At 44.9% G+C, this 57671-nt stretch carries 53 protein-coding genes and 6 tRNA genes (1 of these 59 running past the window's edge); 30 read left to right on the top strand and 29 right to left on the bottom strand.

Annotation, left to right across the window (positions count from 1 at the left end; genetic code table 11):
* A protein-coding gene (locus tag JK130_RS08990; RefSeq protein ID WP_218353979.1) for a putative bifunctional diguanylate cyclase/phosphodiesterase crosses the window boundary here: on the top strand, nucleotides 1–1966 show its 3' portion. 596 nt of this gene lie to the left of the window's left edge; the window shows 1966 of its 2562 coding nt (coding positions 597–2562); its start codon lies beyond the left edge, outside the window; it ends in the stop codon at nucleotides 1964–1966.
* A gap of 34 nt (nucleotides 1967–2000) precedes the next feature.
* Here JK130_RS08990 and JK130_RS08985 read toward each other — a convergent pair whose 3' ends face one another.
* Complete coding sequence (locus JK130_RS08985; RefSeq protein WP_218353978.1) at nucleotides 2001–2681, bottom strand: cytochrome b/b6 domain-containing protein; 681 nt, start codon at nucleotides 2679–2681, stop codon at nucleotides 2001–2003.
* A 310-nt stretch (nucleotides 2682–2991) separates the two neighbouring features.
* Between JK130_RS08985 and JK130_RS08980 the strand changes: the two genes are divergently transcribed.
* The 11 genes from JK130_RS08980 (at nucleotide 2992) to JK130_RS08930 (ending at nucleotide 13042) form a co-directional block, all read left to right on the top strand.
* Nucleotides 2992–3312, top strand: a complete 321-nt coding sequence (locus JK130_RS08980) for a hypothetical protein (RefSeq protein WP_218353977.1) — start codon at nucleotides 2992–2994, stop codon at nucleotides 3310–3312.
* A 25-nt stretch (nucleotides 3313–3337) separates the two neighbouring features.
* Nucleotides 3338–3610 (top strand): hypothetical protein, encoded by a 273-nt coding sequence (locus tag JK130_RS08975; protein ID WP_218353976.1) that lies wholly within the window; start codon nucleotides 3338–3340, stop codon nucleotides 3608–3610.
* A 239-nt stretch (nucleotides 3611–3849) separates the two neighbouring features.
* Nucleotides 3850–4215 carry a cupin domain-containing protein gene (locus JK130_RS08970; RefSeq protein ID WP_218353975.1) on the top strand — a complete coding sequence of 122 codons (366 nt, stop codon included), beginning with the start codon at nucleotides 3850–3852 and terminating at the stop codon, nucleotides 4213–4215.
* The gene (locus JK130_RS08965; RefSeq protein WP_218353974.1) at nucleotides 4199–4621 is read left to right on the top strand and encodes a hypothetical protein; all 423 of its coding nucleotides are present in this window, start codon (nucleotides 4199–4201) and stop codon (nucleotides 4619–4621) included. Before JK130_RS08970 ends, JK130_RS08965 begins: the two co-directional genes overlap by 17 nt.
* A 271-nt stretch (nucleotides 4622–4892) precedes the next feature.
* The gene (gene dapB / locus JK130_RS08960; protein ID WP_218353973.1) at nucleotides 4893–5693 is read left to right on the top strand and encodes a 4-hydroxy-tetrahydrodipicolinate reductase; all 801 of its coding nucleotides are present in this window, start codon (nucleotides 4893–4895) and stop codon (nucleotides 5691–5693) included.
* A gap of 293 nt (nucleotides 5694–5986) precedes the next feature.
* Nucleotides 5987–7120 (top strand): glutamine-hydrolyzing carbamoyl-phosphate synthase small subunit, encoded by a 1134-nt coding sequence (gene carA, locus JK130_RS08955; RefSeq protein ID WP_218353972.1) that lies wholly within the window; start codon nucleotides 5987–5989, stop codon nucleotides 7118–7120.
* A gap of 12 nt (nucleotides 7121–7132) precedes the next feature.
* Nucleotides 7133–10354, top strand: coding sequence for a carbamoyl-phosphate synthase large subunit (gene carB / locus JK130_RS08950; RefSeq protein ID WP_218353971.1), 3222 nt, complete (start codon nucleotides 7133–7135; stop codon nucleotides 10352–10354).
* Between the two features lie 121 nt (nucleotides 10355–10475).
* Entirely contained in the window at nucleotides 10476–10952 is a 477-nt protein-coding gene (gene greA / locus JK130_RS08945) for a transcription elongation factor GreA (RefSeq protein WP_218353970.1), read from the top strand.
* 65 nt (nucleotides 10953–11017) lie between these two features.
* The gene (locus JK130_RS08940) at nucleotides 11018–12052 is read left to right on the top strand and encodes an alpha/beta hydrolase (RefSeq protein ID WP_218353969.1); all 1035 of its coding nucleotides are present in this window, start codon (nucleotides 11018–11020) and stop codon (nucleotides 12050–12052) included.
* The gene (locus tag JK130_RS08935) at nucleotides 12039–12596 is read left to right on the top strand and encodes an NUDIX domain-containing protein (protein ID WP_218353968.1); all 558 of its coding nucleotides are present in this window, start codon (nucleotides 12039–12041) and stop codon (nucleotides 12594–12596) included. Before JK130_RS08940 ends, JK130_RS08935 begins: the two co-directional genes overlap by 14 nt.
* 2 nt (nucleotides 12597–12598) lie before the next feature.
* Complete coding sequence (locus tag JK130_RS08930; protein ID WP_218353967.1) at nucleotides 12599–13042, top strand: RDD family protein; 444 nt, start codon at nucleotides 12599–12601, stop codon at nucleotides 13040–13042.
* On the opposite strand, the gene JK130_RS08925 is transcribed toward JK130_RS08930, so the two are convergent.
* The 7 genes from JK130_RS08925 to miaB all read right to left on the bottom strand — a co-directional run bounded on the left by JK130_RS08925 (nucleotide 13043) and on the right by miaB (nucleotide 20107).
* Entirely contained in the window at nucleotides 13043–13489 is a 447-nt protein-coding gene (locus JK130_RS08925) for an Hsp20 family protein (RefSeq protein WP_218353966.1), read from the bottom strand. It lies immediately after the preceding gene.
* Between the two features lie 883 nt (nucleotides 13490–14372).
* A complete protein-coding gene (locus JK130_RS08920; RefSeq protein WP_218353965.1) occupies nucleotides 14373–14639 on the bottom strand; it encodes a DksA/TraR family C4-type zinc finger protein in 267 nt (88 codons plus the stop codon).
* An 88-nt stretch (nucleotides 14640–14727) separates the two neighbouring features.
* Nucleotides 14728–16224 carry an apolipoprotein N-acyltransferase gene (gene lnt, locus JK130_RS08915; protein WP_246587741.1) on the bottom strand — a complete coding sequence of 499 codons (1497 nt, stop codon included), beginning with the start codon at nucleotides 16222–16224 and terminating at the stop codon, nucleotides 14728–14730.
* A gap of 5 nt (nucleotides 16225–16229) precedes the next feature.
* Nucleotides 16230–17087: a CNNM family magnesium/cobalt transport protein CorC gene (gene corC, locus JK130_RS08910; RefSeq protein WP_218353964.1), complete on the bottom strand. Its 858-nt coding sequence runs from the start codon at nucleotides 17085–17087 to the stop codon at nucleotides 16230–16232.
* Nucleotides 17088–17120: 33 nt separating this feature from the next.
* Nucleotides 17121–17594: an rRNA maturation RNase YbeY gene (gene ybeY, locus JK130_RS08905; RefSeq protein ID WP_218353963.1), complete on the bottom strand. Its 474-nt coding sequence runs from the start codon at nucleotides 17592–17594 to the stop codon at nucleotides 17121–17123.
* Nucleotides 17591–18652 carry a PhoH family protein gene (locus JK130_RS08900; RefSeq protein WP_218353962.1) on the bottom strand — a complete coding sequence of 354 codons (1062 nt, stop codon included), beginning with the start codon at nucleotides 18650–18652 and terminating at the stop codon, nucleotides 17591–17593. Before JK130_RS08900 ends, ybeY begins: the two co-directional genes overlap by 4 nt.
* An 18-nt stretch (nucleotides 18653–18670) precedes the next feature.
* Nucleotides 18671–20107: a tRNA (N6-isopentenyl adenosine(37)-C2)-methylthiotransferase MiaB gene (miaB, locus tag JK130_RS08895; protein WP_218353961.1), complete on the bottom strand. Its 1437-nt coding sequence runs from the start codon at nucleotides 20105–20107 to the stop codon at nucleotides 18671–18673.
* Between the two features lie 272 nt (nucleotides 20108–20379).
* Between miaB and JK130_RS08890 the strand changes: the two genes are divergently transcribed.
* Together JK130_RS08890 and JK130_RS08885 are read left to right on the top strand one after the other, a co-directional pair.
* A complete protein-coding gene (locus JK130_RS08890) occupies nucleotides 20380–21543 on the top strand; it encodes an FAD-dependent monooxygenase (RefSeq protein WP_218353960.1) in 1164 nt (387 codons plus the stop codon).
* A 2-nt stretch (nucleotides 21544–21545) separates the two neighbouring features.
* The gene (locus JK130_RS08885; protein ID WP_218353959.1) at nucleotides 21546–21722 is read left to right on the top strand and encodes a hypothetical protein; all 177 of its coding nucleotides are present in this window, start codon (nucleotides 21546–21548) and stop codon (nucleotides 21720–21722) included.
* Nucleotides 21723–21767: 45 nt separating this feature from the next.
* On the opposite strand, the gene JK130_RS08880 is transcribed toward JK130_RS08885, so the two are convergent.
* On the bottom strand, nucleotides 21768–22352 hold the full coding sequence (locus JK130_RS08880) for a TetR/AcrR family transcriptional regulator (RefSeq protein ID WP_218353958.1): 585 nt from the start codon (nucleotides 22350–22352) through the stop codon (nucleotides 21768–21770).
* Between the two features lie 106 nt (nucleotides 22353–22458).
* On the opposite strand from JK130_RS08880, the gene JK130_RS08875 reads away from it, so the two are divergent.
* Nucleotides 22459–23007 carry a carboxymuconolactone decarboxylase family protein gene (locus tag JK130_RS08875; protein ID WP_218353957.1) on the top strand — a complete coding sequence of 183 codons (549 nt, stop codon included), beginning with the start codon at nucleotides 22459–22461 and terminating at the stop codon, nucleotides 23005–23007.
* A 499-nt stretch (nucleotides 23008–23506) separates the two neighbouring features.
* Here JK130_RS08875 and JK130_RS08870 read toward each other — a convergent pair whose 3' ends face one another.
* The 16 genes from JK130_RS08870 to lolB all read right to left on the bottom strand — a co-directional run bounded on the left by JK130_RS08870 (nucleotide 23507) and on the right by lolB (nucleotide 36454).
* The gene (locus tag JK130_RS08870; RefSeq protein ID WP_218353956.1) at nucleotides 23507–24967 is read right to left on the bottom strand and encodes an alanine/glycine:cation symporter family protein; all 1461 of its coding nucleotides are present in this window, start codon (nucleotides 24965–24967) and stop codon (nucleotides 23507–23509) included.
* A 162-nt stretch (nucleotides 24968–25129) separates the two neighbouring features.
* A tRNA-Gln gene (locus JK130_RS08865) sits at nucleotides 25130–25205 on the bottom strand.
* Between the two features lie 38 nt (nucleotides 25206–25243).
* Nucleotides 25244–25320: transfer RNA gene (locus JK130_RS08860), tRNA-Met, on the bottom strand.
* A gap of 49 nt (nucleotides 25321–25369) precedes the next feature.
* Nucleotides 25370–25445: transfer RNA gene (locus JK130_RS08855), tRNA-Gln, on the bottom strand.
* 3 nt (nucleotides 25446–25448) lie between these two features.
* A tRNA-Leu gene (locus JK130_RS08850) sits at nucleotides 25449–25533 on the bottom strand.
* Nucleotides 25534–25565: 32 nt separating this feature from the next.
* Nucleotides 25566–25642 (bottom strand) — tRNA-Met (locus tag JK130_RS08845).
* A gap of 672 nt (nucleotides 25643–26314) precedes the next feature.
* A complete protein-coding gene (locus JK130_RS08840) occupies nucleotides 26315–26995 on the bottom strand; it encodes a Fe2+-dependent dioxygenase (RefSeq protein WP_218353955.1) in 681 nt (226 codons plus the stop codon).
* 27 nt (nucleotides 26996–27022) lie between these two features.
* Complete coding sequence (locus JK130_RS08835) at nucleotides 27023–29326, bottom strand: TonB-dependent receptor (protein ID WP_218353954.1); 2304 nt, start codon at nucleotides 29324–29326, stop codon at nucleotides 27023–27025.
* A 1006-nt stretch (nucleotides 29327–30332) separates the two neighbouring features.
* Nucleotides 30333–31424, bottom strand: a complete 1092-nt coding sequence (gene ychF / locus JK130_RS08830) for a redox-regulated ATPase YchF (RefSeq protein WP_218353953.1) — start codon at nucleotides 31422–31424, stop codon at nucleotides 30333–30335.
* Between the two features lie 22 nt (nucleotides 31425–31446).
* The gene (gene pth, locus JK130_RS08825; RefSeq protein WP_218353952.1) at nucleotides 31447–32037 is read right to left on the bottom strand and encodes an aminoacyl-tRNA hydrolase; all 591 of its coding nucleotides are present in this window, start codon (nucleotides 32035–32037) and stop codon (nucleotides 31447–31449) included.
* Nucleotides 32038–32042: 5 nt separating this feature from the next.
* Nucleotides 32043–32684: a 50S ribosomal protein L25/general stress protein Ctc gene (locus tag JK130_RS08820; RefSeq protein WP_218353951.1), complete on the bottom strand. Its 642-nt coding sequence runs from the start codon at nucleotides 32682–32684 to the stop codon at nucleotides 32043–32045.
* Nucleotides 32685–32839: 155 nt separating this feature from the next.
* Nucleotides 32840–33211 carry a hypothetical protein gene (locus JK130_RS08815; protein ID WP_218353950.1) on the bottom strand — a complete coding sequence of 124 codons (372 nt, stop codon included), beginning with the start codon at nucleotides 33209–33211 and terminating at the stop codon, nucleotides 32840–32842.
* 610 nt (nucleotides 33212–33821) lie between these two features.
* Nucleotides 33822–34760 (bottom strand): ribose-phosphate pyrophosphokinase, encoded by a 939-nt coding sequence (locus JK130_RS08810; protein WP_246587744.1) that lies wholly within the window; start codon nucleotides 34758–34760, stop codon nucleotides 33822–33824.
* Between the two features lie 40 nt (nucleotides 34761–34800).
* A tRNA-Gln gene (locus JK130_RS08805) sits at nucleotides 34801–34876 on the bottom strand.
* A gap of 7 nt (nucleotides 34877–34883) precedes the next feature.
* Nucleotides 34884–35759: a 4-(cytidine 5'-diphospho)-2-C-methyl-D-erythritol kinase gene (gene ispE / locus JK130_RS08800; RefSeq protein WP_218353948.1), complete on the bottom strand. Its 876-nt coding sequence runs from the start codon at nucleotides 35757–35759 to the stop codon at nucleotides 34884–34886.
* A complete protein-coding gene (lolB, locus tag JK130_RS08795; RefSeq protein ID WP_218353947.1) occupies nucleotides 35759–36454 on the bottom strand; it encodes a lipoprotein insertase outer membrane protein LolB in 696 nt (231 codons plus the stop codon). The genes ispE and lolB overlap by 1 nt, the downstream gene beginning before the upstream one ends.
* 30 nt (nucleotides 36455–36484) lie before the next feature.
* On the opposite strand from lolB, the gene hemA reads away from it, so the two are divergent.
* Genes hemA through kdsA form a run of 5 tightly spaced genes read left to right on the top strand, consistent with a single transcriptional unit; the run spans nucleotide 36485 to nucleotide 41003 of the window.
* Nucleotides 36485–37756: a glutamyl-tRNA reductase gene (gene hemA, locus JK130_RS08790; RefSeq protein WP_218353946.1), complete on the top strand. Its 1272-nt coding sequence runs from the start codon at nucleotides 36485–36487 to the stop codon at nucleotides 37754–37756.
* 18 nt (nucleotides 37757–37774) lie between these two features.
* The gene (prfA, locus tag JK130_RS08785; RefSeq protein WP_218353945.1) at nucleotides 37775–38860 is read left to right on the top strand and encodes a peptide chain release factor 1; all 1086 of its coding nucleotides are present in this window, start codon (nucleotides 37775–37777) and stop codon (nucleotides 38858–38860) included.
* A gap of 8 nt (nucleotides 38861–38868) precedes the next feature.
* Entirely contained in the window at nucleotides 38869–39702 is an 834-nt protein-coding gene (gene prmC, locus JK130_RS08780) for a peptide chain release factor N(5)-glutamine methyltransferase (RefSeq protein WP_218353944.1), read from the top strand.
* A gap of 56 nt (nucleotides 39703–39758) precedes the next feature.
* Entirely contained in the window at nucleotides 39759–40133 is a 375-nt protein-coding gene (locus JK130_RS08775; protein WP_218353943.1) for a SirB2 family protein, read from the top strand.
* A gap of 15 nt (nucleotides 40134–40148) precedes the next feature.
* Nucleotides 40149–41003 carry a 3-deoxy-8-phosphooctulonate synthase gene (gene kdsA / locus JK130_RS08770; protein ID WP_218353942.1) on the top strand — a complete coding sequence of 285 codons (855 nt, stop codon included), beginning with the start codon at nucleotides 40149–40151 and terminating at the stop codon, nucleotides 41001–41003.
* Nucleotides 41004–41095: 92 nt separating this feature from the next.
* Here kdsA and JK130_RS08765 read toward each other — a convergent pair whose 3' ends face one another.
* Nucleotides 41096–41374, bottom strand: a complete 279-nt coding sequence (locus JK130_RS08765) for a hypothetical protein (RefSeq protein WP_218353941.1) — start codon at nucleotides 41372–41374, stop codon at nucleotides 41096–41098.
* Between the two features lie 212 nt (nucleotides 41375–41586).
* On the opposite strand from JK130_RS08765, the gene JK130_RS08760 reads away from it, so the two are divergent.
* From JK130_RS08760 to JK130_RS08735, 6 genes are all read left to right on the top strand, one after another.
* Nucleotides 41587–42486, top strand: a complete 900-nt coding sequence (locus tag JK130_RS08760) for a transcriptional regulator GcvA (RefSeq protein ID WP_218353940.1) — start codon at nucleotides 41587–41589, stop codon at nucleotides 42484–42486.
* Nucleotides 42479–43111, top strand: a complete 633-nt coding sequence (locus JK130_RS08755) for an alpha/beta family hydrolase (RefSeq protein WP_218353939.1) — start codon at nucleotides 42479–42481, stop codon at nucleotides 43109–43111. The genes JK130_RS08760 and JK130_RS08755 overlap by 8 nt, the downstream gene beginning before the upstream one ends.
* A complete protein-coding gene (locus JK130_RS08750) occupies nucleotides 43108–43479 on the top strand; it encodes a DUF423 domain-containing protein (RefSeq protein WP_246587740.1) in 372 nt (123 codons plus the stop codon). The genes JK130_RS08755 and JK130_RS08750 overlap by 4 nt, the downstream gene beginning before the upstream one ends.
* Nucleotides 43472–44548: a 23S rRNA (cytidine(2498)-2'-O)-methyltransferase RlmM gene (rlmM, locus tag JK130_RS08745; protein ID WP_218353938.1), complete on the top strand. Its 1077-nt coding sequence runs from the start codon at nucleotides 43472–43474 to the stop codon at nucleotides 44546–44548. Before JK130_RS08750 ends, rlmM begins: the two co-directional genes overlap by 8 nt.
* Before the next feature lie 172 nt (nucleotides 44549–44720).
* The gene (gene fusA / locus JK130_RS08740) at nucleotides 44721–46802 is read left to right on the top strand and encodes an elongation factor G (protein WP_218353937.1); all 2082 of its coding nucleotides are present in this window, start codon (nucleotides 44721–44723) and stop codon (nucleotides 46800–46802) included.
* Nucleotides 46803–46991: 189 nt separating this feature from the next.
* Nucleotides 46992–47324: a hypothetical protein gene (locus JK130_RS08735; RefSeq protein WP_218353936.1), complete on the top strand. Its 333-nt coding sequence runs from the start codon at nucleotides 46992–46994 to the stop codon at nucleotides 47322–47324.
* Here the strand turns inward: JK130_RS08735 and JK130_RS08730 are convergent.
* The 3 genes from JK130_RS08730 to JK130_RS08720 are packed head-to-tail and all read right to left on the bottom strand — an operon-like array spanning nucleotide 47313 to nucleotide 51227.
* Nucleotides 47313–49337 (bottom strand): transglutaminase TgpA family protein, encoded by a 2025-nt coding sequence (locus JK130_RS08730; protein WP_218353935.1) that lies wholly within the window; start codon nucleotides 49335–49337, stop codon nucleotides 47313–47315. The two genes, JK130_RS08735 and JK130_RS08730, sit on opposite strands and share 12 nt — an antisense overlap.
* Nucleotides 49330–50304 (bottom strand): DUF58 domain-containing protein, encoded by a 975-nt coding sequence (locus JK130_RS08725; RefSeq protein WP_218353934.1) that lies wholly within the window; start codon nucleotides 50302–50304, stop codon nucleotides 49330–49332. Before JK130_RS08725 ends, JK130_RS08730 begins: the two co-directional genes overlap by 8 nt.
* On the bottom strand, nucleotides 50304–51227 hold the full coding sequence (locus JK130_RS08720; protein WP_218353933.1) for an AAA family ATPase: 924 nt from the start codon (nucleotides 51225–51227) through the stop codon (nucleotides 50304–50306). Before JK130_RS08720 ends, JK130_RS08725 begins: the two co-directional genes overlap by 1 nt.
* A 204-nt stretch (nucleotides 51228–51431) precedes the next feature.
* Between JK130_RS08720 and seqA the strand changes: the two genes are divergently transcribed.
* The 4 genes from seqA (at nucleotide 51432) to JK130_RS08700 (ending at nucleotide 57420) form a co-directional block, all read left to right on the top strand.
* Entirely contained in the window at nucleotides 51432–52013 is a 582-nt protein-coding gene (seqA, locus tag JK130_RS08715; RefSeq protein ID WP_218353932.1) for a replication initiation negative regulator SeqA, read from the top strand.
* A 47-nt stretch (nucleotides 52014–52060) separates the two neighbouring features.
* Nucleotides 52061–53713 (top strand): phosphoglucomutase (alpha-D-glucose-1,6-bisphosphate-dependent), encoded by a 1653-nt coding sequence (pgm, locus tag JK130_RS08710; protein WP_218353931.1) that lies wholly within the window; start codon nucleotides 52061–52063, stop codon nucleotides 53711–53713.
* A gap of 244 nt (nucleotides 53714–53957) precedes the next feature.
* Entirely contained in the window at nucleotides 53958–56450 is a 2493-nt protein-coding gene (locus JK130_RS08705; protein ID WP_218353930.1) for a glycogen/starch/alpha-glucan phosphorylase, read from the top strand.
* Nucleotides 56451–56616: 166 nt separating this feature from the next.
* Entirely contained in the window at nucleotides 56617–57420 is an 804-nt protein-coding gene (locus JK130_RS08700; RefSeq protein ID WP_218353929.1) for a coiled-coil domain-containing protein, read from the top strand.
* The last annotated feature ends 251 nt before the right edge of the window (nucleotides 57421–57671 follow it).

Genomic DNA, 57671 nt, shown 5'->3' with positions numbered 1-57671 from the left:
TTGGTCAGAACAAACTTACCGTTTATTTGGTTTATCGACCTGTGATGGCGTAGGAGTGAGTCGTTCACTGGCAAGCTTTCCGGTTGAATCGCGGCGCCAGATTCACCAGATGATTTCAAAAGTTTGTCTGGACCATCAACCGTGCATACTCGAATTATATTATTTTACCCATCGGGGGAAACAACGCTGGGCGCGTTTTACTGCAAGATTCTTCAGATTTTCTGATACAGAATTAGTAATGGGAACGATTACCGATATTTCTGAGCAGCGAAGGCTGTCTGACACTGAACACAATTTCACTTTATATCTTCGTACCATTTTAGATAACCTGAACGACGCGGTTCTTACCCTGGACAGTTTGGGCACCATAATCACAGCCAATAATGCGGTACTGTCTGTTTTCGGCCATCATAAAGATACGGTAATAGGCGGCGATATTGGACACCTTTTACCTGAAGTATTCTGTTGTGATGACATCGAGGTAACAATACGCGAATTGTTGCAGACCCAAAGCAGTCATCAGGAATATTATGGTTTACATGCAGATACCAGTCAGTTTGCGGTAGAAATCTCTGTTTCTGAAATAACACAGGACGGCTATCAGCAATTTGTACTGATAATTAAAGACATCACTGAGCGTAAAAAAGCGTCGGACAATATGTTCAGGCTGGCTTTTTATGACTCTGTTACACATATACCAAACAGCGCCTCGTTTGAAAAAGCGTTACGACAGCTTATTGAAGAAGCACAGAGTTATAATCAGGATATTTTCTGCGTTATGCTGGATATTGATAAATTTTCCCAGCTCAATTTAATGTTTGGAAAAGAAACCGGCGATTATGTACTACGAACCCTGGCGGATAGAATTTGTAACAAGGTAGGTCATTTATTTGAAGTTTTTCGCGGGCAGGGCGATCGGTTTTTCGTGCTTTATCACACCAGTTTTGACAGTGAAAGTCAGGCTATTGAAGAGATGCTGAATGAAGCCGAGTGGGAGCTGCAACACAGCGTGCTAACCGATATTGAATTGAACGGGCGCTCTCAACCCATTACGGCAGCAATTTCTTCTGCACTTATTGAAGGAAGTAAAGCCAGCTACGAAAAAGTAGTGGGTATTTTAGAGTTTGGCCGCAACCGGGCAAAAGAGCAGGGGTTATCTGGCAAAGTAACTTTTGATCGCCGGGCATTTTCTGATTATGAGCGACATAATTTCATCAGTCAGGCTTTTGCACAGGCTTTACAAAGCGATGAGTTTCATCTTGTTTTGCAGCCTCAATTTGATCGTCAACAACGCATTGTATGCTCTGAAGCTTTACTACGCTGGAACCAACCACATTTAGGCACGATTTCACCGGCAGAATTTATTCCTATTGCTGAACAAAGTGATGCCATTGTAGATATTGGCTATTGGGTCATTAACCGGGCCTGCGAGATTCTTGCCATGTGCAATCAACAAAAATTGATAACGCGTATAGCCGTGAATATCAGTGGGCGCCATATTGTCCATCCCGATTTTGCCGACCAGTTATTAAATATAACCCAACGGTGGCAGGTGAGCCCCTCTCAACTACAACTTGAAATTACTGAAACCACCCTTGTTGCAAGCATAACCATAGTACGTGAGCGTATTGAAATGCTATCGGGGATTGGGTTCTCATTCTCGGTAGATGATTTTGGTACCGGCTATTCAAGCTTAAGTTATTTGAAAGAATTGCCGATCAGTGAGCTAAAAATAGATCGATATTTTGTCGATGAAATTAATTTTGCGCATCAGGATGTGCCCATTGTTAATACTATTTTGGATATGGCAGAAGCGATGAACGTACGTACGGTGGCCGAAGGCATTGAAAATGAAATACAACTACAGTATTTGCAAGCGCGAAATTGCCAGACATATCAGGGGTTTTATTTGGCTCGGCCCATGGTACAGGATGAATGGTTTGGACTGATAAAAAAGCAAAATTAGCCGGCCCGCGATTAGCTTGCCGACGCATGCCATATTAATAATAAACTTCCTGAGGCGGTGCCCCTGGCGCAATAGCCACCACATAGTAAGTCAAAGCTGCACTCACTAAAGCCAACGTAATAGCCAGTACCCATTTTGATGAAGAAATAGGCGCAGCCACAGTCGTTTTTTTGCCATGTACCATGGCTGGTGCCAGAGATTGGCGTTTGTATACCGTATAAAATGCAATAGCCACAATATGCAGGGCGATAAAGCCTAAGAGCAGGTTGAAAGCTTGGTGGTGTACAAAGTTCATCAGTTCCTGAGTATCAACAGAAACCACATGGTACCAGGGCCCTTGCATAAAAATATCATCGGACATAAACAATCCGCTAATGGCCTGGGCTGCAACAATGACCAGCATAAACACAACTACCCAGCCTCCTAAAGGATTATGCCCTGCATAAGGCTTGCTATGGCGATTTAATATCTGTCGGGAGTAGCGCCATACCTGCACCGGGCCGGTTACAAAAGAGCTGAAGCGGGCATATTTAGGACCCACTAGCCCCCAGAAGCATCGAAAGATTATCAGACCAAACAAAAAATAACCGGCGTAAAAATGCCATTGCATCGCATCATCCAGCCACTCAGCGGTAACATACTGTACCAATAAACCCGCTACCAAAAGCCAGTGGAAAAGACGCGTGGGTATATCCCATATCAAGCTGTATTGCATAATAAACCAGACCTAAATACTAATACATTTGAAGACCTATAGAGTGCGAAATCTTGTTGCTAAACACAAGGTTATTGGACTGATTTTTTTTACACAGATATTGTATCGGCTCAGCCATCTCGAATGGTATTGCCATAAGCCTTAACCGGCATTAGTACTGAAAATTTAATAGAATTCCACTACTGTTTAGCAGTAAGCTATAAATAATAAGCAAAAATATGACGGTCCATTCGCCGTATTGAACCTATTTACCGATAAGGTTTTTGCTAAAATGGGTTTGGTTTTTTAGCTAATGGAATAGGAACGATGCATGGAGCACGAATATAAAATCAGCGGGATAGCCCTTGCCGTTTATGGCGGCGTAAGCTTAGTGATTTTGGTCTTTTTTTATAGATTTTTTATCGCTGAAGTTCACTTTGTTGATTATTTCTTAATCCTTTTTCTCTCGTTATTAGTTTTCCATATTGTTGCTAGTTTTCTGGCTTTATTAAGTGGTATTTACTTGATTAAAGGCAATGAGCTAGCCCATCGGTTCGCTTTACCTGTTTCCGTAATAATTCTATTTAGTGTTCCGGTCGGTACCATCGTGGGTGCGGTCTATTTATGGCAAAGGCTTCAACATAACCGGTAAGAAGCATATTAAAAGGATTTATAAAATGAGAAAACTAATCGTTATTATCATCGGTTTAGTCTTACTCTCCGGCTGCGTGGTGGTTCCGAAAACAGACGTAGCAAAGACAAGCCGATGCGAAATATCCTCCGACCGTAAAACGCTAAAAATCGTTAATGGGTTTGAAGACACCAATACATTCTATTCTGTTGGTGGTCTGCTGCTTATCCCTGTTACCGGCGTAATTTCGGGCACTTATGTAGCCATAAATAATGTCTATCATTTAGGTGAAGAACGTATTGTTTGCGGCCCGGAGTAGAGACATGCCCGACGGGTACGGCCATCTATAATTACCAATTTTATGCGCTGCCGATAATACTTATTATGGAGCACGAGGTGGTAAGCGACACTGTGCTGTGATTTGTGAATTTTAGCCAATAATTAGGTACGTTCAAACCCGCCCCTTTTAGGGCCAACGTACTGCATTAGTTACTCAGTAATCAAGCTGTTATACAATGAACTGTCTACCCAATTTTTACTTTATCTAAAGGTTTTTTTATGAGCTACCAGGCAATAAATTTTAAAGACAAGCTTGCTCTATTCGACGAACAGTGGTCGCCAAAGGTTATTGCCCAGATGAATGACTACCAGTTCAAAGTAGTAAAACTTCAGGGAGAATTTGTCTGGCACAACCATTGTGATACAGATGAAACCTTTATTGTGCTTGAGGGGAGCCTTAGGATAGATTTTGAAGATGGGGCGGTGAATCTGACTGCCGGTGAAATGTTTGTGGTGCCCAAAGGGGTTGAACATAAACCTTTTGCCGAAAAAGAAGCAAAAGTTTTACTGATAGAGCCTCGGGGAGTTGTTAACACTGGGCAACAAACTGGTAGCAAAACGGCGAAAAATGATGTCTGGATTTGATTCTGGCGGGCATAGTCATAAAAGCCGCAGTAGTAAATGGCGAGTGTTAGTATTCGTTATTATGGTTTTTTCTTTCGGTTACGCTATCGCCACCTACCAGTACTCCAGAAGCGAAATGGCAGACGATGTTAGTGACTACGAACGCGAAATAGTCATATCGTCAAGGCTGCATAGTGAGTATGCTGCACACTGCATCAAAAATAACTTTGCGCCCTATGTAGAGCATTCTATAACCCGCTATAAAAGGTTAATTGATAAACTGCCCGGTTTTCCGTATTTCTTTAGTGCTGACTTTGTATTAAGCCACAAACAGTCTGCTTATAAACATGAAGACACCCTGGCAACCGATAAAGATTTATTAAAGCAGTGCGACCGGTCTGAGAAAACCAAAAATGTTTACAAGTAGATGCGTGAAGTCTGCCAAATAAGTGCGACAACTTTCGTGTCGGTAAAACAGGCTAAACCGACAATTTAATACCCAAGCCGATTCCAGCAAAACACGTTCAGATCTGGGTATAGTTAATACAAGTCCGCTTTTTTCCAGCATACACAGCGCTTTTTATCTTCGGCCTCCACTTCAATAACACATAAAAATTTCAGGTACTCTATAAATCGGCGGGTTGCATAGCCGCTGTGATCAGGCAAAATATCAAAAAACCATTTTGCTAAGGGACACAATGAACGTAGGACTATTTGGCGCAAACGGCCGTATGGGGCGGGTGTTAATTGAAGCGGTACAACAAAATGAGGAAACCGAGCTTAGTGTTGCTACCGTACGCGACGATTCTGCGTGGGTGGGAATGAATGTAGGCGAGCTGGCAGGTATTGGCAGCTTACCGGTAAATTGTGAGGCATTTAGTGATATTGATGCTCATAAGGTAGATGTGATGATCGACTTTACTTTGCCCGCCGCGCTCGATGGCAATTTGAATTGGTGTGTAAAGCACAACGTTCCTATGGTTATCGGAACTACAGGTTTGTCACAACAGCAACTGAGTGCCCTTGAGCAAGCCAAAACACATATTCCGATTGTTTTTGCGGCTAACTACAGTGTAGGAGTCAATTTGATGTTGGCACTGGTACGTCAGGCAGCCAAAGCTCTGGGCAACAGTGCGGACATTGAGATAACCGAAGCTCATCACCGATTTAAAAAAGATGCCCCATCGGGTACTGCTATGGCTATTGGCGAAGCGATTGCTGATGAACTCAACCGTGATTTGTCAAAATGCGCGGTTTATGGCCGCGAAGGGAAAGAACCCGAGCGTGACCAGCAAACCATTGGTTTTGCCACCGTTCGAGGAGGCGATATTGTGGGTGAGCACACTGCCTTATTTGCCGATATTGGTGAGCGACTCGAAATTACCCACAAAGCTTCCAGTCGCCTCACTTTTGCTCAGGGCGCGGTAAAAGCCGCGGTTTGGCTGCAGCATAAAGCGCCTGGATTATATGGAATGAACGATGTAATAGGGCTGAATTAACGCTCGGTTTATGAAATGTAAACATCAAGTTTTAATGGTTTTAATGTAAAAACATATGCAACGCTCCGTTTTTAGTATTTTGGCAAAATCGGATTAGACCGTGTTTAAGATTTACTATATACTTCACGGAATTTGCCAGAATTTTGCGTTGTAGAGCGTTGCAACGCAGGTTTATTAGCTGCAAATACTACAAACGGAATAAAGGTTAACTACCTGCTTTTTTTCCGGTTTTTTTGTGCGTTTTGGTTTACGCAAAATCAAAACACTCGGTTATCCTTAATTTGGAGGTTGACTTGGCTAATTCTGCCCTTTTGGTGTTAGAGGACGGTTCTGTTTTTAAAGGTACGGCGATAGGTGCACAAGGTATAGCCGTTGGGGAGGTTGTTTTTAATACCTCCATGACCGGTTATCAGGAAATCCTCACCGACCCCTCTTACGCTGAACAAATCATCACCCTGACTTATCCCCACATCGGTAATACCGGTATTAATTTAGAAGACGTTGAAGCCGACCAAATACGCTCCAAAGGTCTTGTGATTCGCGAACTCCCCCTGTTAGCCAGTAATTTTCGTCAAACTCAGTCTCTATCCGATTATCTTAAACAGCACAACGTGGTTGGTATTGCCGATATCGATACCCGCCGATTAACGCGTTTGTTACGAGATAAAGGCGCGCAAAACGGATGTATTGTGTGTACCGAAGATTTGGACGAAAAGGCCGCGTTAAAACAAGCACAGGCATACCCAGGGCTTAAAGGCATGGATTTAGCCAAAGAAGTGTGCAGCAAAGAAATCAGTCAATGGGATGGCGGTGTGTGGAAACTGGGCGAAGGCTATGTTAAGCCCACTGAGCCACCTAAATACCATGTGGTAGCTTACGACTACGGGGTAAAGCACAATATCTTACGTATGTTGGTTGACCGCCATTGCAAAATTACGTTGGTCCCGGCGCAAACTCCGGCTGACGAGGTTCTGGCGATGAAACCCGATGGGGTTTTCTTATCTAATGGCCCTGGCGACCCCGAACCATGTGATTATGCAATTGAAGCCATTAAAACCATCGTTGATGCCGGTATTCCTACTTTTGGTATTTGCTTAGGCCATCAGTTACTGGCTATTGCCAGCGGTGCGAAAACCGTGAAAATGAAATTTGGACACCATGGCGCTAACCATCCTGTTAAAGACCTGCAGCGGGGGAATGTCATGATTACCAGTCAAAATCATGGGTTTGCGGTAGATGAAAGCAGCCTGGGCGATAACTTGGAAATTACCCATATTTCTTTGTTTGATAAATCGCTACAAGGCATACATCGTAAAGATAAACCGGCGTTTAGCTTTCAAGGTCACCCTGAAGCCAGCCCGGGACCCCAAGACGCCGGTCCATTGTTTGACCACTTTATCGACCTCATCGAACAAGCAAAGCAGTAGGACAAGCCCGTTATGCCAAAACGTACCGACTTAAAAAGTATTCTGATTCTTGGTGCCGGACCTATTGTGATTGGTCAGGCCTGCGAATTTGATTATTCCGGCGCTCAGGCGTGTAAAGCGCTGCGCGAAGAAGGGTACCGGGTTATTCTGGTTAACTCGAATCCCGCTACTATTATGACCGACCCGGAAATGGCCGATGCGACCTATATCGAGCCGATTCACTGGGAAGTGGTGCGCAAAATCATCGAAAAAGAACGCCCCGACGCTATTTTGCCCACTATGGGTGGTCAGACCGCATTAAACTGTGCACTTGAGCTTGACCGCGAAGGTGTATTAACCGAGTTTGATGTTGAGTTGATTGGTGCCACCGCCGATGCCATAGACAAAGCCGAAGATCGCAACCGTTTTGATAAGGCCATGCGAAATATAGGTCTGGAGTGTCCTCGGGCCGAGATTGCGCACAGTATAGAAGAAGCGCACGATGTGCTATCGCGCATTGGATTTCCCTGCATTATTCGACCCTCATTTACGATGGGCGGTTCAGGGGGGGGCATTGCCTATAATATCGACGAATTTAATGAAATTTGCCATCGGGGACTAGATTTATCACCAACCAAAGAACTGCTTATTGATGAATCTTTGATTGGATGGAAAGAGTACGAAATGGAAGTGGTTCGCGATAAAAGCGATAACTGCATCATTGTATGTACCATTGAAAACTTCGACCCGATGGGGGTACATACCGGAGACTCGATCACCGTAGCTCCCGCCCAAACTCTGACCGACAAAGAATTTCAGATTATGCGCAACGCGGCCATGGCTGTACTGCGTGAAATTGGTGTAGAAACCGGCGGGTCAAATGTTCAGTTTGGGGTAGATCCCCAAACGGGTCGCATGGTGATTATTGAGATGAACCCGCGGGTATCGCGCTCTTCGGCGCTGGCCTCTAAAGCCACGGGTTTTCCTATCGCCAAAATTGCCGCCAAATTAGCAGTGGGCTATTCTCTTGATGAGCTTAATAATGATATTACCGGCGGTCTGACCCCAGCCTCATTCGAGCCGGCTATTGATTATGTAGTGACAAAAATTCCACGTTTTAACTTTGAAAAATTTGCCGGTGCGAACGATCGCTTGACCACGCAAATGAAGTCAGTGGGCGAGGTTATGGCTATCGGCCGCAACCAGCAAGAATCTTTGCAAAAGGCGTTACGTGGTCTGGAAGTGGGCGCTACCGGGCTAAATCCAATGGTAAATCTGGCTGATCCCGATGCCCGCAGTAAGCTAGTGTATGAACTGCGCGAACCGGGCGCCGAGCGTATCTGGTATATCGCCGATGCTTTTCGCTTTGGGATGGATGTTGATGAGATTTTCAGCCTAACCAATGTTGACAGATGGTATCTGGTGCAAATTGAAGAGCTGGTGAAGCTGGAACAGGAAGTTGCCGACAAAGGCCTCAGTGCCATTGATGCTGAGCTGATGCAAAAACTTAAACGGAAAGGATTTGCGGATGCGCGCCTGGCTGAGCTGACAAATGTCGCAGAAAGCGATGTGCGTGGGGTGCGCCATGGGTATGATATTTATCCGGTTTACAAGCGGGTAGATACCTGCGCTGCGGAATTTTCAACAAGTACAGCCTATATGTACTCTACCTATGATGAAGAGTGCGAAGCTCAGCCTACAGATAACGACAAAATTATGGTGCTGGGCGGCGGCCCTAACCGTATTGGTCAGGGTATTGAATTTGATTATTGCTGTGTGCATGCGGCTCTGGCAATGCGCGAAGACGGTTACGAGACCATTATGGTTAACTGTAACCCTGAAACGGTTTCTACTGACTATGACACCTCAGATCGCTTGTACTTCGAGCCTGTAACGCTTGAAGATGTACTTGAAATTGTGGCGAAAGAAAAGCCCAAAGGTGTGATTGTTCAGTATGGTGGCCAAACGCCGCTTAAGTTGGCGCGTGACCTAGAAGCCAATGGTGTACCTATTATCGGCACCTCCCCTGATGCCATAGACCGGGCTGAAGATCGCGAGCGTTTTCAGCATATGGTTAATAAACTTAACCTTAAACAACCTGCAAATGCCACCGTAAGTAATATTCAAGAAGCGGTAGAACGAGCCGATGCAATTGGTTTTCCGTTAGTGGTGCGTCCGTCTTATGTATTGGGCGGCCGGGCTATGGAAATTGTCTACGACATGAAAGACCTTAAGCGTTATCTGACCGACGCGGTAAAGGTATCGAACGATTCACCGGTATTACTCGATCGGTTTTTAGACGATGCTATCGAAGTCGATATTGACGCGGTTTGCGATGGCACCGATGTTGTGATTGGCGGCATTATGGAGCATATCGAACAAGCAGGGGTGCACTCTGGTGACTCGGCTTGCTCTTTACCTCCTTACTCGTTATCGCCTGAAATTCAGGACACTATGCGTCAGCAGGTAAAAGCGATGGCGCTTGAGCTGGGTGTAATAGGTTTGATGAACACGCAGTTTGCAATCAAAGACAACGAAGTTTATCTGATTGAGGTTAATCCTCGTGCAGCCCGAACAATACCCTTTGTATCAAAAGCCACAGGGGTGCCTTTAGCCAAAGTTGCTGCCCGGGCAATGGCGGGAATTTCCTTAAAAGCACAAGGGGTGACAGAAGAGGTTATTCCACCGTTTTACTCAGTTAAGGAAGTCGTACTTCCCTTTGCAAAATTTCAGGGCGTGGACCCATTACTTGGGCCCGAAATGCGTTCGACCGGAGAAGTTATGGGAGTGGGCGATACATTTGAAGAAGCCTACGCTAAAGCTAACCTGGGCGCCGGCGCTCCGTTACCGCGCAAAGGAAAAGCACTTTTATCGGTACGTGATACTGACAAAAACCGGGTTATTGAATTGGCTCGGCTGCTTGTTGATAATGGCTTTGAAATTGAGTCGACCCGCGGTACTGCAACAACCTTGTATGATGCGGGTATTATCAGCAGCGTGGTAAATAAGGTTTCTGAAGGCCGGCCGAATATTGTCGACTCTATAAAAAACGGGGTGTACGATTATATAATCAACACCACCGAAGGACGTCAGGCAATTACCGACTCGGTGTATATTCGCCGCGAAGCCTTGCTGAATAAAATTACGTATACCACAACTATGAATGCCGCGTTTGCTACCGTTCAGGCTAAGTCAGCGGATGATCGAAGCCGCGTGTCGTCTGTACAAGAGTTGCATAACCGGTTGAAACAGTAATGACAATCTGCAGGATACGAGGTATCCTGTGAATATAATTAGGAAAAGAAATGTGCGCCTTTCAGGCGCACTTTTTTTGATCGTGTTTTAGTATAAACAGACATAAAAGTGAGATAAAGCTATGGCTCAGTATCCTATGACTGCTCACGGTGCAGAGCTTCTGCGCAATGAGCTTAATGAACTGAAATCGGTAACCCGCCCACGAATTATCCAATCAATCGCAGAAGCACGCGAGCACGGCGATTTAAAAGAAAATGCGGAATATCATGCTGCCCGCGAGCAGCAAAGTTTTTGCGAAGGTCGCATTCAGGATATCGAAGGAAAGTTATCTAACGCGCAGATTATCGATGTAACAAAGATAGAAAATACCGGTAAAGTTATCTTTGGAACCACGGTGACAATCATGAACCTTGAGACAGACAAAGAAACCCGTTACCGGATAGTGGGCGATGACGAAGCAGATATTAAAAATAATCTGATTTCGGTTAACTCTCCCATAGCCAGGGGATTGATAGGTAAGACTGTGGATGACGTAGTCACTATTCAAACGCCATCGGGCGCAGTTGAGTTTGAGATTATTGAGGTCGAATATCTTTAAAGTAAAAAGGGAGCTTTGGCTCCCTTTTTACTTTCTATAATTTGTTTTAGTCGTTGGAGGATTGGATGAAATCGCGGCTTATAAAATGTACGTTGATAACTGTGGTGCTGTTACTTACCGGTTGCAGCAGCTTGATCGCCGATAAAATCGAAAATGCAAAAGTTCCGATCCTATATAGTGGTGATCAAGTTGATGCTCTCATTGATAAACTACATATCCAAACACAAAAGTACTGCAGCAAGACTTCCAGCTTTTGTACCGAGTATTATTATCTCGCCCCAACACCTCTTAAAACTTCAGAAAAAACTAAAAAAGCAGGCTCTATTGAACTAACCGGGACGTTCGAAGATTCAGCTAAAAGCGTGAAAAAATCGCTGAAATTAACAGAAGTTGATAGAAACAAATATAAAGGGACAGTAATACTGCTTCATGGCTACGGGGGAAGCAAAAACATTTGGCTATTTACGATGGATTATTTCAAATTTTTAGGGTTTGATGTAATTGCCATTGATATGGCGGGACATGGTGCCGCTACTATGACCCCCGGGTTTGGTACTAACGATGCTCCTTTGTTAAATCAATTCATAAATAGTGAGTTGCGCAATTTGCCAGAGCCAGTTTTACTAATAGGCCATTCAATGGGCGCCGTGGCTGCAGTGAAAACCGCCAAACTTAACTCATCAGTAAATGCGCTTGTTTTATTGGCGCCCATGCAAGCTTTTGATGAAGCAACGTTGGGCGTAGCAAAAACCTACTCACCGTGGTTAGAGGTTTTCACACCTGACTATTACATTAAAAAAGCGGCTTTGCGTGTATTGAGCCGTAGAAAATTGTCCGTCTCAGATACCAACGTGATGAACGATTTACCTTCGCTGAATATACCGATTTTGGTTTATGGCGCTTCAGATGATCCCATAAGTAATATTGATGCTTTTTCTAAACTGAACCTACCTGAGGTGCAAACTCGTGTTAATAATGAAGAGTCGCATATAACTCCGGTATTTGTCGGCACAAAGCAACATGAAATTTTGCAACGATGGTTATCATCTCTCCCCCGGGTTAATCGAGCAGATATAGGTGGCAACAATGAAATTGACTAAGAATGCACCCGAGATAAAAACCGTAGATACCAAAATAGTTTATGAAAGTAAATGGATGAGGGTGCGCGAAGACAATATTGAACGGGCAAGTGGGGCTCAGGGTATTTACAGTGTCGTAGAAAAACCGCATTTTGCGATCATAATTCCATTAGAAAATAATTATGTATATATGGTCGAACAATACCGTTACCCTGTAGGTTCGCGGCAACGAGAGTTTGTACAGGGCACCTGGGATGAAAACCCCGATGTAGATCCAAAAGAACTGGCCGCCAGAGAATTAAAAGAAGAAACCGGCTTGACGGCGAATAGCTGGACCTACGTTGGGTTTCAGTATTTAGCAAATGGGATGTCTAATCAGGGTTACCATATTTATGTCGCTCAGCAGTTAGTGCAGGGCGAGCAACATCTTGATGATGAAGAAGAAGGATTGACAGTACATCGTGTGTCGATAAAACAGCTCGTTAACGATATTAAAGATGGCAAACTTACCGACGCAAGCACTTGTAATGCGTTCGGTTTAGCCCGCCTGAAAGGATTACTATAACCATGAGTATGTTTGGGGTAACGCCCGCTGGATTCATTCTACGGTTTTTAGCGGTAGTGTTGGATTTTTTATTTATTTTCCTGTTTGTGACCGTGCCCGTGGCCCTGGTATCAGGTTCGGTATCTTTGGCCGGGGTAGATAATCCCCTGTGGATGAATCTTGGTTTGGGTTATTTACTGCCGTTAATTGGAACACTATGGTTCTGGCAAAAATATTTAGGTACCCCGGGGAAATTGCTGATGGGTATTCAAATTGTAGATATACGAACAGGAAGAAAGCCTTCGTTTTTAAAGTCGACGGTTCGCTATTTTGCCTATATCGTTTCGATAGCCCCGTTTTTTCTTGGCTTTATCTGGATTGCCTTTGATAAAAACAAACGGGGCTTTCACGACTATATTTCTGGAACAGCGGTTATTAAACGGGTTCCGGAGTACGTCAAACGCTAACTATCGGTTTGTCAGTAAGTTACCGTCAATTTTAATTTGCCGTGGTTTTTGAGCTTCAGGAATTATTCTTTCCATATCAATATGCAGCAGGCCATGCTCAATATCAGCGCCAAGTACCTTTACATTGTCTCCCAACTGAAACTTGCGTTCAAAACTTCGATCTGAAATGCCCTTATGCAGGTAGGTACGCTCATTCTCACTTGTCGCCGAAGACGCTTTATTGCCAGTAATCGTTAGCGTGTTCTCTAACATTTCAATATTTATGTCATCTTGCCTGAACCCAGCTACCGCCATGGTAATACGGTACTTATTTTCATCCAGAAGTTCGATGTTGTAGGGTGGATAGGAGCTTTGTTTTTCTGCCCTGTTCGCCGCATCAATCAATGTGGCTAAATGGTCAGACCCAATAAAAGAACGATACAGCGGTGTCATATCTACAGAACGCATAAACCTATCCTATTAAGCAAAAGGTGAATTACTGCTAACCTCACAATCAAGCATCAGCTGCTTTATACAATAAGGTTTTGTGAGGATTATTCAAGGCTGCCAGAACGTATTCTTATGAAAAGTTAGCCGATAATCCTGCACCTACAATTGTGGACACCCACACCTATAATCATGGACACCCACAAAATATCACCATGGACACCCACAATATAAATATGGACAGCCTCACTCGAGAAAGCCTGCTATAGAGCTCCCTGCTTAGTGTGCAGGTGAAGCTTGATGATTTTTCAACTGTGGGTGTCCACTAATAAGATTATGTTTAACTGTGGGTGTCCACTAATAAGATTATGTTTAACTGTGGGTGTCCAACAATAAAGTGACTGTCCAACAATAAAAAACGAAATTGACTGTCTGCCATTACCAGATGAAACGGACAACGTAGTGGTGGCACTATTAGCTGCTTTTATTTGTCCAACTGGCGACAAAATTCATAACCATCAAAGCACTGGCGAATTCGTAACATCGATGCTCGTATAACCTTGGACATCCACAAAATACCACCTTGGAGATCCAGTCGTATCATCATGGACACCCACTTTAAAAATTCTGCTTTCGAGTCCTCGGCATAGTACAGAAGTGAGGCTTGATGATTTTTAACTGTGGGTGTCCACAATTAGGTAGGTAATTTTAACTGTGGGTGTCCAACAATAAAGGGCGATTTCTTTTTAAATGGTATCGACTGATGCCAGTATCCATTTATTAAACGTAACTGGACAAAGTTGTGTAACCGCTTGAACACAGTTAAATTGCAGTATCGACGTAGTAGGTTATTTAATACAGCTACCGTAAAAGAGTCTGATAGCTAAGCTTAGCGGTGGGGCCCCTAGCGAAGTTGGCTGTCTTTACTGGCGCGGCGATTTATTGAGGAGTGTCTAACGGTTTTCTTTTCTTCTTCACTTTGACATTGAATACAAAGCTGAACACCTGGGATAGCAACCCGTCGGGCCTCTGGAATAGGCTCGTCGCATAACTCACAAAACTCTGCGCTTTCGCCAGTAGGCATATTGCTTTTTGCACGAGCTAGCGCATCTTCGACACTGGCATCAATTTGGTCTTGCACCGCTCCGTCTTTTGCCCAACCGCCGGCCATTTATTTCTCCATCGGATAAATAATCAATATCGTAGCAGGGGGTAAAATGGATCATGTTTGCCGACAAACACAATCTCAGGTAATCAGGTTATTTATGTCGCTGATACCACCAGACGCTTATAAGGGCGAACAATAAAATCATCGCCATCGGGAAGTCGCCGACAGAACGGTATGGGGTTGTGCCGCGAGTAATTTGCACTTTATCTGTAATTGTACCTTGTTCAAATTGTGGCAGCCGACTGGTAATCGCTCCCTTTGCGTCAATAAATGCCGTGATGCCATTGTTGGTTGCCCTAATAACAGGCCTGCCCATTTCTAATGCTCTGGTTTGAGCGATTTGCAAATGTTGTGCAGGTCCATGCGAATGGCCAAACCAGGCATCGTTACTGACCGTTAAAAGTATGTCGGTATCATTATGAATATTGGCGGCCACCTGACGCGGAAAGGCAATTTCAAAGCAAATAGCTGGAGCCAGTTGTATTCCATTTGCTTGTAAATTGGTCTGAGAAAAATCCCCGCGCGAAAAAGATGACATTGGTAAATCGAATAGTGGAGCGAGCGGGCGCAAAATATCCTCAAAGGGTACAAATTCGCCTATGGGTAAAAGATGATGTTTTGCATACCGGTTCGCCTCTGAATAACGATAATCTCCCCCAGGCTTATTATCTTGCTGGCCTAAAACAATAAGCGAGTTCCATATCTGTTCGGTTTCAAAGTTGTAATTTACAATACCTGTGACAATGGCCGTATTTTGGGTCGCCGCTTCGTTATCAAGCTCACGTAACCAGGCTCGGGATAAAAATTCCAGCTTTGGTATGGCAGCCTCAGGCCAAATGATCAAATCGTTATCTAGCAACGGGCGGGTAAGCGAACGGTACTTATCCATGATAGGTTGGTCTTGTTCGGGTTGCCACCGCATAGACTGTTCAATATTGCCCTGCACCATAGCTACATCAACAGTTTTGAGTACAGTAACCCACTGAATCTGTTGTAAAGCCCAGCCGGCTCCAAAAATTAATGCAACAGAAACACCCACGGGTTTTAATTGTCGCCTGCTTAACCAAACGGCGCAGCCAGTAGCTACAAAGACAATAAGGGCGCTGACGCCAGTTTCGCCGATTACCGGGAACCATCCTGCCAAGGGTGAGTCAAGCTGACTGTATCCCACCGATAGCCAGGGAAAACCTGAAAGTAACCAGCTGCGAAGCCATTCACTGGCGAACCACCAGGCGGGAAGTGTCAATGGCCACCATGCTGGTTTGAATAATTTTTTGGTAAGGTAAAAGGCAAGGGCAGGGAATAAAGCCAGATAGCTGCACAGCACCGCCATCAACCCGACAGAAGCGTATAGGGGTAAGCCGCCAAAATCAGCAATGCTTACGTGAACCCAGCTAATGCCGGCACCAAACCAGCCCAATCCGAATACCCAACCGCTTTTAAAGCCATTGTCGGGGCGACGTTGCAACTGGCGTACCGCTATTATCAAGCCTAAGTATGTGATTGGCCAAACGTTAAAGGGCGCGTAGGCAAGCGTCAGGCTGGCTCCACTGAACAACAGTAAAACCAAAGAAAAAAACGAGTTCAAAAATTTCACTCCAAAGAAGGAATTGTCACCTTGAGCTGCACTAACCGACGCTTGTCAGAGTGAGTAATTTTGAAATTAATATCGCCGATAACCACTTCTTCGTTGGTCGAAGGCATATGACCAAAGGCTTTAAGCACAATACCACCAATAGTATCGGCTTCTTCTTCACTAAAGCTGGTTTCAAAGAAACTATTAAACTCGTCGACCGGCGTTAGGGCTTTTACCGAATACGTGTATTTATTTAACGGCCGAATATCATCGGTGCCGTCTTCTTCGGTATCGTATTCGTCTTCAATCTCGCCCACGATAAGTTCAAGAATATCTTCAATGGTGACCAGCCCCGAAACGCCGCCATATTCGTCCACCACAATAGCCATGTGGTAGCGCTGCTGACGAAATTCTTTTAACAGTACATCTACCCGTTTACTTTCAGGAACAATCACGGCTGGACGCAAGACCGCCCGAAGTAAAAATTCTTTTTCAGTATTGAACATATAGGCCAGTAAATCTTTGGCCAGCAAAATACCTTCGATATGGTCTTTATCTTCGCTGATAACAGGGAATCGGGAGTGAGCAGACTCGAGCATAATAGGCAGAAACTCTTCTACCTTTTGGTCAATGTCGATAGTGGTCATCTGAGTACGGGGTATCATAATGTCTCTTACCCGCATTTCATTTACACCGATGACGCCCTCTATCATCTCCCGAGTCTGGGGATCGATTACTTCGCGCTGCTCAGCCTCGGTAATAACTTCGACCAGTTCTTTTTTACTTTGCGGCTCTCCGGAGAAAGTCAGTTTTAGCTTATCGAGCCAACTTTTCGACGAAGAGCCGTTGGTAGAGTGGGGGTTATCGTCGCTCATAGTATCCGTTTTTATTTATATCCGATGGTAAACTTAATGGTCTTGATAAGGGTCGTCAATGGCTAATTCGGCTAAGATCCGAATTTCCAGTGCTTCCATTTCCTCAGCCTGTGCATCATCAATGTGATCATAGCCAAGTAAATGCAAAATGCCATGAACAATCATATGAGCATAGTGATGTGCTACTTGCTTATTTTGTTCATTGGCTTCACGACTAATTATGGGGGCACAAACCACTAAATCTCCCAGAAGCGGCATTTCCATGCCCGGTGGTGATTCAAAGGGAAATGATAAAACATTGGTAGGTTTATCTTTGCCTCTGAATTGATGATTTAAAGACTGGGACTCTTCGATGCCCACAAAGCGTAGTGTCATTTCCTGATCGTATAGATCCAGCATAACAAAAACCATGTCGGCCCATTGTTGAAGCTGGCTGGCTTGAGGGATATCTGCGGCAATAGCTGCATCACCTTCATAAGCCAGCTGCAAATCAATAAGCGCGGTCACGAGGGCTTTGTTTCGCTATTCTCACGCGCTAAAGCTATTTTTTTAGCCTCTTCACGACGTGCCTGTTGCGCAGCTTCATGTTCAGCATCAAAACGTTCATAAGCCTGAACAATCCGTGCCACAACAGGATGACGCACTACGTCAGTTGCCGTGAAAAAGTTAAATGAAATGTCATTGACCTCTTTTAGTACATCAATAGCGTGTCGCAAGCCAGAACGTACGCCTCGAGGTAAATCAATTTGGGTAATGTCGCCTGTGATCACCGCTTTTGAATTAAAACCGATACGGGTCAGGAACATTTTCATTTGTTCTGAGGTGGTATTTTGGCTTTCATCCAAAATAATAAACGCATCGTTTAATGTACGCCCACGCATATACGCAAGTGGAGCAACTTCAATAACATTGCGTTCCATCAGTTTTTCGACTTTTTCAAAGCCCAGCATTTCAAACAGGGCGTCATAAAGTGGGCGTAAATAGGGATCAACTTTCTGTGACAAGTCGCCCGGTAGAAAACCCAGCTTTTCACCCGCCTCTACTGCGGGGCGGGTCAGTAAGATACGGCGAACTTCCTGACGTTCAAGCGCGTCCACTGCCGCCGCGACGGCCAGGTAAGTTTTACCCGTACCAGCCGGCCCTATACCAAAGGTAATATCGTGATTTATAATATTGGCAACATATTGACCCTGGTTTGGATTACGGGGCTTAATTACGCCGCGCTTTGTTTTTATATTAACTTCTTTGCCGGGGCGGGAAGAAGCGTCTTCCTGCTCTAAAACTTTAGACTCCTGAATGGCTAAATGTACCTGCTCAGAAGTCAGTTCGGCAGGCTGTCCTTTTACCGGCTGAGTTTCAACATACAGCTGCTTAAGTAACTCTGCTGCGCCACTGGTTTGTTGAGCATCACCTAAAACCCGAAACGCATTGTTACGGTAAGTTATTTCAACACCCAGACGACGTTCAATTTGTTTGATATTGTCATCAAACGGTCCACACAATACTGATAGCCGTTTGTTATCTTCAGGCTCTAATACAATTTCGTTGCTAACCAAATTACTCAAGCTACTTGATTCCTCACTTTAAACGGTTGGAACAAACTGACCCACTCCAAGGGCATCAGGTTGTTCTGGTTGATGTCTCGCGGTAATAGATTGGGGTGAAACTGCTACACGCAACCCCATTTCGTTTTCGCGTCGAATTACATCACCACGAAGCGAATTGGTGAACACATCGGTAATGTGCACATCAATAAATTCGCCAATCATATCTGGGGTGCCTTCAAAGTTGACTACCCGATTGTTTTCAGTACGCCCTGAAAGCTCCATTGGGTTCTTTTTCGATGGGCCTTCAACCAAAATACGTTGCTGGGTGCCAACCATATGACGAGCAATACGCAATGCTTGCTGAGTAATACGCTGCTGCAACAGGTGTAAACGTTGTTTTTTTGTTGCTTCAGAAACATCATCAACAGCATCAGCTGCTGGTGTACCGGGGCGGGCACTGTAAATAAAGCTAAAGCTCAGATCAAAATCAACGGCCTGAATCAGGTCCATAGTTGCTTCAAAGTCGGCGTCAGTTTCGCCCGGAAAACCAATAATAAAATCAGATGACATACTAATATTGGGACGCACTTTACGTAATTTGCGTATCCGCGACTTATATTCTAATGCCGTATGACCGCGCTTCATCAACGTCAACACCCGGTCTGAACCGCTTTGAACCGGTAAATGCAAATGATCTACGAGCTCGGGAATCGTTTCGTAGGCAGCGATAATATCATCAGTAAACTCGACCGGATGCGAGGTGGTATAACGAATTCTGTCGATACCGTCTATGGCGGCCACCAGTTCTAACAACTCTGAAAAGTAGCACATTGTTCCATCATGATGTTCGCCGCGAAAGGCGTTCACATTCTGTCCCAGTAAATTAACTTCACGAACGCCTTGTTCAGCAAGCTGTGCGACTTCTAACAGAACATCGTCTACCGGACGACTGACCTCTTCACCACGGGTATACGGTACTACGCAAAATGTACAGTACTTCGAACAACCTTCCATAATAGAAACAAAGGCGGTCGGCCCTTCAGCCCGAGGCTCAGGTAAACGGTCGAACTTTTCAATTTCAGGAAAACTGATGTCGACCACCGACTTGGCACCGCCTTGTAAATCGTTGATCATTTCAGGTAATCGATGCAAGGTTTGAGGTCCGAAAACCAAATCGACAAAGGGCGCGCGCTGACGAATAGCATCACCTTCTTGAGAGGCCACACAGCCACCCACACCAATGATCAATTCAGGCTTATCCTGCTTAAGATTTTTCCAACGACCCAGTTGGTGAAATACTTTTTCCTGTGCTTTTTCTCTTATTGAGCAGGTATTAAGCAAAATGATATCAGCATCTTCTGCTTCTTCTGCACGAGTATAGCCGTGAGTTGAGTCGAGCAGGTCTGCCATTTTGTCCGAGTCGTACTCGTTCATCTGGCAGCCCCAGGTTTTAATAAAAAGCTTTTTAGTCATAGCGAATACAGTCAGTTCAGGTTTTAACCCACCCCTTTTTCATAGTCCTGATAATGGTAAATTGTGCGCACCTTGCGCATCGCGTCACTGCCAGCAAGAGGGATGGATAAATGTTCAAAATAGCCGCGTATTTTACCTGCTATAAGCGTGTTTGCCCAGCGATTGTACAGAATCTTAATCGAAAATTAGTAAGAGTCTCGTATGATATAAAGCACATTATGACCTAAGCCCTTGTTTAGGTCATAATAAGGTGAATAAGGGCAGGAGAGCATATGTACGATTTTTGCGTAAACGGTGCAGGTATGATTGGCGCCACGCTGGCGTTAGGACTATTGCGTCAGGGATATAAAGTGGCCTTGATAGATCCAGCGCCGCCCAAACCTTTTGAACCAGACCAGCCACCCGACTTGCGTGTAAGTGCTATTTCAGCCGGTTCGGCGGCATTGTTGCAGTCTTTAGGGGCGTGGGAGTTAATTCCCGACTCGCGGCTCAGGCCGTATAGCAAACTTTCGGTCTGGGAAAAAAAACAGGCGACCACTGATTTTGATGCGCACCTTCTGGGTAAAAGTATATTAGGTTATTTTTGTGAAAATCGGCTTATTCAACTGGCTTGCCTGAACGCAATTGAATTACAACAGCATACTGCCAATCTGACCCGCTATACGCAGGCGCCCCAGGCAATTCAATGGAACCAGGTTCATGGTTGTACTGTTGTTCTACAAAACCAGCGTACCATTGAAGCGCGATGGGTTATCGGGGCCGACGGTGCGACGTCGTTTGTTCGCCAGCAGGCGGCTATTGGTACACAGGGCTGGCAATATGGCCAGCAGGCACTGGGAGTGATTGTTGAGACAACGCAGGCACAACCTGATTGGACGTGGCAAGAATTCCACCCTAGCGGACCACGGGCATTTTTACCTATGTACAAAAATTTTGGCTCGTTTGTATGGTACGACTCGCCAGCGCGAATCCGCCAGTTAAAAGCAATGAACAATACACAACTCACCCAGGCGATTGAAGAATCTTTTGCGAACATCACCGGCAAATTTAAGATACAAGGCAAAGCGGCGTTTCCTTTATCTCGCATGCATGCAAAGCAATATGTTAAAAATCAGGCTATTTTGGTAGGCGATGCTGCCCATACTATTAATCCTTTGGCGGGGCAGGGGGTTAATATTGGCTTTAAAGATGTGCAGGCCCTGCTTAAAACTACTGAGCCCGGGTCGACAACACTTGATATACAGAGATTTAAGCAGGGCTACGAGCATCGTCGTCGGCGCGACAACCTGGCGATGATGAGCGCGATGGATGCGTTCTACCTGTTGTTTAGCAATGATGTGTCTGCAGTAAAGTGGTTACGAACCGGCATGCTGAAGATGGCTCAGCAAACCGATTTTGCTAAACGTCAAATTTTGCAATATGCCATGGGGATGTGATTATGGAAGTATTAATAATTCTGGGTGTGCTGTTTTTAACCCTGTTAGTTGTAGTGCCGCTAATTGAGCGTTCGAACATGCGGGTCAGCAGCGAAACGGCCGGCAAAATTGCCCGCTGGATATGGCCGCTGATAATGATTTCGCTAGTCATTCAGCTTATCGTGATGATAGCCCGATAGCCCGATAGCCCGATAGCCCGATAGCCCAGTCGTGACCACGCACCATTAGCCATTGTGCGGCCACTGATGTTGTAGGTCGATAAGTAGTTTATCAATGAAGTACACAATATCTTCATCATTGCGAGATACAAACGCAGTGTTTCTCAGTCCGACAAATTGTATTTGTAGCCACTGACCTATTTTATCGACAGAAGTAACACTGCAAAGCAAATTTTGCTGTTGCAGCGAGATGGCTAGGGCAATAAAGCCCTGAAGCATTTTAGCCATAGCATCATCCAAGGCTTCGGCCGCTCTATCTTCAAGCTTACTGCTTTCTGCCATGGCATTGAGCAATAGGCATTGACGCTGATAGCGTTGCTCCTCCGGTTTTAGAAGCTCCTGAATAAACATTTGTCGGGTGGCTTCAAGGCCATCTTTTTCAAGCGCGCTTTGTTCTAAGCGCGCCAGAATTTGTTCTGCATAATGTACAATTACCTGTTCAAATAACTCAGACTTACTTTGAAAGCGTGAATAAAGACTACCGGGGCGCAAATCCAAAGCCTGTTGGATATCGCGCATACTGGTGGCCTGATAACCTTTGCGCCAAAATAAATCTGTAGCGATATTTAACATAGTTGTGCGATCTGACATAAAACCTATAGCCTTAATATTTTGAACATTTGTTCACTCACCCCATTGAACAACTGTTCAGGTGCCCCCAGTATATGAGATGAACATTTACTAACAGGAGAGGCGAATGACAGATTTTACCCTTTATGACGAAACGAATGCACCTGAAAAATCAAAAGCATTACTTGAAGAGTCAAAAAAATCTTTCGGAATGATTCCTAATTTGCATGCGGTAATGGCTGAAGCCCCAGGACTGCTTGAAGGTTATCAAAAGCTTCATGAATTAGCGTTAAATTCTTCCTTTGATAAAGAACAGCTAACGGTAGTGTGGCAAACATTGAATGTAGAGCATGAGTGCCATTATTGTGTGCCGGCTCATACGGGTATTGCGAAAAATATGGACGTAAATGACGAGCTGATCCAAAAGCTTCGTGACGATAAGAAGTTGTCAGACACCAAGCTAAATACGTTAAAAAATACTGTATTAGCGCTGACGCGCGGACGCGGTAATGTCGATGACGATACACTGAAAACGTTTTTTGATGCGGGTTTTACCCGTCAGCAATTGCTTGAGATTATCACGATAATGGCGCAAAAGTTGATGAGCAACTACACGAATCATCTTGCGAATACCCCGGTAGATGAACCCTTTAAAAAGTTTGAGTGGTCCAAGTAAAACAGTAACGACAGTATAAGCGCCCTTAGGGCGCTTTTTTTGTATTCAAATATTGGGCTAAGCACCTGATTTTTCTGTTTCAAAACCAAAGTGCTAATAAATTAAAGCGCCGCGCAGTTGAAGCGATGAAGTTTCTGCCAAAGACTTGAACACAGTCTACAGTCTACAGTCTACAGTCTACAGTCTACAGCCGTATCAATAAGTTTGTGTTTGTATGTGTACAGTGACTTTATGGCTGGGCAACCATGTGGAAAAGTGACTTGCCACTGCATTAAGCAAACGCGAATATCAACAATTTTTACCTGAACTCACTTTCCCCAACGCTTTTAAAGGCTCGCTATTACACTGACGTCTAAACGATATTGAACCGGTTCGATAAACTAAAAAGCCCAGGTTTGATATAGCATCGTCTCCGGGCTTTTTAGTCAATTTAAAGCAATGGGCTGTTTGTTATAAAAGCCCTCGATTTAAATTGTTTCTGGCAACCATAAATATCTTTTTACCAGATTCCTTTTTCAGACTTACCCTGAATTTCGCAGTCGCCATCAGCATATTCAGGGCGCTCACCCCGATCCAGTTTAGTAAAGTAATCCCGGCAAATAGAAACGATAGTCGGTGTCATCCAAATAATAGCAATGATATTTATTACCGACATCAAGCCTAGCGCCATATCCGCCATAGCCCACACGGTAGGTAAAGCCGCCATTGAGCCCCATAAAATCATACCCAGATAACCCGCAGTATAAATGAGACGGCCGGGTTTATTATCGAGTTTGAATATGTGTAAATTGCTCTCACCATACGCGTAGTTTGCAACCACCGAGGTGAAGGCGAATAAACAAATAGCCGCAGAAATAAAGTCAGTGCCCGACGCGCCAATATGAATACTCAATGCCTCTTGCGTTAAACCTATGCCGCCCATGCCTTCAGCCGCATTTTCTTGACCAGCCAATAAAATGATAAATGCAGTACAAGTACATAAAATCATGGTGTCAAAAAAGACCCCCAGCATCTGCACATAGCCCTGCGAAACCGGATGATTTGGGTTTGGGGCCGCGCCTGCAGCAGCGTGCGGAACACTCCCGGAACCAGCCTCATTGGAATACAGCCCTCGTTGGATACCGTTTTTAATGGCAGCGCCTAACGCGCCGGCACCGGCCTCTTCAAGACCAAATGCAGAATAGATAATGTGCATAATCATGTCTGGAACAGCGCTGATATTCATAAATGTAATGACCAGGGCCACTATAATATAGCCCACACCCATAAAGGGCACTGCTAACTCAGCAAAGCGCGCAATACCGCGTAAACCACCCACCACTATCATCGCAGCTAATGCAATAATGGCGATACCAGAGTATAGGGTGGGAATAGCGTAAGCGTTTTCCAGAGCGTCTGTAATAGTATTGGCCTGCACCGCACTAAATACGAAACCATATCCTAAAAACAAACAAAGAGAGAAGGCGACCGCCAACCAGGTTTTGTTCAGGCCTTGTTTGATGTAATAAGCAGGGCCCCCCCTAAACTCTCCGTTATCATCTTTTACTTTGTACAATTGCCCCAGAACGCTTTCAGCAAAGCCGGTCGCCATACCAATCAGGGCAATCATCCACATCCAGAAAATGGCACCTGCGCCACCTAAAGAGATAGCAACAGCAACACCTGCCAAGTTACCGGTACCCACTCGTGCCGAAAGACTTGTACACAACGCCTGAAAAGAACTGATACCTTCGGTCGTCGATTTTGTGCTGCCTTTCATTATCGAGAACATATAACCGAAGTGACGAATCTGAACCGCACGCAGTTTCCATGTAAACCATAAACCACAAAAGACCAGCATATAAATCAGAAGTGGGCCGGTGGCAAAATTGATATCACCTACAACGGGTACCGATTGATTGAATGACAGTCCATCCCCCCACAGCACGTTATTCACGGCCGCGACAATTTTTTCAATCACTGAATTTCCTTGGAAAGCTTTTCTTAATGAATAAACATCTTACCACGTGGTGTAGGAACCGAAAGTAGCAGAATCCGCATTACCGATTGTTTTAAAGCAAAAAACAATCTCACCCAAGCTTACGGATTAAATGACAAATGAGTTTTAAAAAAACAGAAGGGATGGCTGGGGTAGCTGGACTCGAACCAACGAATAACGGGATCAAAACCCGCTGCCTTACCAACTTGGCTATACCCCAATAAAGCTTTGTATAGAATACCACAAACTTATTGAAATTGGTGGCTACGGCGAGATTCGAACTTGCGACCCCATCATTATGAGTGATGTGCTCTAACCAACTGAGCTACATAGCCTGATTTTTCTTTCATAAAAAAACCGGTCGGAGAGACCGGTTTTTAAAAGTGGCTGGGGTAGCTGGACTCGAACCAACGAATAGCGGGATCAAAACCCGGTGCCTTACCAACTTGGCTATACCCCAACATGGTGCGGAAGGAGAGACTTGAACTCTCACGCCGTGAAGCACTGGAACCTAAATCCAGCGTGTCTACCAATTCCACCACTCCCGCACTGTTGAACACTTCGACTTAAGAGAAAAAAATGGTGGCTACGGCGAGATTCGAACTTGCGACCCCATCATTATGAGTGATGTGCTCTAACCAACTGAGCTACGTAGCCTCGTCACTTTTTCTCTTCCCCTTAAGGAAGTGGCGCGTATTATGCGAATATGACGGGGTCTCGTCAACCCCTTTTTTACTAACTTTATTCAAGTGCTCACAATATATACCGAAACAGCTATTTTGAGCAGTAAGTGTACGAAAATAAGACAAAATTGCTGTGTTAAGACCATCTTTTCTCTCAGTAAGTCTATATTCTGATAAAATTTTGTTATTCATTGAGATAACCACTAGCGCAACCTTCGGCTTTTCTACTCTGATTTTTTTCATTGTTTTTCAAAAATAGTTACTCACACTATTTAAACGGCTAGAGCCGCATTTGTTACTAACATGATGGCTTGACGCTCAAGACTCAAATGTAAACCCCTTTCCCGTGTTGCGGTAAAATAATGCCCCAGGGTTTTGGTTTATAGCTTAGGTATCAAGCCTCAAGCAGCTACTCATCACGGTAAGATGATATGAAGCTGATGCTACAAACTTGCTTTAAAAGGGAAGTGGAGCGAAGACCGGACAAAGAGGTTAAATGGTGTATATAAATAGTGCGGAAATACAGAGGTCTATCGGTATCAAACGTCATGACTAACTTCAGCAGTGATTAAAAAGGGTGGCCGCCCGCATGCTTTATTACGGTTGGTATTAGCACCTGTGAGGCCACTATTGGCCACCTGCTTTTTTATAACGTGGTAAATTGCCGAATCAAATTATGATAAACACGATGTAACTTATCAAGTTCAGCCCGTTGTGTGCTACCCGCCTGAATAAGCGTCTGAATGACGTCGTCTAACTCATGTAAACTGGCCCGAACAGCGGCATCACTCACCATACTTTGAATCCAGGTGATAGCAGCCAAACGCTGGCCTTTGGTTACCGGATTGACTTTGTGCAAACTGGATGAAGTATAAAGTACCGCGCTTCCTGCATTCAGTTTCACTGCTTGTTCGCCAAAACCTGTCTGAATAACCAGCTCGCCACCAAGATACGACTGTGGATCTGATAAAAACACTGTCATGGACATATCGCTGCGCATAACTTCGGTGGTTCCGGGTATACGCATAATAGCGGCATCGACGTGGTAGCCGTATTTCTGACTTTCACTGTAGCGATTAAAACAAGGTGGAAAAATACGCTGCGGTAACGCGCCCGAAACAACCTTTGTATGGTTTCCCAGTGAGCCAAGCAATTGGTTCGCCAACTGGCGTATTTCTGGATTTGACGCATCGGCCTGACCATTATTTTTAACCTGAGCTGCCATGCCCTTAGCGGTGGCGGTTCCACTACTAAACGCCGCGCAGGCAAGTGTGTCGCAGTAGTGCTTTACCTCAGCCGTGTTTAGTAAGCCTTCAATAACAATCATAGTGCAGCGTATTCCTATAGGTTTTAATTAAAATGTATAGCTTAGAGTACCGGTTAAACTTCTGCCGTCGCCTATATACATAAAGGCACCAGAACGGTATGCAGCGGTCCAGTATTCTTCATCCAGCGCGTTACCCACATTAACCTGCAACGTGAGTCTTTGCGTTGCATAGTAGCTGGCAAATAAATTGATGACCTGGTAACTTGGTACCACAATTGCGTATTCTCCGGTTTCGGCATTGTAGCCGGCAGCGGTATCTGGTTGCCCTCCGTACATTTTTGACTGATAGCTATAGGCGCCCCCAACGGCAAATTGCTCATTTGGCTGATATCGCAGTTGCAGATAAAAGCTCTCATCAGCAAAGTTGCTCAACGTAAGTCCGATATTGTCAGGGTTAAAAGATTCACGTATTTGTGAGTCCATAAACGCTGCTGAAGCTTGAACACTAAGCTTTTCGGTTATATCTCCGCTGACACCAAATTCGATACCCTGAACACGATTTTCGCCGGTATTCAGAGTGCCCAGGGTAGAGTAAGCATCACCGACACTTTCATGAACATCGTCTTTGGTAATACGAAACAGCGCCGCGTTGGTCATTAGGTTGTCATCAAATAACATCCATTTAATGCCTAGCTCAATATTTTCGACGTGTTCTGGATCGGCCTGCGCAGCTTGTTCGGGAGTGCCACACAATCCCCCGTAACCGCAGTTAGCGCCTAAATCTGATTCGCCGCCATTGATATTGGTTGCGGTGCTGTAGGCCGCGTAAAGATTACCAGATTCAGAAAGTGCATAGACCAACCCCAAATGGCCATTAAAAAGGTCGTCTGAAAAAGCAAAGACCTGTTCGCCGCTGCGTCCTGAGGTTTCATTAGTATAATCGTAGCTGTCTGCGCGAAGCCCAAAGAAGGCATCCAGGTTGTCGGTTAGCGCCACGGTGTCCATAATATAAAACGAATAGGTTTCAATATCATATAGCGCATCAGCCTCTGCACGTTCAAAATTACGGTTAGTCAGACGGCCGATATTGTCTATCACATTACCAGTGGCATCGGTAATACAGTAACCTTCAGAAATGCCGCGGCGCCCGTCAACTAAGCAGTTGGCTAGATTCCCATTTTCAATCGAAAATGTACCGTTATCTACAGATTCATCGGTATATTCAAAACCAAAAACCAGCCTGTGATCAAACCCTAAAAAAGGCGTATCCCAGAATAAATTAAATTGGGTAGTGATATAGTCAACATCTTGCCAGCCCTGGTGTGTGCTTAGGTTCAAGGTTTCAGCGCCAGGCGCTATAATATCGGTATCTGCACGCGTGCTACCGCTCATGCCGGTAGTAATATATTCATTCTCGGTTTTTCCTGCACGAGTTGCGTTATAAAAACGTAGGGTGTCGCTTAATTCATATTCGGTACGCAGAGTAAAAGTGGTGACTTCAGAATTCAAAAAGTCTTCGTCCTGAGCATAAACCGGAATATCTTCAAGAGGAAAGTTATTGTCGCTATTATAGTAGCTTCCTAAATCGGGGCGGTCTTTTGCGTCCAGATAGTAAACATCACCAATAAACGACAATTTGTCAGTGGGATGAACCACATAAGAAAGTTGAGCACCGGTGCGCTCTCTTTCAATACCTTCGCGGCCTGGCTTATCTTCTTCTGCAAATAAACCGTTGATTCTAAGCGCGCTATCGGGGGTGAGCGTTTTGTTATAGTCAAGGGTAAATCGCGTATGCTCATCCGTTCCTACACTTGCATCTACGCGTCCGAAGTTGTAGCTGGTCGACGCTTTTTTAGTAATGCTATTTACAGCGCCTCCTGATGAACCGCGACCGGCAAAGGTAGAGCTTGGACCTTTCGTTATCTCGACACGCTCAGTAGCAAAGCTTTCTCGGGTAGTCATACCGGGGTCCCGCAAGCCGTCTACAAATACATCACTACGTGCTTCATGGCCCCTGATAATATAGCGGTCGCCAAACGCGTTTCCATTTTCACCGGTACCTAAAGTGACCCCGGCCTGGGCGGCCAGTATATCTTTGAGATCGGTTTTTCCGCTTTCCTGAATTTGATCCTGAGTCAACACACTTATTGTTTGTGGAGTATCTACCAAATCAGCTAAGCGGCGGGGGTCGCCCGACTTATCATAACGGTAAATTGACTGCTGTATCCCATGAACCCGAATAAGTTCAATGGTATCGTCATCTGGAACCGTACACTGTTCAGAAGTGTCTTCATGACATTCGGTAGAGTCCTGCGCCCATGCAGCTCCTTGTCCAAAGGCGAGTGCGGCTGCAATAGTGTGTGCGCCCATTGATATCTTTTTGTTCTTCATCTGTATTTTCCTTGTTTTAACGACGACGAAGTGTAGCCAAAACCATACATTATGTAAATGCAAATGATAATAATTATCAAGCGCATTTAATTATAAGTGTTAGTGGAAAGAAGTTTGTATATTTGCGAGCATCAGAAATTTGTAGCAAGCGTTTGCTCAACAGGTGAAATAACTTAAAAAGCGTTTAAAAAAGCTCGGTTATTCCTGGCTGCGTGATGACTGGTTTCTATAAACGGCGACTAAAAACGTACTTTAAATAGCGACTGAAGCGGATAGTGGGGCTGTTTAGCTTTCGCGTATGACCTAACTAATCGGAATAAGAAGTATCGGATGAAGAGATAAAAGCCATGCAAAAATCTAAAAAGAACTGGCCTGGTCGGCAGGTTACACCAGATTGTAATCTCGCCATACTGGTTAGGTGGCGTTAAGTACAGGATGAAAAATCCAGATTGAAAAAGGGATACGAAACCAGAGTTAGACGTGGATGAAATTGTTACTGTGAGTAGTGGTGTTTAATCAGTGTTCATTGGTATCGTTATTGAACTTAACTTAGTAATTTTTGCCCGTGAGTTGGACAGCTAATGCTTTTGATTAGGAAACTATGCAATAAGGTTAAGTAACGTAGTGTGGGTTACGTTAAGTTAAGCGACGTGTTTTTTCAACTTGTGCGCTTCGCTGTAGGTAAGGCACTGACTTTTACCGCGAGCTATTTTCGAGAAAAAACTTCATAGTTCAGGTGGTCTGATGTAGATTTTTTTCTGTCCAGATCGTGCGAAAGGGGACATACTATTTTGGTATTTTCAGGTAGATGAGTAACAGCCATCAGTCTGTTTTAAAAGACAATATTAGTCAAATAAACCGTATTACCGTTTGTAGTTAGCTTAAGATAAAGAATGCTGAATCAGGACAAATAAATGCAATAGGTCAGTAAGATTTATTCTATTGCGGAATTAAACTATTGATGCGTTTTGTAACTCAAAACGCATCAATAAGAAATAAGACTAGGTTACACATTAAAACGGAAATGGATAACATCGCCGTCTTTAACAATGTATTCTTTACCTTCTAAACGCCATTTACCCGCGTCTTTTGCACCTTGTTCACCGTTAAATTCAACAAAGTGGTCATAGGATACAATCTCAGCACGAATAAAGCCTTTTTCGAAGTCTGTATGAATTCGGCCGGCGGCTTGAGGGGCGGTTGAGCCCTCAGGAAATGTCCAGGCTCTTACTTCTTTAACACCCGCAGTAAAATAGGTTTGCAGAGTCAATAGGCTGTAGCCAGAACGAATTACGCGATTCAGACCGGGTTCTTCTAATCCCATATCCTGCATAAACTCTTCACGTTCATCATCTTCGAGTTCTGCGATTTCAGATTCAATAGCAGCGCATACCGCCACCACAACTGCATTTTCGCCTTCGGCAATTTGACGTACTTCGTCTAGATACGGATTGTTTTCGAAGCCTTCTTCGTTCACATTGGCAATATACATGGTTGGCTTCAGAGTAAGCATGTTCATGTAACTGATTGCTTCTAACTCTTCTTTACTTAGCTCAAGTGAGCGTAGTAAGTAGCCTTGGTCAAGGTGAGGTTTAACCTTCTCAAGTACTTTTAATTCAAACTTTGCATCCGAATCGCCACCTTTTGCGCGTTTAGCAACACGATGTAAGGCCTTTTCAGTCGTTTCTAAATCAGCCAGCGCTAATTCGGTATTGATAACATCGATGTCATTTTGCGGACTCACTTTACCTGAGACATGAACAATGTTTTCGTCATCAAAACAGCGGACTACATGGCCTATTGCATCGGTCTCGCGAATGTTAGCCAAAAACTTATTGCCCAAGCCTTCGCCTTTTGAGGCTCCCTCTACCAGTCCGGCAATATCAACAAATTCCATCGTGGTAGGAATAACACGTTGAGGATTGACGATTTGTGCCAGCTTATCAAGACGAAGATCAGGTACCGGCACCACACCAGTATTTGGTTCGATGGTACAAAACGGGAAGTTGGCGGCTTCAATGCCTGCTTTGGTTAGTGCATTGAATAATGTCGATTTGCCAACGTTTGGCAGGCCGACGATACCACATTTAAAACCCATGCTAGCCTCTTAATTCGGTTAGTTATTTTGCGTCGGCTTTAAAGGAATGAAGCCGGTTTTGTGCTGCTTTTAAGTCATCTTTCAGCAAAATATCGATACAACGAACAGCTTCATCAATAGCGCTATCAATTGCTTCTTTTTCTACTGAAGCCGGTTTGCCTAAAACATGGCCTGTGACCCGGGCTTTGTCGCCGGGATGGCCAATACCTATACGCAAACGCAGAAAATTTTTGTTGTTTGCCAGTCGCGAGACAATATCTTTTACCCCGTTTTGACTGGAACTGCCACCCACTTTGAATTTTGCTACACCAGGAGGCAAATCTAATTCATCAAAAGCCACCAAAATTTGTTCTGGTTCTACTCGATAAAAGTTAGCTAATGTACCTACGGCCTGACCACTTTTGTTCATAAATGTAGTGGGGTAGAGTAACCGGATATCCTGGCCTGCCACATTGATACGAGCAGTTTTGCCAAAAAATTTGGATTCAGGAGTCAAAGAGGTGTTATAACGCGCGGCTAATTCTTCAAGAAACCAGACGCCCGCATTGTGACGGGTGCTTTCATATTCGGGGCCTGGATTACCCAGGCCCACGATTAGACGAATATCAGACAAGAGGATTATTCCTCAGTGCCTGCTTCTTCGCCTTCTGCATCTTCTTCAGCTACTGGAGCTTTAGGTGCAGGTTTGATAGTTACAACTGTCAAATCATGATCTTCATCATTTTTAGCCAGCTCTACAGAACTTACGCCCTTAGGTAGCTGGATATCAGACAAGTGAACAGAACCGTCCATTTCAACATCTTTCATATCAACTTCAATGAATTCAGGCAGGTCTTTAGGCAGACAAGTGATTTCAATTTCGTTCACGTGATGCTCAGCGATACCACCTTCGTTACTGATAGCAGCATTCTTTTCTTCGTTCATGAAGTGCAAAGGAACATTAGTGTGTAGTTCTTCGCCAGCAATTACACGCTGAAAATCGATGTGTGAAATTTTAGGCTTGTACGGGTGGCGCTGCATATCTTTTACTAGCGCTTCTACTTTTTTCCCATCGATGTTCAATGTTAAAACATGAGAGTAAAACGCTTCGTAGTCAGCAGAGTTGTTAACTTTGTTGTGATCTAAAGTTAAAGAAACTGGCTCTTCATTGCCACCGTACAAAATAGCTGGTACCAAATCTGCACGACGAAGGCGGCGGCTCGCACCTTTCCCTTTATCAGTACGGACGTTAGCATCCAGATTAAAAATAGCGTCAGACATTGACTGTCTCCAAAAATTTTTTGATTTAATTAATGATGGCTTCCGCGACCAAAAGCACACCGATGAAATGCCCACCTAAGATAAAGTGACGCACTACCCTCAATAATTAAGGGCGGCGAATTCTACCACTGTTTATTTACGGTTACAAACAGGGTTTACATTTCGTTATTGGTGGGTTTAACGCCACTTTTGTCTACAATTTTGACATCAGAAACTTCAAATACCTCACCAAACTGGGTAAAAGTCATAATATTGGTGAGAACCCGACCCTCAACAGCAATCTTCAACCCATTCTGTTTATGCTCTGGGGCCAGGTTGCGTAAAGTATAATGGCCGCCATCGTCACTTATAAAAGCATAAAAACCACCTTCAAGGTTTTTATAAACTATCGTGCCGGTCATTTGCTTAACCTCGTTTTCCATGCTTTTTTCCTTCTGCGATTGTGTATCGGGTAACGGATGTGCCTGTCCCGAACATGCACTTAGCAACAAAAAACTAGTGGCTATTATCAATAAGCTTTGTTTCACAGGTAATAATTCCTCTATAACCGATGTTCTTACTATATTGCCCGTAGATAACTGAATAAACAATGAACGTCTCGGGTTAGTGTTTAAGTGCACAGGCACACAGGGAGCGAGCCCGTATGAGCGAAGGATGGCTGGTCTCCTGTCATTTATATCGACATTAACCTTACTCAATACGCCAGAATTAAGTGGGTGTCCAGTAGATAGCATCTTAGGTAGTTTTAATAGGTGGGTGTCCAGCAAATAGCAGCATTCATTTATATCGACATTAACCTTACCTAAACGCCAAAATTAAGTGGGTCTCCTGAAATTGATGTTACCCAATATGCCAAAATAAAAGGGTGTCCAATCATTGCCTTAGGCTAAAGCTGTATGTGAACAGTGCGAGTGTTTATAGATTAGATGGTAAAGTGTGGGTGTCCAGTAGATAGCACCCAATTCGCCAGAATTAAGTGGGTGTCCAATCTGTAGCCCGCCAGAATAAAGTGGGTGTCCAATCTGTATTCGATGTGGGTGTCCAATCAGTATTGACCCAGGCGGAGGGGAGTTTGTTTTGTTTTCAGACATAAAAAAAGCGGCATAGTAAGCCGCTTTAAAACTAAAATTTATTTCATCAATATTCGAACATTGCTGAAATAGATTCTTCGTTGCTAATTCGGCGAATGGTCTCAGCCAGCATTTCAGATAACGTGAGCTGCTTCACTTTATTAATTTTTCGCATATCTTCATTTAGCGGGATACTGTCGGTAACGATAATTTCATCGATAACAGAGTCACGTAAATTTTGCGCCGCATTGCCTGAAAATATAGCGTGAGTGGCATACGCATATACCCGCCGCGCCCCATGACTTTTCAACGCTTCAGCGGCTTTTGCTAACGTACCGCCAGTATCAATCATGTCATCTACGATAATACAATCGCGATCTTTTACATCACCAATGATGTTCATAACCTGAGCCACATTAGCCTTAGGGCGACGCTTATCTATAATAGCAAGTTCAGTGTCGTTCATAAGTTTTGCTGTAGCCCGCGCGCGCACTACACCGCCAATATCTGGTGATACGACTACCGGCGACGTAAAATTACGACGCATCATATCAGCAAGTAATATTGGCGTTCCAAATGCGTTGTCTACAGGAACATCAAAAAAGCCCTGAATTTGTTCAGCGTGAAGATCGATGGTTAATACCCTATCGACACCGACATTAGACAGGAAATCAGCAACAACTCTGGCCGTAATTGGCACCCGGGCAGACCGCACACGACGGTCCTGACGTGCATAACCAAAATAGGGCATAACTGCGGTGATACGACCAGCCGAAGCACGGCGTAGCGCATCAATCATCACAATTAATTCCATTAGGTTATCGTTGGTGGGTGCGCAAGTAGACTGAATAATAAAAACGTCCGATCCACGGACGTTTTCATGTATTTCGACGCTGATTTCACCGTCACTGAAGCGGCCTACGCTGGCGTTTCCAAGCTTGGTATAGAGACGATCGGCAACTTTCTGGGCAAGTTCTGGTACGGCATTACCTGCAAAGAGCTTCATATCTGGCACAAGTGATTCCTCAGTGCGTTGATAGTAGAGGTGGCTGGGGTAGCTGGACTCGAACCAACGAATAACGGGATCAAAACCCGCTGCCTTACCAACTTGGCTATACCCCAATAATATTTAGTGTCTGTCCGGAACAGCGTTCACATTATGTAACTGTTGTTTTAATGGCGACCGGGCTACACCCCTTGCCACAAAACTGGTCCAGTACTCAGGCAATTTTGCCTGTACAAACCGGGCCGTATTTTCGTCTTTGAAAGTGGCAAACACGCACGCCCCTGTGCCGGTCATCCGCGACGGGGCGTAGTGTACCAACCACTGTAATAATTTTGCAACTTCCGGATGACGTTTACACACAATTTGCTGGCAATCATTACGCGTTTTTTCAAAAGTGTAGTCTTTCCAGGCCATCGTAGCCGTATTTCTGGGAAGATCTGCTTCGCCAAAAATAGCTGGCGTACTAACATGAATACCGGGGTTTACAACCAAATACCAATCGCCACTAATAGAGACTGGAGTGATCTGTTCTCCTACACCTTCGGCAAATGCAGTTTGTCCGCGGACAAAAACAGGCACATCGGCGCCTAGTTGCAACCCAAGTTCGGCCAACTTATCTTCTGATAACCCGCATCCCCATAAATAATTCAGTGCTACCAGTGTGGTCGCAGCATTTGACGAACCCCCACCAATACCGCCACCCATAGGCAGTTGTTTGTCTACCTTTATCTGGGTGCCTTGTGATACGCCGCAGTGGCGCTGCAACAGCTTTGCGGCTTTATATATCAGGTTGTCTTGCTCAGCGACCCCTGCAAAAACCGTAGAAATTTTTATAGAGTCTGACGTAGTAATGTCGAAGGCCAACCGATCGCCGGTATCGAGTATCTGAAACAAGCTTTGCAGCCGATGATAACCATTGTCATATCGACCGGTGATATGCAAAAAAAGATTAAGCTTAGCGGGGCTCGGCCACCACAAAGGCTCGGTTGTACAAACCATTACATCAAGGTCCACTGATTAATTCGAAATTTAATAAATGCATTCGGTTTTTGGGTATTGGTCAACTTAAGCGCATACGGAAGCCATATATTTTCTACCTCGCCATAGTTGTTATAAGCAATCTGCCAATGTCCGCATGTCTCACATGCTCCGGGTTTTAGTTGCGCCAATAAGTCTTTTGAATTTAACGCATAGTCGTCCGAAGGCCCGGGTAGTCCTTTAATCCAGTTGAGAAGTTCGTTAACCGGTACATTGAGCCCGGTGACATCTTTAATTAGCTGGCCAGGATCAGAATGAGTATAGGTATCTCCATTGGCCTTAAGCGTCGCCATACCATTTTCAAACTGCATATCTACCAGAGTGATGCCTAAAAAATTGGTCAGTCTGAATTCGAAGTCACCATTCTGATTTTGCCAGAATAATGTCGCACTGACCGCCTCCTGATTGTTGCGAATAGCCATTTTACCCTGAATTTTCCAAGAGTTAATAGCCGCTAATTGTTGTAGTTGTGCAGGTAAATCAATACGTTTGTCGGGGCCATCCGGAAGCGTGGTACACCCATATAAAAAAGACATCAACAGACAGCAAAGCAAAAAGCGTAAGAACATATTTATAAAATCTATTAGCGCGATAGTCATTTTATATAGGAACACAGTTACCTGAACACTTTCAATAATTTTGCGTTTTTCGTACAATGCCGCTCCGAAGCCGCCAGATGAATCTTAATGACCTTAGTTGCCCTCGGAATTAACCACAAAACAGCACCAGTCGCCTTGCGAGAAAAGGTAGCCTTTACACCAGACTCTCTGGTGGCGGCGTTATCTTCTCTGAAGCAACGTGAGGGTGTGGACGAAACGGTCATTGTTTCTACCTGTAATCGTACTGAAATCTACGTAAGTGGGTCGTTAAGCCAAACGTCTTTAATTCAATGGCTTGCCAGCTTTCACAAGCTTGATATGGACACGATTGCCAGCCACAGTTATCAGTTTGAGCAAGGCGCGGCAGTTCAGCATATTATGCGCGTTGCCAGTGGTCTGGACTCGCTTATACTGGGCGAGCCTCAAATTTTTGGTCAGGTGAAACAAGCTTATAATGATGCCCGGCATTCAGGTACCGTCGGTACAGATTTTGAACGTTTGTTTCAGCATACGTTTGCGGTAGCTAAACGAGTTCGAACCGAAACTGAAATTGGCGCTAATGCTGTTTCTGTTGCTTTTGCCGCAGTACAACTGGCAAAACATATATTCTCAGCCCTGCCCAGTCGTTCAGTGTTATTGGTAGGGGCCGGTGAAACTATCGAGCTGGTGGCACAACATTTAAAAGAGCAGGGCGTCAAACGGATATGCGTGGCCAATCGCACCGTGGCACGTGCCCATAATTTGGCACAAAAACTTGAAGCTGATGTATTAACCTTATCGCAGGTGCCTGAAAAACTACACAGTTTTGATATCGTCATCAGTTCTACCGCGAGTCAGTTGCCACTGATTGGCAAAGGCATGGTAGAGCGGGCATTGCGAGAGCGTCGTAATTTACCTATGTTTTTGGTTGACCTTGCCGTGCCGCGCGATATTGAGTCTGAAGTCAATGACTTAGGCGATGCTTACCTGTATACGGTGGATGATCTTCAGCATATTGTCGAACAAAATCTGGCGTCACGAGAAGAGGCTGCTCGCGAAGCGCACGCTATTATTGATGAGCAAATTGATGTGTACCTGAATTGGCAGCAAGCACAGCAGTCTATAGATCTGGTACGTCAGTTTCGCGAGCGGGGCGGTCAGCAACGTGATGAGCTGGTAGAAAAAGCACTAAACCAGCTTGCTGATGGTAAGCCCTCAGAAGACATCATCAAAGAACTGGCGTATAAATTAACCAACACAATGATGCACGGCCCTACACGACTGCTTCGTGATGCGGCTGCGCAAAACGATACGTCGCTAACTCAGCAGCTTAGCCAATCTTTAGAGCTTGATAGCCCTTCGGGGCAGGGGCGTAAATGAACAAGGTAAAATAACAATATGAAAGAGTCGGTCGTTGCAAAACTAGAAAATCTGGTCGAACGTTTTGACGAAGTACAGGCGCTATTAAGTGATCCAGAAGTTATTTCAAATCAAGATAAATTTCGTACTCTATCAAAAGAATATAGTCAGCTTGAAGATGTGGTAAAAGGATTTAATGCTTATCAGCAGGCCCAGGAAAACCTGGCTTCTGCCAATGAAATGCTGGAAGAAGACGACGCCGAAATGCGTGAAATGGCTCAGGAAGAAATAAAGCAGGCCAAATCAGACCTAGAAGAACTGGAAGACAAATTACAAATATTGCTGTTGCCTAAAGATCCTAACGATGACCACCCCTGCTTTTTAGAAATTCGGGCTGGCGCAGGCGGTGACGAAGCGGCTATTTTTGCTGGAAACTTGTTTCGAATGTACAGTCGCTACGCCGAAAGTGTGGGCTGGAAGGTCGAGCTGGTCAGCGCCAGCGAAGGAGAACATGGCGGTTTTAAAGAGGTTATCGCAAATGTTTCGGGTGACGGCGCGTATGGTATTATGAAATTTGAATCAGGCGGACACCGTGTTCAGCGCGTGCCTGAAACCGAATCTCAGGGCCGTATACATACATCGGCATGTACCGTTGCGGTGCTACCCGAGGTGCCCGAATCTGAGGCGGTCGAAATTAATCCGGCTGATTTGAAAGTGGATACCTTCCGGGCCTCAGGCGCGGGTGGTCAGCACGTCAACAAAACCGATTCTGCGATTCGTATTACCCATGTTCCTACAGGCCTGGTGGTTGAGTGTCAGGATGAGCGATCACAGCACAAGAACCGGGCAAAAGCGATGTCAGTGTTACAGGCCCGGCTTAATCGTATTGAAGAAGAAAAGCGCGCCAGCGAAGAAGCGACGACTCGCCGAAACCTGGTAGGCAGTGGCGATCGCTCTGAACGCATCCGTACTTACAATTTTCCGCAGGGCCGGGTTACCGACCACCGTATAAATTTAACGCTTTACCGGCTTGACGAAGTTATTGAAGGAGACCTGAGTCAATTGCTTGAGCCTATTCGCCAAGAGCATCAGGCTGACTTACTTGCTTCACTGTCAGGCGAGTAACCACTAACATGCAGATAGACCAGGCGATTGACTGGGGCACTTTGCAGCTACAAAGCAGTGAGTCGCCTCTATTAGATGCGCGAGTGCTGCTGGCTGAAGCGCTTGAGGTCTCATTGACGTATCTTTTTACCTGGCCTGAACGTCTGGTAGACAAAACCCAGCTGTCTGATTATCAAACCTTTATCGAGCAGCGCAAACAAGGTCAGCCGGTTGCGTATATTGTTGGGTATCGTGAGTTTTGGTCATTGCGCTTAAAAGTATCAAAGCACACCCTGATTCCACGACCCGATACAGAAACGTTGGTTGAACAGGCGTTAGTAAGACTGCCTGCGTCTTCTTCTGCCATCTGCGATTTAGGTACCGGAACCGGGGCAATCGCACTTGCTTTGGCCAGCGAACGTACTGACGCAAAAGTGACCGGTGTCGATAAAGTACCTGAAGCGGTTCAGCTAGCGTGCGAAAATGCCCGACAAAACAATATTGAAAATGTTCGCTTTTTACAAAGCAGCTGGTTTAGTGCACTGGCCGGCCAACAGTTTGATATGATTGTGACTAACCCGCCCTATGTACAAAGTTGTAGTCATTATCTGTCAGAAGGCGATGTTCGCTTTGAGCCTGCCTCGGCGCTTACCTCAGGCTTGGATGGTCTTGAAGATATTCGGGTAATCGTACAGTCGGCCCCTGACTATTTAAGTCAATCAGGCTGGCTGTTAATTGAGCATGGCTTTGAACAAAGTAAAGCGGTACAAGCATTACTGCGAGCGGCAGGCTTTACCAATGTAACCAGCGAAGCCGATCTTGGCGGGCATCTGCGTATAACCTGCGGGCAGCATTTACAATAAAGCAATTTTATCAGGCATTTCACAACAACAACTTAAAACTATAAAAGGCAAATAGAATGTACATGTTGGTTAAGAATATTCATATGACAGCCGTATCATTAAGTGTTTTATTGTTTATATTTCGCTTTATTTTATTACAAGCGAACTCAGGAATGCTTAAGGCAAAGTGGCTTAAAATTACACCACATGTTGTCGATACGTTTTTGCTTGCCAGTGCTTTGGTGTTATGCGGTATTTTATCCCAATGGCCCTTTGTGAATGACTGGTTAACCTTTAAGTTTACTGGCCTTATTTTGTATATATTGATGGCTTTGTTTACGCTGAAATGGGCACGCTCGGTACCTATGCAGTGGATAGGTTTTGTCGGAGCGTTAACCTGGCTGGTTTTGATTGTTCGTGTGGCGATCACTAAAGAAGCTATCATTTTTTAATTAACAGGAATCCATATGTCTGTCAGTGCTCGCTCCATCAAGGTAGGAAATATCGAGGTCGCTAATCAGCTGCCATTTACATTATTTGGCGGTATGAACGTATTAGAGTCGCGTGACCTGGCAATGAAGATTGCCGAGCATTACGTAACCGTCACTCAAAAGCTGAATATTCCCTATGTGTTTAAAGCGTCTTTTGATAAAGCCAATCGTTCTTCTGTGTCTTCTTATCGGGGCCCGGGAATGGAAGAGGGGCTGAAGATATTTGAAGAAATTAAGCGCACATTTGATGTGCCGGTTATTACCGATGTACACGAACCGCATCAATGTGAACCCGTTGCCGAAGTGGCAGATGTTATCCAGTTACCCGCGTTTTTAGCCCGCCAAACCGATTTAGTGGTGGCGATGGCGAAAACCGGTGCAGTGATTAATGTCAAAAAACCACAGTTTTTAGCGCCCCACGAAATGCAGCATATTATCGGCAAACTTAGTGAAGCAGGAAATGACAAAATCATATTATGCGAGCGTGGCAGCTGTTTTGGCTACAATAATCTGGTAGTCGATATGCTGGGCATGGACGCGATGAAAGCCTATGCTCCGGTCATATTTGACGCGACACATGCATTGCAAATGCCGGGCGGACGCGCTACATCAGCCGACGGTCGACGTGCTCAGGCGGCGCAGTTAGCGCGTAGTGGTATGGCTTTAGGTTTAGCCGGTCTTTTTATTGAAGCGCACCCTGAACCTGAGAACGCAAAGTGCGATGGCCCATGTGCATTGCCCTTGTCAAAACTTGAGCCCTACCTGGTGCAAATGAAAGCCATGGACGACCTGGTAAAAGGTTTTGATACGTTAGATACATCAAATACCTGAAACAGCAGCAGTAGGGCTTAGATTGAGGCCACGTGGTACAAAAAAACAGGCAGTCCCCACTGCCTGTTTTTGTATCAGGTGTACTTAAAACGTTATTCGCTTTGGTGAGCTTTTTGTATTGCGTTTACCGGCCGTTTGTTGCGGTAAGCAAGTAAAGACGCTTTACGATATTTGAGGCTTTGTTTTTTAAGTTGAGCGATGACATGCTGGTTAATATCTTTAGCGGCCTCATCAGCGATATTCTGGGGTAAAGGCGGCAACGATAATCCGGCGAACTCAGGTTTTTTTGATTCGGACGCAGGTAAATGTGCTGGTTGAGCCAACGCAAACCCAGTCGTAAATATTAACGCAGATAATAATAGTTTTTTCATTACACACCTAATATAATTAATATTAATTTTATTTAAAACTTGTGAAGTGCTTTAACAAGGTGCACTCATAACACGCTGTCACCTAAGCGTTATTTTTCAACTCGAATGAATTTTAGCCAAATATTGGTTAATAATAAAACGAGTAAATATAAGCTTTAAGATTAGAAAAACTAATCACTATCCAATTTATTGTTTAACAGGCAGGGCGCAGGATGCAAAGACGATTACCCCCACTTAATGCACTAAAAGCATTTGAAGCGGCGGCCCGGCATTTAAGCTTTACCCGGGCCGCCGACGAACTGTTTGTTACCCAGGCAGCGGTTAGCCACCAAATAAAGGCGCTGGAAGATCATTTATCAATGAAGCTGTTTATTCGGCGCAACCGAACATTACTGCTTACCGAAGAGGGCCAGGCATACTTTCTAGAACTTAAAGACATTTTTAAGAGCCTGCAGGATGCCACAGAGCGTTTATTAGCAAAGGGCAGTAAAGGAGCTATAACCGTGGCCATGCCACCAAGTTTTGCTTCGCAATGGTTGGTACCACGCATAAGTCGTTTTAGCAGTGTTAATCCTGATATCGATGTACGCATAAAAGCGGTCGATTTTGACGAAGGCTTTTTAGATGATGATATTGACGTGGCGATATACTACGGCAAAGGGCGTTGGTCAGGGTTGCAAGCCGACAAATTGCACCGCGAGTTTTTAACCCCACTGTGCGCACCGAGTTTATTTAGCGGACCTAAACCCTTAACTTGTCTGGCTGATTTAAAGCATCACGTGCTGTTGCACGATTTGAGTCGTGAAGCGTGGAAAACCTGGTTAAAGCAGATTGGTGTGGATGGAGTAAATGTGAATCAGGGGCCGGTATTCAGTCACTCAATGTTGGTATTGCAGGCTGCGGCTTTAGGGCAGGGTATTGCTCTAGCTAACACTATACTGGCGCGCCCCGAGTTGGATGCAGGGCGTTTAATTATGCCTTTTTCAGACCGGGTGGAAAGTCGCGATGCTTTTTACGTGGTATGCGATGAATCACAAGCTGAGTTAGGCAAAATAGCCGCTTTCCGGCAGTGGATATTGGCACAGGTAGACGAAGAGCAAGAGTATGTTTGATTATGTTATCGAGCGCCCCGACAATGCACAGTGTCGTTTAGTGCTTGCCCATGGCGCGGGCGCCGGAAAAAACTCTGATTTTATGCAGCATTTGAGTCAGCTGTTGGTTGCCAGAAATATAGAAGTCGTGCGTTTTAATTTTACCTATATGCAAACCATTGAGCATACCGGCAGGCGCCGTCCACCAGAAAAAGCTGATGTTATGCTTACCCATTTTTCTGAACTGCTAAATCATCTGAACACCCCGTCATCTATACCTTTGTGGCTGGGCGGAAAATCGATGGGTGGCAGAATGGCTACCATGCTGGTAGAGCGCACACCGGCCCAGGGCGCCGTTGTATTTGGCTACCCGTTTCACCCCCCAGGCAAACCCGAAAAACTGCGTACCGAACATCTACAGCAAAATGGCAAGCCGGTTCATATTTTTCAGGGTGAACGGGATACGTTTGGAACCCGTGAAGAAACCGCTAACTTCAATTTGCATTCTAAAGTGGCACTGCATTGGCTCGAAGATGGCGATCATAGCTTACAGCCGCGCAAAAAAAGCGGTTATACCTACCCCGAACATATGCAAAAGGTGGCAGATGCTACGGCTTCGATTTTGACAAACGGTGCAAACTTATGAAATACCTGATGGCCACAGGCGCTTTTGGTGCTTTGATGTCAGTCATATTGGGGGCGCTGGGCGCGCATAAGCTCGGCCAGTTTTTATCAACAGACGCTTTGTCGGCGTTTAACACTGCGGTTGAATACCAGATGTATCATAGTCTTGCGATACTGTTGGTGTGTGTGCTGCCTATTTCAAAGCGTCGGGCCGTTCAGGCAGGTATTTGCTTTTTGGTCGGCACAGTATTATTTAGTGGCAGTATTTACGGACTGACAATATTCGGGGCTGGTTTTTTAGGACCGGTAACACCGTTGGGTGGGATTATATTAATGAGTGGCTGGATTATCCTGATTTTTACAGCATTAAGGAACGCTTCGCATGGCTAGTTTGTTAGGCTATTGTCGCGCTGGCTACGAAAACGATTTAGCCGAAGAATTAACCGTTAAAGCCTCTGCGTTGCAATGCTTCGGGTACCCGAAATTTGAACGCGGCAGTGGTTATGTGCAGTTTGTTTGCTACAACGACACTGATGCCGATACCCTAGGTCAAAAACTACCGGTTATCGATACGGTGTTTGCCCGGCAGCTGGTCGTTATAACCGATGAGCTTAACGACTTAAGTCGCGAAGATCGGTTGAGTCCGGTACTTGACGCTATCTTAAAACATGACGATGAGTCAGTTCAAAACGGGCTGTTACAGGTAGAGCACGCCGATACGGATGCGGGTAAAGACTTAGCCAAGTTTTGTCGTAAATTTGCCGTGGTATTGCGCCAGGCATTACGAAAAAATCGCGCACTTACGTTTAAAGAAAAAAAACATGCGCGGGCCCTGCACGTGTTTTTTACTGACTTTGATGAATGCCTGGTCGGGTACAGTTATGCTCAATGTCGTAGTCCTCATGCTAATGGAATTTTCCGGCTTAAGTTTCCCAGCGCCGCCCCAAGTCGCTCAACGTTAAAGCTAGAAGAAGCCATTTTATCCATGCTTAGCGCCAAACAGCAGCAACAGGTATTGCGTGCGGGCGGCCGGGCTGTTGATTTAGGCGCCTGTCCGGGCGGCTGGACCTATCAACTGGTTCAACGTGAAATGTTTGTAGAGGCTATTGATAACGGCTTGATTGCTGATAATTTGATGGCCACCGGACTGGTTGAACACTTTGCCGCAGATGGTTTTAATTATAAGCCACAATTTGGCCGTGTAGATCTGCTTGTCTGTGATATGATAGAGCGGCCTGACCGAGTTGCAAAGCTTATGGGCGACTGGTTAGTTAATCACTGGGCTGACCATGCTATTTTTAATCTGAAGTTACCGATGAAGAAACGCTATGAAACGGTAACTCTGGCCATGGCCGATGTGCTGGCTCGTTTGCAGAAGCTGGATGACAGCTTTGTAATTCGTATGCGCCATCTATATCATGACCGTGACGAGATCACAGTTTCAATTTTAAGAGAATAACCCGTTGAGGTTATTTTTTTAATAAATTATTGATTAATAATAAATAAATTAAGTGGTGGCGTGGATCCGCTGCATAAGTTTTATACTTTTTGCGGAAAGGGCTGTCAATCTGGTATTGAAATCCTTTATAATCCCGCCGTTTTTTTACTCTGAACCAATTAAAAGTGAACTAATGGCAGACTTATCTCATTACAGAAATATTGGTATTTTCGCTCACGTAGATGCGGGCAAAACTACAACAACTGAACGTATTTTGAAACTAACCGGTAAAATTCATAAAACCGGTGAAGTGCACGACGGTGAGTCAACGACTGACTTCATGGAACAAGAAGCCGAGCGTGGTATTACTATCCAGTCAGCAGCAGTAAGCTGTTTCTGGAAAGATCACCGGTTTAACGTAATCGACACCCCGGGACACGTTGACTTCACTGTTGAAGTTTACCGTTCTCTAAAAGTTCTTGATGGCGGTATCGGTGTTTTCTGTGGTTCTGGTGGTGTTGAGCCTCAGTCAGAAACCAACTGGCGCTATGCTAACGAATCTGAAGTAGCACGTGTCATTTTCGTAAACAAACTGGACCGCATGGGTGCAGACTTCTACCGTGTGGTAGGACAAGTTAAGAAAGTACTGGGTGCTACGCCATTGGTAATGACGTTGCCGATTGGTATTGAAGACGAGTTCAGCGGTGTTGTTGACGTACTTACCAAAAAAGCCTACATCTGGGATGACACAGGTCTTCCGGAAAACTACAAAATCGAAGATGTGCCAGCTGATATGGTCGACAAAGTTGACGAATATTACGAAGCACTGGTCGAAACCGCTGTTGAGCAAGACGATGACCTGATGATGTCTTACATGGATGGCGAAGAGCCGTCAATTGAAGATATTAAGCGTTGTATCCGTAAAGGCACCCGCGACTTGGCATTCTTCCCAACATACTGTGGTTCTGCGTTTAAAAACAAAGGCATGCAGCTTGTTCTTGATGCAGTAGTTGATTACCTACCAAGCCCGACTGAAGTTATCCCTCAGCCGTTGACGGATGAAGAAGGTAACGAAACTGGCGAAGTAGCAACTGTTTCAACTGACGAGCCGTTCCGTGCGTTGGCATTCAAAATCATGGATGACCGGTTCGGTGCGCTGACGTTCGTACGTATTTACTCTGGCAAAATCAACAAGGGTGACACGATTCTTAACTCGGCAACGGGTAAAACAGAACGTGTTGGTCGTATGGTTGAAATGCAAGCCGATGAGCGTAATGAACTGACTTCTGCTCAGGCGGGTGACATCATCGCTATCGTAGGTATGAAGAATGTTCAGACAGGTCACACTTTGTGTGATGTTAAGAACCCTTGTACTCTGGAAGCCATGGTATTCCCTGAACCAGTAATCTCTATCGCAGTTGCACCTAAAGACAAAGGTGGTTCTGAGAAGATGGGTATCGCAATTGGTAAAATGGTTGCAGAAGATCCGTCGTTCCGTGTAGAAACTGACGAAGATTCTGGCGAAACTATTCTTAAGGGAATGGGTGAGCTTCACCTTGATATCAAAGTAGATATCCTGAAGCGTACTTATGGCGTAGACCTTATTGTAGGTAAGCCTCAGGTTGCTTATCGTGAAACTATCACGCAGCAAGTTGAAGATAGCTACACGCATAAGAAGCAATCTGGTGGTTCTGGTCAATTTGGTAAAATTGATTACCGTATTAAGCCAGGCGAAGCAAATTCAGGCTTCACGTTCAACTCTGTGGTTGTTGGTGGTAACGTTCCTAAGGAATTCTTCCCAGCCATCGAAAAAGGCTTTAAGGGCATGATGAACGAAGGTGTTCTAGCTGGCTACCCGGTGTTAGACGTTGAAGTTGAGCTGTATGACGGTGGTTTCCACGCTGTTGACTCATCTGCAATCGCGTTTGAAATTGCTGCTAAAGGTGCGTTCCGCCAGTCAATGCCAAAAGCAGGTCCTCAGTTAATCGAGCCTGTCATGAAAGTTGACGTATACACGCCAGAAGATCACGTGGGTGATGTTATCGGTGACCTTAACCGTCGTCGTGGCATGATTAAAGATCAGGAAGCGGGTGTAACCGGTGTTCGCATTAAAGCAGATGTTCCTCTGTCTGAAATGTTTGGTTATATCGGTCAGCTGCGTACTATGACATCAGGTCGTGGTCAGTTCTCTATGGAGTTCAGCCACTATGCACCATGTCCAAATAATGTTGCCGACAAAGTAATCGAAGAAGCTAAAGCACGTAACGCTAAATAAGCTTGCTGCTAAGACTTTTAAAAACCCGCCAATTGGCGGGTTTTTTTATGGCTTTTAAAAACTGGACCTTTTCTGTACCTTAACAGCGCACTTCTTTGTGTAAGCTAACCTGATGTCGCGTTTTACACAATCTTCTGTATGTTCACAAGCTTCGCCTTTTCGTTACTGCTTTGCATTATCGGTCTAATAATGTTGTGTGTATTATTTGTTTGCCTGAATGCTACGCTGTACCTACAGCTTTATCAGATAGGACACGAACCTCAAACCTACGTGAGGTTGTTTCCTAATCTGCGCGCCCGCCTGAATAATCAGCCGGTTAGCGTGGTGCCGGTTAGCCTGGTCACTCATGTTCATACTTATGATCGAACCCTTATCTTTTGCTCCGGTCCATTTGAAATTGCTCGTTTTTATTACCCGGGCTACCTGAAGCGACCTTTGCTGCATCGATGTCGAAAAATTTTTCCTGTGGCAGGGTTATGTCATCATCACAGTAAAATCGTGAAACACAAATTAATGGAGTGAATGACGGCGCAATGCTTTTTTTAGTTTACGATAGTGAAAACGCAATTGTTGACGATTGGCTGGATGGTTGGGTTGCTGATATTCAACTTTTTCAAAAGCAGAGACAAATTCAGCTAATGCGCTGCGAGCAGATGTATTTAAATGAGAAGAGACCGTATCAACATAGACGCGGGCCGACTCGTTGTTTCGCGCAATGCCGGTAACCCTGAATATTTGAGCCTGTACCTGATGATACAAACGCAGGCTTTCTGATTTAATTTTCGGCGGCGGGCGAGGCACAAAGTAAAACGCCAGTAGTCCCGCAATAAACAACACTACGGCTAACAAGTACAAGGTCATACGCTCCATGCTGGTATTACCTAATAAGCGGGTAAACATATCCTGTTGAGTTGCATCATCAAAACCTAATACCCATCGATTCCATTGATAATTTAGTGTATCGGCAAGCTTGTATAAATGGGCCAGAGCGGGCAGGGCGTGAGCCCGGTTTCTTGAAAAAAAGGGCAAATCTTGCTGCTGTTCACTCAATGAATTTTGAAAACCATACAGAAGTCGTGAGGCCGCGACCATGGCGGTGGGGTCAAACCGCTGCCAGGTTTGTCCATCAATGCTAGCCTCTACCCATGCATGGGCATCGTACTGATAAACATTCATTACTCTATCTGCAATCAGCTCGCCCCCCTGGTACCCCGAAACCAACCGGGCCGGAATACCGGCTGCGCGAAATGCTAACGCCATCGCACTGGCATAATGGGCACAAAATCCTTGTTGATAATCAAATAAGAAAGCATCGACCGGAGAATCACGCATAACCGGAGGCGTCAGGGTGTAAACAAAATTTTGTTGAGCAAAATTCTGCATAAGTTTTTGCGCATAATCCTGATTGTCGGAGCTTTGCAGCCTGAGTTGTTTAGCCCATTTTAAAGTACGAAGATTGGTGGTATCTGGAAAGGTCAGATTGATTTTGCGCTCGATATCGTTGTTAGAGATTTTCAGCGGTGTATTCAGCGTGCTCTTTAAATTAAACGTTTGTTTGCTAATAATGTGTTGTCGGCTGAACAATGTATAGTCATCAGACAAAATTACCTTACTGCGGGTATTTGCGTCGGCCGGAACCGTCATCCCTAGTGTGAAAAGCCAGGAATTAGCACTTTGTTCGGTCAGCAGTTGATAAGCCACGCTATTTTGGGCTGGCTCAGGATACGAAACACTATTGGTTAGTTTTAATAATTGCTGCTGCGCGCGCCGGTACTCACTAACTTCCCAGCTTTTGCCATCAAACTGCTCTAAAACCATCGCCCGCCAGTAACGTTGTTTAACCTTAGGTAACTGACCATCAAATGTTGCTGTAAATACCTTCTCATCAGACCGGGTTAATTTTGCGATATCGCCCGGGGTTATTTTTTCACTGAGGCCAGTTTCGCTGTTTTTTCCTTCAGGCATACCCCATAACGGGGGTAAATGTGGTAGCGAGATAAATAAAATAATAGCAATCGGTAAAGCCTGTAAGGCTATTTTGAGTAAACTTTTAAGGTGGCCTTTAAATGGCAGTTGAGGTGCGTAGAATAATTGCAGCGACAACAGCGCTGCCATCAATACGATACTAAATATAATACTGCTAAAAAGCGCCTGCGAAAAAATAAATGTACAGCCAACTAAAAAAAGTAAGCACCCTGCTATTTGCAGAAAGTCACGCGACTGTTTTAGTAACAATAACTTGAGCGCGCAAGCGCTAACCATCAAATTTATCATGGTGAGTAAAATGCCCTGCTCACGGCTAAACCAGGCAAGCGCTACACAGGTCAGTACGGCCAGCAAATTAATGGTACGAACCTGCAATGTTCGTCGATAGGCCCCATAAAATAAAAAACAACGAACGCCGACCGCACACAGCATCAGAATCAGTACCCAGCCCATTAACTGCTGATACAGACAGAGCGAGGTGACGCCGGCAGTAAGCGCCAACCCCAGGCTCGCGCGATGCCCGGCAATAGGCAGGCTTTTGTTACTCATGGTGCAGGTCTTTTTGAATAGGAATGCCGGCCAGGGCACTTAAACAGCGATTTCGGTGTTCAAGACCACTGCTATGAGGAATAATTTGCTTACCCGCTTTTAACCCAAAGCTTATATCTTGCCGACACAACACAACGGCCTGATAGGCTATTTGGCTTAAGTGCGATTCAAGATTATGACTATGAATGTCGACAATTAAATACCCGGCTTCGCCTCCTTGTTCACTAAAAAGCTTTACTGCCGGATCTCGTCCTTTTGCAACGGTCTGCCAGGCAATACGATTTAACGGGTCGCCTATACGGTAAGCTTTTAATCCTTCAAAGTCATCGTGTCCGTGCACATAAGCACCCGTTTCAACACCGCCGTTTGCCAGAGTACTGAGCATAATCGGCGCAGTTTGTTGTTTTGGAAAAACAGTAAGAGGCTGATTAAAATCAAGATGGGTCCAGCATTTAAACAACCCCAAAGGAAACTGACTAGAAAAAGTAACTCGTGGCAAAGCAAATAAGCCGCGACGATAAGTGAAGCGCGGTAAGCTAATAACAGCACAGGTTTCATCTAAATCTACGACAATTCCAGAAGCGTGTTGCCACCAGTGAATTTTTAATTCGCCATGAGGAAGTTGAGCAGAGTCATGTTCTAACTGCATTTGAAACGTGGCGTTGTCACCAGCAAACACCGGATTTACGCCTCGCGCCTGTATTTGTATACGGGAGAAGTTTCGGTAGCTGGTAAATAACGTAACAAGCACAATGGCAAAAAAGAAATAGCTTAACAGCAGCAGCAAGTTGTTCTGATAATTGGTGCCCAAAATAAACAAGCCAAAACATAACACTAAAAAACAGAAACCGAACAGCGTCGGAAAGATAAATATAGAGTGCAGGTTCATCTTATGGCGTGTATTGCCGGGAATTCTGTTAGCCAGCCAGCGCAATACAAGTTTGTTTTTTAAGTTTGAAAATGGCATCAGGCAGCCAGCGGATCAACGCTTTCCAGCAATCGCTTGCTCAGTACAGTATCTTCAGCCTGTTCTATGTTAGCAGAGCGCATGCGGTGCTCAGCCACCGATTCAAATACTGCTTGCACATCTTCAGGCACAACATAATCTCGCTCGTGCATAAAAGCCCAGGCTTTGGCTGAAATTAATATGGCTTTACTGGCCCTGGGCGATAAAGCATGGGGGTAACCTGGGGTGTTTCGGCTCATGGTCACCAGCCGTAAAATATAGTCGATTACCGAATCGGCGGCGTGTACCTGACTTGCCTGGTATTGCCATTGAACCAGAGTATCAGCACAAACCACCGCTTTAGGTGTGCCCCGATCCTGAGTTATTGCCACCTGAGACAGCATGGCTTTTTCTGCCTCCCAATCAGGATAACCCAGTGAAATGCGCATCATAAACCGGTCCAACTGTGATTCTGGCAGCGGGTAAGTGCCAGACTGGTACGAAGGGTTCTGAGTGCCAATAACAAAAAACGGTGAAGGCAGTTTAAATGTTTGGCCGTCAATACTTACCTGTTTTTCTTCCATTGCTTCAAGCAACGCGCTTTGAGTCTTGGGGCTGGCGCGATTAATTTCGTCGGCCAGCACAAGCTGACTGAACACAGGCCCGTGTCGAAATTCAAAATTGTGCGTCTGGCTGTTGTAGATATTGCTGCCAAGCATGTCCGCAGGGAGTAAGTCGGAGGTAAACTGAATACGGGAAAACTGCAAACCAAATAAGCCGGCCAACGCATGAGAAAGTGTGGTTTTTCCCATTCCGGGAAGATCTTCTATGAGTAAATGACCGTTAGCTATGATACAGGTTAGCGCCAGTTTTAGCTGATGAGGCTTGCCAATAATATGTTCGCTTAACGCACTATTTAGTGCCTGATACTGCACATTGTTCATTCCTGGCTGCCATTTTTGTTTCTGAAATTAAATTATTTTAGCAATACGTGCAGCTAAAAATACCTGTTTGCTAATACGTGAGTATAGACACAAAAGCGCAACCGATTAATTTATCGACAATTGTAGGTGAAATTAGGCGTTATAAAGTGCTGCGACAACGGTATGGGTTGTCTATAATGGGTCAGCTATTTAAGGAAGTGGTTTATGAAAAGTATTGAAATAGATGATGATTTATACGCCTATATCGCCGGTGAAACTAAACACATTGGTGAAAGCGCGTCAGATATTTTGCGTCGATTGCTTATAACTGAAGTAAACGAAGCTAAAACATCAGAAAAAAACACTGACACTGAACGTTCTACGCCTCAAAATGCCAGTGCACCGGAGAAGGGCGAGCAAGTCGCGAAAAAAACCACCTCAGCGCGTGCTTCTAAAGCTCAACCGGCCGACGATATTCTTAAGCGGGCAAATCCAGATGCATTGAAAGAATACACCAAACGGGTCGATTTATTTTTGTTTATGCTGGCTCAATTGTACGAACTGCATCCGAAAAATTTTGCTAAGGTAGAGCAAATAAAAGGCAAAAACCGGGTTTATTTTGCTACCAGTAAAGAAGCATTATTAAAAACAGGCAGCAGCACCAACCCTAAGCAAATTCCGGGAAGCGCATTTTGGGTTGTGACCAACAACAATACGGCTAAAAAAGTTGCGATGCTTGAGCAGGTTTTACAAGTGTTAGGCTACGACCAAACAACCCGCAGCAGCTTGCTAGCGCGCTTTGACTAAGTAATTACCTACTTACGTTGCTTTTCAACTACTGACAAGGAAATCTGATGGCATTACATCCTCAGGCAGGACAACCTGCCGCAAACGACCAATTGATAAATGTGGCTCATTTGGTGAGTCAGTATTACGCCTATAAACCCGATGCAAAAAACTCGGCTGAAGCAGTCAGTTTTGGCACTTCAGGTCATCGGGGCAGTGCGGTAAATGCCACCTTTACCGATACCCACATAGCCGCTATTTGTCAGGCGTTAGCTGAGTATCGGGCCGAACAAAACATTAGCGGTCCTTTGTATATCGGCAAAGACACCCACGCTCTATCAGAGCCAGCCATGTTGACCGCTATTGAAGTGTTGTGCGCAAATGATGTGCAAGTGGTTATTCAAATAAAAGACAATGCAAGTCGAGGCTACACCCCCACACCCGTAATATCCCGCACAATATTACGCCATAACGAGCAGCGTACTTCTGCTTTTGCTGATGGGGTAGTGATTACACCCTCACATAACCCACCGGGTGACGGCGGATTTAAATACAACCCTCCCCATGGCGGACCAGCCGATTCGGGCGTGACCAATATTATTCAACAGCGCGCTAATGAGCTTATTGCCAACAACAACCATGATGTTAAGCGATGTGATTTGCGTCAGGCTATGGCCAGTAACCTGGTTCAGCAAGAAGATTTTATGGAACCTTATATTGATGAGCTGGCAAAGGTTATCGATATGCAGGCTATTGCCGATGCAAAACTAACGCTAGGCGCGGATCCACTGGGCGGCGCCGGCGTAGGGTACTGGCAGCGCATTGCTCAAAAGTACAACCTTAATATCAAAGTTGTAAACGAGTCCGTGGACCCGCAATTTGCGTTTATGCGCCGCGATAAAGATGGAAAACTGCGTATGGACTGTTCATCGGCATACGCAATGGCCGGGCTTATTGAGCTAAAAGACCAGTTTGATCTTGCCTGGGGTAATGATCCGGATTTTGACCGACACGGTATTGTTTGCCCCAGTTCAGGACTCATGAACCCAAATCACTACCTGGCTGTGGTTATTCAGTATTTGTTTACCCACCGTAAGCAATGGCCCGAGTCACTTAAAGTGGGCAAAACCCTTGTTTCCAGCTCTATGATAAATCGCGTGGCCGATGCCCTAAACCGCGAGCTGGCTGAAATGCCGGTGGGCTTTAAATGGTTTGTTGAAGGCATGGGTAACTCTACTATTGGTTTTGCGGGTGAAGAAAGCGCCGGCGGTATCTTCTTACAACGTGACGCCAAGCCTTGGGCCACCGATAAAGATGGTATTATCTTATGCTTGTTAGCCGCCGAAATACTAGCCGTAACCGGAAAAGATCCCGGCGAACATTATCAGGCATTAACTGAAAAATTTGGCTCGCCCGTCTACGAGCGGGTGGATGTAGCTGCAGGTCACGAAGAAAAGCAAAAACTTTTGGCACTAGATAGTAGTGCGGTAACTAGTGATACATTAGCGGGCGAACCTATCACTGCTATCGAAACCCATGCGTCGGGCAATAATGCCGCCATTGGTGGATTAAAAGTATCCACTGAAAACGGTTGGTTTGCGGCGCGTCCCTCTGGTACCGAGCAAATTTATAAAATTTATGCCGAAAGTTTCAAAGGTGATACTCACTTACAAGAGCTAATAAAAGAAGCTGAACAATTAATAGCCGGAATTATTCGCTAAATCTGAGTTTGTAATAATAAAACAAATATAGAGTTAATAAGATGTTAAATAATGAGGCCGTTTTTTAAAAAAACGGCCTTTTTTATTATAATTAACAAAAATATTACAACAAACCGAAGTTTTCACTGCTATATTGCGGTAATGTCGTTGTTCAGTTATGTAATTTTATTACGTTTTGAGCCTGCACCTATGCCGAATTTGTCATGCTGGCCCGGTGTATTCCTTTGCTAAGTGAGAGAGTGATATGAATCCAACCGCTTCACAAGCCAATGCCTTACCCGATGTAAAAATTGATAAAAACGAATTTAAAGCTGCTGTTGTCCGGCACCTTCACTGCACGTTAGGGACCGACGAGAACAAAGCGAACAATCATGCCTGGTGGAAAGCCACTTGCGCCGCGATGCAAGAAAATGTTCTGGAAGGACTGCGTCGTACTCAAAAAACACATTATATGAATGACACCCGGGCGGTGCATTATTTTTCTGCTGAGTTTTTAATGGGCCGCTTGCTGTCAAACAATTTGCAAAACTTCGGATTATACGAGGTTGCAGAGGCGGGTTTAAAAGAACTGGGTATTGAAATTGCCGATGTTCTTGAGGAAGAGCCTGACATGGCGTTGGGTAACGGTGGTCTGGGGCGTCTGGCGGCCTGCTTTATCGATTCACTTGCCACCATGGAAATGCCGGCAATAGGCTACGGTATTCATTACGAGCACGGCCTGTTCCGCCAGGAGATTAAAAGTGGGGCGCAGATTGAGCGTCCTGACAGCTGGCGCGATTATGGTAATCCATGGGAGATTTGCCGCCCTGAATCAACGCAGGAAGTGTCTTTGTTTGGTTACGTAGAAACCAAGTATGGCGACAACGGGCGTATTCAAAAAGAATGGCACCCAGGTTCAATAGTAAAAGGGGTACCGTGGGATATTCCGGTAGTAGGTTACGGCGGTAAAACGGTTAACGTATTGCGCTTATGGCAGTCAGAAGCCTCAGGCTACTTTAACTGGGATGTGTTTAATGCCGGTGGTTACTTAGATGCGCAGCGCGAGAATGTACACGCTGAAACTATTTCCAAAGTATTGTATCCCAATGATGAGACCGAAGCAGGCAAAGAGTTACGCCTGATTCAGCAGTATTTCTTTTGTTCATGTTCACTAAAAGACATCATTCGCCGCTATAAACGCGCCCATGGTGATGATTGGGGCCGTTTTGCCGAACAGGTTGTAATTCAGTTAAATGATACACATCCAGCTATCGCTATTCCTGAACTCATGCGTATCTTGCTTGATCGTGCCGAGCTGGACTGGGACACCGCATGGGGTATTTCAACGAAAACGTTCGCGTATACTAACCATACTTTGCTACCTGAAGCCTTAGAAAAATGGCCGGCCCGTATGTTGGAAAAAATACTGCCACGTCATCTTGAGATCATTTACGAAATCAACCATCGTTTTATGGATGAAGTTGACAAAAAGTGGCCTGGTGATAACAACATGAAGTCTAAGCTGTCTATTATTGAAGAAGGCGGTGAAAAAATGGTGCGGATGGGGCACATGTCAGTAATCGGCTCGTTTCGTGTAAACGGGGTAGCTGAACTGCACTCTCGCCTGGTTAAACAAAATCTGTTTCCCGAGTTTGATGAATTATGGCCTGAGAAATTAACTAACGTGACAAACGGAATTACCCCACGTCGTTGGTTAAAAGCCTGTAACCCCCTGCTATCAAAGCTTATTGATAATAAAATTGGTGATGACTGGCCGATTCATCTTAAAAAACTGGAAGAGCTGGCAAAACACGCCAACAATAAAACTTTCCAGAAGCAATTTATGCAGGTTAAACAAGCGAACAAAAAGATGCTGGCTGAAGAGATTAAGACCTCAACTGGCATTGAAGTTAGCACCGACGCTATTTTTGACGTGCAAATAAAACGCTTACACGAATACAAGCGCCAGCACCTTAACTTGTTGCACATTATGGCCCTTTATCGTCGTATTCTGGAAAATCCTGATTATGACATGCATCCTCGTGTCTTCATTTTTGGGGCAAAAGCTGCGCCTGGCTATAAGCTGGCCAAAGATATTATTTACGCCATTAATATGGTGGCTGAAAAGATCAACAATGACCCACGAGTCGGCGACAAATTGAAAGTTGTCTTTTTGCCAAACTATCGTGTGTCATTAGCCGAGAAAATGATTCCGGCTTCTGATGTTTCAGAACAAATCAGCACAGCCGGAAAAGAAGCTTCGGGGACCGGTAACATGAAGCTTGCGCTAAACGGAGCGGTGACCATCGGTACGTTAGATGGCGCGAATGTCGAAATTGCTGAAGAAGTAGGCGATGACAACATCTTTATCTTTGGTCTGACCGTTGACGAGGTCACCGAAACTTTAAACTCTGGTTACAACCCTAAAGATTATTACTATAAAGATGGTGAAATTAAAGCTGTTCTGGATTGGCTTGAAACCGATTACTTCACGCCAGGTAAACCTGGGGAACTGGTATCAATCAAGCAGAGCTTACTTGATATGGGCGACCCATACCTGGTATTAGCAGATTTTCGTGCTTATTCAGATGCGCAACTTGAGGTAGATAAGGCCTATCGCGACAAAGAACGTTGGGCAAAAATGGCCATCATCAATACTGCTATGATGGGCAAATTCACGTCAGATCGGTCAATACAGGATTATGTAGACCGGGTTTGGAAGCTGGATTCGTGTCCGGTAAGCCGTCCAAAGTCATAAAAATCTGATTGATAGAGCTTAAAAAACCGCTGTTTTTCAACAGCGGTTTTTTTATGGGCGGCACCTATATCTCTAACCTCAAAACGTCCCGTGCTAATCCAGTTCAAAGATTAACCAGTATAAAGGTCTAAGGTTATTACTAATCATACTATCTTTGGAGAACGTTATGAAAAAAAGACATCAACTGGGCTTTTTAGCCACAGCGACATTACTTCCTTTAAGCCTGTGTATCAGCACTGCCTTTGCTCAACAAACCACTGATAACTCAGCGGTTATTAATATGCAGCAAAATCAGATGAGTGAAGTTGAGCAGCAAGCTACCCGAGAAGCAGAAGAAGAACGCCAGGAAGCGATGAAAGAAATGCGCGAAGAAAAACGCGAAGCGCGCCAGGAATTCAACGAAATGACGCGGGAGCAAAAGCAGGAAGCGATGGAAGCAAAGCGTGAAGCACGTGAAGAAAAGCGTGAATATAAAGATGAAATGAAAAACGGCTGGAAAGAAGAAAAGCAGGAAGCAAAACAAGAATGGCAAGAAGAAAAGCAGGAAGCTAAACAAGAATGGCAAGACGAACGCGAAGAGTTAATGGACGAAAAACAGGAATATCAGCAAGAGAAAAAAGCCGGCTGGAAAGATGAAGCACGTCAAGCAGAAAAAGAGGCCCATGAAGAAAAGCGTGAAGCCATGAAAGAAAAGCGCGAGATGATGGAAGAGAAACGCGAAGAAAAGCGGGAAATGATGGAAGAGAAACGCGAGGAAAAGCGCGAAATGATGGAAGAGAAGCGCGAGAATAAACGTGCAATGATGGATGAAAAGCGTGAAGAAAAACGTGAGATGATGGAAGAAAGACGTGAGATGATGGAAGAAAAGCGCGAAATGAAAAATGCCGATAAAGAACGGTTAATCAACGAACCGGTTAGCTCCACAGAATTAGAACAGACAGAACGCGAAGCCTTAGGCAACGACTACTAACCACAATTCTGTGGGTCAGCAAATATTTTCAGCCTCGGTAATGCCGGGGCTGTTTTGTATTTATATACCAACGATTTAAGTTGTGGCAGGGAGTTAATACAGAAGGTTATAGTCTCTGGTTGTTTGTAGTGGCTCATATCTAATCTGACACATTTGATCGAAAGTTTCGACTTGACGCGAATTCAACCCCGAAGTGCACCACTCGCTAAATTAAGCCGCGTCTCGTAACTGCTTGAAGACTACAGCAGGTT

It is taken from the genome of Alteromonas lipotrueiana, from assembly GCF_019249245.1.
GTDB classification, from domain to species: Bacteria; Pseudomonadota; Gammaproteobacteria; order Enterobacterales; family Alteromonadaceae; genus Alteromonas; species Alteromonas lipotrueiana.
Note: the sequence above shows the minus strand (reverse complement) of the source record. Positions and strands in the feature narration are given on the sequence as shown.

Excerpts from the sequence above, each read along its gene's own strand:
- JK130_RS08985 (WP_218353978.1), bottom strand. The coding sequence starts at position 2,681 with ATGCAATACAGCTTGATATGGGATATACCCACGCGTCTTTTCCACTGG.
- JK130_RS08980 (WP_218353977.1), top strand. The coding sequence starts at position 2,992 with ATGGAGCACGAATATAAAATCAGCGGGATAGCCCTTGCCGTTTATGGC.
- JK130_RS08975 (WP_218353976.1), top strand. The coding sequence starts at position 3,338 with ATGAGAAAACTAATCGTTATTATCATCGGTTTAGTCTTACTCTCCGGC.
- JK130_RS08970 (WP_218353975.1), top strand. The coding sequence starts at position 3,850 with ATGAGCTACCAGGCAATAAATTTTAAAGACAAGCTTGCTCTATTCGAC.
- JK130_RS08965 (WP_218353974.1), top strand. The coding sequence starts at position 4,199 with ATGATGTCTGGATTTGATTCTGGCGGGCATAGTCATAAAAGCCGCAGT.
- dapB (WP_218353973.1), top strand. The coding sequence starts at position 4,893 with ATGAACGTAGGACTATTTGGCGCAAACGGCCGTATGGGGCGGGTGTTA.
- carB (WP_218353971.1), top strand. The coding sequence starts at position 7,133 with ATGCCAAAACGTACCGACTTAAAAAGTATTCTGATTCTTGGTGCCGGA.
- greA (WP_218353970.1), top strand. The coding sequence starts at position 10,476 with ATGGCTCAGTATCCTATGACTGCTCACGGTGCAGAGCTTCTGCGCAAT.
- JK130_RS08940 (WP_218353969.1), top strand. The coding sequence starts at position 11,018 with ATGAAATCGCGGCTTATAAAATGTACGTTGATAACTGTGGTGCTGTTA.
- JK130_RS08935 (WP_218353968.1), top strand. The coding sequence starts at position 12,039 with ATGAAATTGACTAAGAATGCACCCGAGATAAAAACCGTAGATACCAAA.
- JK130_RS08930 (WP_218353967.1), top strand. The coding sequence starts at position 12,599 with ATGAGTATGTTTGGGGTAACGCCCGCTGGATTCATTCTACGGTTTTTA.
- JK130_RS08925 (WP_218353966.1), bottom strand. The coding sequence starts at position 13,489 with ATGCGTTCTGTAGATATGACACCGCTGTATCGTTCTTTTATTGGGTCT.
- JK130_RS08920 (WP_218353965.1), bottom strand. The coding sequence starts at position 14,639 with ATGGCCGGCGGTTGGGCAAAAGACGGAGCGGTGCAAGACCAAATTGAT.
- corC (WP_218353964.1), bottom strand. The coding sequence starts at position 17,087 with ATGAGCGACGATAACCCCCACTCTACCAACGGCTCTTCGTCGAAAAGT.
- miaB (WP_218353961.1), bottom strand. The coding sequence starts at position 20,107 with ATGACTAAAAAGCTTTTTATTAAAACCTGGGGCTGCCAGATGAACGAG.
- JK130_RS08890 (WP_218353960.1), top strand. The coding sequence starts at position 20,380 with ATGTACGATTTTTGCGTAAACGGTGCAGGTATGATTGGCGCCACGCTG.
- JK130_RS08885 (WP_218353959.1), top strand. The coding sequence starts at position 21,546 with ATGGAAGTATTAATAATTCTGGGTGTGCTGTTTTTAACCCTGTTAGTT.
- JK130_RS08880 (WP_218353958.1), bottom strand. The coding sequence starts at position 22,352 with ATGTCAGATCGCACAACTATGTTAAATATCGCTACAGATTTATTTTGG.
- JK130_RS08875 (WP_218353957.1), top strand. The coding sequence starts at position 22,459 with ATGACAGATTTTACCCTTTATGACGAAACGAATGCACCTGAAAAATCA.
- JK130_RS08840 (WP_218353955.1), bottom strand. The coding sequence starts at position 26,995 with ATGATTGTTATTGAAGGCTTACTAAACACGGCTGAGGTAAAGCACTAC.
- JK130_RS08835 (WP_218353954.1), bottom strand. The coding sequence starts at position 29,326 with ATGAAGAACAAAAAGATATCAATGGGCGCACACACTATTGCAGCCGCA.
- ychF (WP_218353953.1), bottom strand. The coding sequence starts at position 31,424 with ATGGGTTTTAAATGTGGTATCGTCGGCCTGCCAAACGTTGGCAAATCG.
- JK130_RS08820 (WP_218353951.1), bottom strand. The coding sequence starts at position 32,684 with ATGTCTGACGCTATTTTTAATCTGGATGCTAACGTCCGTACTGATAAA.
- JK130_RS08810 (WP_246587744.1), bottom strand. The coding sequence starts at position 34,760 with ATGAAGCTCTTTGCAGGTAATGCCGTACCAGAACTTGCCCAGAAAGTT.
- ispE (WP_218353948.1), bottom strand. The coding sequence starts at position 35,759 with ATGGTTTGTACAACCGAGCCTTTGTGGTGGCCGAGCCCCGCTAAGCTT.
- hemA (WP_218353946.1), top strand. The coding sequence starts at position 36,485 with ATGACCTTAGTTGCCCTCGGAATTAACCACAAAACAGCACCAGTCGCC.
- prfA (WP_218353945.1), top strand. The coding sequence starts at position 37,775 with ATGAAAGAGTCGGTCGTTGCAAAACTAGAAAATCTGGTCGAACGTTTT.
- prmC (WP_218353944.1), top strand. The coding sequence starts at position 38,869 with ATGCAGATAGACCAGGCGATTGACTGGGGCACTTTGCAGCTACAAAGC.
- JK130_RS08775 (WP_218353943.1), top strand. The coding sequence starts at position 39,759 with ATGTACATGTTGGTTAAGAATATTCATATGACAGCCGTATCATTAAGT.
- kdsA (WP_218353942.1), top strand. The coding sequence starts at position 40,149 with ATGTCTGTCAGTGCTCGCTCCATCAAGGTAGGAAATATCGAGGTCGCT.
- JK130_RS08765 (WP_218353941.1), bottom strand. The coding sequence starts at position 41,374 with ATGAAAAAACTATTATTATCTGCGTTAATATTTACGACTGGGTTTGCG.
- JK130_RS08760 (WP_218353940.1), top strand. The coding sequence starts at position 41,587 with ATGCAAAGACGATTACCCCCACTTAATGCACTAAAAGCATTTGAAGCG.
- JK130_RS08755 (WP_218353939.1), top strand. The coding sequence starts at position 42,479 with ATGTTTGATTATGTTATCGAGCGCCCCGACAATGCACAGTGTCGTTTA.
- JK130_RS08750 (WP_246587740.1), top strand. The coding sequence starts at position 43,108 with ATGAAATACCTGATGGCCACAGGCGCTTTTGGTGCTTTGATGTCAGTC.
- rlmM (WP_218353938.1), top strand. The coding sequence starts at position 43,472 with ATGGCTAGTTTGTTAGGCTATTGTCGCGCTGGCTACGAAAACGATTTA.
- fusA (WP_218353937.1), top strand. The coding sequence starts at position 44,721 with ATGGCAGACTTATCTCATTACAGAAATATTGGTATTTTCGCTCACGTA.
- JK130_RS08735 (WP_218353936.1), top strand. The coding sequence starts at position 46,992 with ATGTTGTGTGTATTATTTGTTTGCCTGAATGCTACGCTGTACCTACAG.
- JK130_RS08730 (WP_218353935.1), bottom strand. The coding sequence starts at position 49,337 with ATGAGTAACAAAAGCCTGCCTATTGCCGGGCATCGCGCGAGCCTGGGG.
- JK130_RS08725 (WP_218353934.1), bottom strand. The coding sequence starts at position 50,304 with ATGCCATTTTCAAACTTAAAAAACAAACTTGTATTGCGCTGGCTGGCT.
- JK130_RS08720 (WP_218353933.1), bottom strand. The coding sequence starts at position 51,227 with ATGAACAATGTGCAGTATCAGGCACTAAATAGTGCGTTAAGCGAACAT.
- seqA (WP_218353932.1), top strand. The coding sequence starts at position 51,432 with ATGAAAAGTATTGAAATAGATGATGATTTATACGCCTATATCGCCGGT.
- pgm (WP_218353931.1), top strand. The coding sequence starts at position 52,061 with ATGGCATTACATCCTCAGGCAGGACAACCTGCCGCAAACGACCAATTG.
- JK130_RS08705 (WP_218353930.1), top strand. The coding sequence starts at position 53,958 with ATGAATCCAACCGCTTCACAAGCCAATGCCTTACCCGATGTAAAAATT.
- JK130_RS08700 (WP_218353929.1), top strand. The coding sequence starts at position 56,617 with ATGAAAAAAAGACATCAACTGGGCTTTTTAGCCACAGCGACATTACTT.